Raw genomic sequence first — 56,399 nt, forward strand, 5'->3', positions numbered from 1 at the left:
GGTATCGCCCATCCAGGCAATCCCGAAGATCCCGATAACGGCTGTTACACCAGCTTGGAATACGTTACCTTTAACAATTTCTTCTACTTTTACTTTAGAGAAGATGATGATCAGTGCAGCAATGGACAACATTACCATTTCGATAGTTGAAGGCATACTTAAACGATCAGGTTTCGCGCCTGCAACTGGCCATACAGGTCGTAATTCAGGGAAAGTACCAAGTAATACAATGAGAATGGCAGATACTACGAACAAGATAACAGACAATTTAGCACCTGGTTTGAGTTCTACTTTTTTCGCTGTAGATTCTTTCATTTTAATCAAACCTGCAGCTACACGTCTTTGATATTCTGGATCATCTTTCAATTCTTTACCCATTTTGCTGCAAACGAATGCGGCAATCATGCAACCTAAGAAGGTGGCAGGTACACAAATCTTCATGATGTCAACTAATTGAATGTTATAACCGCCTAACAAGCCAAGCAAGGCTACTGTAGCAGCGGAAATTGGACTTGCAGTAATCGCTTGTTGAGAAGCAATCGCCGCAATAGACATCGGACGCTCAGGACGAACACCGGACTCTGTTGCAACCTCAGCGATAACAGGCATTACAGAGTAAGCTACGTGACCAGTACCCGCGAAGAAGGTAAACAAATAAGTGACAAGTGGTCCCATGAAGGTGATGCGAGATGGATTTTTCCGTAGCATTTTCTCAGCTAATTGGACGAGATAATCCATCCCTCCGGCAGCTTGCATGGCTCCTGCCGCTGTAATTACCGCAGCGATCATCAATATTACATCAATTGGAGCAGAGGTTGGCTTCAGATGGAAGACGAAAGTTAAGACGCTAAGACCCAATCCACCCATAACCCCAAGGCCGAGACCGCCTATTCGAGCACCGAAATAGATACAGATGAGGACAACTAATAGTTCTAACCAGAACATAAGTTTTTACATCCCTTTCTTAATTTAAAATGAGTGCTTTTGCAAGAAGTTCTTCTAGAGAATCATTCCACCCCGCATTCTCTTGATCCGAGCTAGATACTCTCGCAATCCCATTTATTACATAAATCCATTTCTTGGACTCTTCATCCTGAAAAACTCCCGTAATACTGGTGGATAAAGGATGAAAGCTATCAGAAACAGAATAAATGGTGCCGTGATAAATACTACTCTCCTCATAACAATCGTGAATCCATTCATCTAAACGATTCAAGAGCCACAAGTCGCCTGTCGTAGAACCGACCAACTTCGCTTTTTTGCTGTACTTGCGGTATCGGTAACCCATAGAAGGTACCCTCCTTACGTTTAGACTAGATGTTGCTTCAAATGAGGAATTACATCGATAATGTGACGGTTAATGGCCAATTCCTCCGGCTCAAAGCCAAGAGCAAGTCCAATCAATTGAGGCAAGTGAAGAATCGGCATTGTGATATCGCGTTCTGCTCCTTTGGCTGCATCTGGCTGATACATATCAAGCTGCATTTGGCACAGCGGACATGGAGTCACCATACAATGAGCGCCTGCGTCTTTTGGAGACAAGCAGTTTTTCTCGAGGATCTTCATTACTTCTCTCTCCGCTGGGAAGACAGCGTGGAATCCGCAGCATGCGAGACGTTGGTCGAAATCGACACTTTCCGCTCCCAATGCGGCAACCACCATTTCCATGGATTGCGGGTTCAGAGGGTTTTCGAAGCCCATGATTTGCGGTGGACGAGTAATGTGACAGCCATAGAAATTGGCTACTTTCAGCCCTTTTAATGGACGTTTCACTTTTTTCTTCAAGTTATCCAAGCCATAATCTCTGATCAGAGCCCATAAGAGATGGGTAATATCGCTTGTTCCCTTGTAAGTCATTCCTGCTTCTCGCAAACCAATGTTCACATTGTCTTTTAATTCAGTATCCCCATCCAGGCGACTTTTTGCAGTTCTCAGCATGAGAGTACAAGTGTTGCAGACGGTTAAAATTGGCATGTCCAATTTTTCACCAAGCGCAATGTTGCGAGCATTGACGGATACACTCAGGAAGTCATCCACATCTTGAATATGGCTTGCTCCACAGCATGTCCAGCCTTTTAGTTCGACTAACTCGATATCCAGTGCTTGGGCTACTTTCATCGTGGAGATCATCAGCTCTTCTGCTGCAGATTCTAGTGTGCATCCGGGGAAGAAGCCGTACCGTAGCTTTTTCATTGTTTCTTCATCTCCTGCTCCTTGGCAAACTTGTAAATCTTACGAACTCCTTGGATGCCTTCAATCTCTTTTGGCATGTGGAGCGGATTAATCTTACCTTTGGTAATCATCCGCAAAGCGAATGGAACACGTTTGGTCATCGTTTTCACTAAACCTTCTGTCTTGATCGGCAAGGTCATTTCATTTAAGCGGCCTTTGTTTCGCACGTCATCGTGGAAAGCGAAAGCGTGACGGGCACCCAAATTGTCCACTTCACCCATTTTGATAGATTCCTGACGCAGATAAGCAATTTCTTTTGAAAGATCGATTTGTTTTGGACATTTGGTCACACAGTTCATACAGTGAATACATTTCCACAAATTGTTTTCCAATACAGGACGGATATGCTCTTGTGGCGCAGCATCACGAGAATCCACTGCAAATCGGTATGCTTTGTTCAACATGTAAGGAGCTAAGTACACGTCTTCGTTCACATTCAACTGACCGCATTCCGAAGTACAAACACCGCACAAGATACAGTCAGTTGGAGAAGCGATTCGGTGGTAATCTTCCTCGGATTGGATGAATCCTTTTTCAGGAGATCCTTGATCGGTCGGAATTAACCATGGTTTAACCACCTTGATCTGTTCGAGTGGTGGCTTCCAATCAATAACTAGGTCTCTTACTACCTCAAAGTTACCGAGTGGCTTGAAGGTAAGCGTATCGGTCTGAAAAGTCTCCAACAGTTCATCCAGCGGAGTTTTACAAGCAAGAAACGCGTTGTCGTTCACTCGAACCGCGCAGCTACCGCAAATCGCATGACGGCAAGCAGCTGTAAAGTTAAGGGTTGGGTCTTGCTCCTCACGAATTTTGGTCAAAGCCCAAAGGATAGTTTTGCCTTCTTCATAGGGAAGTTCGTACTCTTGGTACCATTCCTTTTCTCCATCAAAGCGTTTAATTTTATATGTGATTTTTTTTACTTTGTCCATTAGTATTTTCTCTCCTCCGGTTGATACTTGGTAATTCGGACTGGGAGATACTCCAATTTGTATTCTTCACCGTTTTTGTAAATTAAGGTGTGCTGTAGGAACTCAGCGTCATTACGGGTTGGGTAATCTACCCGGGAGTGGGAGCCGCGGCTTTCTTTACGCGCGATCGCACCCATTGCGATAGCCTTTGCCAGTTTTAACAGGTTACCGATTTCAACGTAATTGATAAAGGCACTATTATATCGAATGGAAGGGTCTCCGATGTAGGTATCCTTGTAATCCTCCAAGAGTTGGTTAATCGTATCAAGCGCTTGGACCATATCCTCCTCTTTACGGAAAATCCCCACGTTGTTCCACATCGCTGCGGCCATTTTGGTACGGATTTCAAAGAGGTTATGACCTGTCTTTTTCTGACGCATCTGATCAAACTTCTTCTGCCATTTATCCGCTTCGTCTTGCACTTTCTTCGCGGAACCCAATGTACGTTTCTTCGCAGTCTCTTTGGCACCTAACCCAGCGTATTTCCCGAAAAATACGACGTCAGCTACAGAGTTACCTCCAAGTCGGTTAGCTCCGTGAATGGATACACAGGAGCATTCCCCTGCTGCATGTATACCCTCAACTGGTGTGCTACAGGTTTGCGGATCAACGACATGGATACCGCCCATGGTGTAGTGACAGCTCGGACGAATTGGAACCGGAGTTGTAACCAAATCCACGCCTTCGAACTCAAGCGCAAGCTCCCTTACTTGTGGCAGGCGTTCCATGATGCGCTCCTTGCCTAAGTGGCGCAAGTCCATCAAGACATAAGCACCCATTCCTTCGCCAAATCCGCGTCCTTCTCTGATCTCAGTTTCAATTGAGCGGGAAACCAGGTCACGAGGTCCTAACTCCATTTTTTCTGGAGCATAACGCTGCATGAAACGCTCGCCATCTTTATTGATCAGGTAACCGCCTTCACCGCGACATGCTTCGGATAAAAGAACCCCGGTGGACGCTAATCCTGTTGGATGGTATTGCACAAACTCTGGGTCTTTCAACGGAATACCTACATCGAAGCAAGCCGCTGTACCGTCACCGGTCATATTAAGCGCATTCGTTGTTCGGTTCCAATAAACGCGTCCAAATCCGCCAGTCGCGATGACAACTGATTTGGCTTGCATTGGATGAATCTCACCGCTTCGCATATCCATGGCAACCAGACCATTCAGTTTGCCTTCCTCTACAACCAGTGACAACATGTACCACTCGTCTAAGAACTCTACATTGTTTTTAAGGCATTGCTCATATAGAGCATGAAGGATAACGTGGCCTGTTTTATCCGCAGAATAACAAGTTCTCGGGCTGGATGCTCCACCGAATGGACGTTGCGCTACCTTTCCGTTGTGATCGCGGGAAAAAGGAACTCCGTAATAATCCAATTCATTTATAATGGAAGGCATATTGGAGGTAAAAAATTCAACGGCATCTTGGTCGGCTAGAAAATCGCTACCTTTTACCGTATCTCGAAAATGTTTCTCTGTGGAATCTGTATCGTCACGATTTCCCATCGCTGCGTTGATTCCGCCTTGCGCTGCTCCTGTATGAGAACGCGTTGGATAGATCTTGCTGAGCACTGCTACTTTCAGATTGTTGTCTTTACTTGCTGAGAGTGCCGCATTCATTCCTGCTCCACCCGCCCCAACAACAATCACGTCATAGGTCAACATAATTTGACTCCTCTCTACTAAACAACAGATTTGAATCATTTGGTGATTCGTTTGGTGAATCGTTTGGTGTTTCCTTGTGAATATTTTCACATAGATTTTCGCAAAATGGAAATGCTTTATTTTTATAATTATATTCCTGAAATAAATAAATGGTTTTCAATAAACGTACACAAAGTACCCCTTATAATAGTGTAGTTTTTATTTATAATACATTGAGTAATGTCCACGTGGAGAGTATTGTACATAAGGAAATGATTATATCATTCCTGCAAAATATCCCATTAGTCTCAGTTTTTTTAAAAAATCTGTTGTCTGTGGAAGGATATAACTGTCCATAAATTACGAGTTAGGAGCAAACTTTATGGAACTAAGACAACTCGAGTATTTTCGAATGGTTGGCACACTCAAAAGCTTTACGCACGCCGCCCAAAAGTTGCATATCACCCAGCCCTGTATTACCAATTCGATTCATAAATTAGAGGATGAACTTGGAGTACAACTTCTGGATCGAACGACCAAGCAAGTATCTCTTACGGAAAAGGGTGAGATGTTTCTCAACCGTGTAAACAACATCCTGACCACCGTAAATGAAGCGACTATTGAAGTTCAGAATTATGAGAGCCACCTTGTGTCGCTTGGTCTTCCTCCGATGATCGGCGCTTATTTATTTCCTGATATCTTCCTCAAGCTGCAGAAGGATCTCCCGGAAATCAAATTCCAGGTGACTGAAAAAGGTTCTGTCGCGATTCAAGATATGCTGGAAAATGGTGATATTGATCTCGCCTTTATGATAATTCATCAGAAATCACATTTGCTCGAACAAGTCCCGTTGACGCAGAAGGAAGCGATTGTCTGCTTACCCAAAAATCATCGGTTTACCAAGCGCAAATATCTTACATTTGAGGATCTGTCAAATGAGAAATTTATCTTACTCTCCAATGAGTACGTGCATCACCGGATCTTCATGGAACAGTGTACGAAACGAAATTTCTCTCCCGATGTCGTTTTCCAGACAGATAAAATTGAGACGATGAAAGCCTTGATTGAGAATGGTGCAGGGATTTCAGTCCTCATGAGCACCATCGTCAATGACACACCGGACATCATCAAGGTTCCACTAAAAGTTCCGATTAAATTCTCGATTGGGCTGGCATGGCGAAAGGATAAATCCTTGTCCAACAGCTGCATGGACACGATTCAATTCTTCAAGGATTACTACGAGAACGAGAGCTCCCTCATCACCTTGGCAGAATAAAATTAGAAAAGGCGGTTAAACCGAATCACTTCTGGTTTAACCGCCTTTTTGCTTTTATTAATCTGTGACTGTGAACGGAATTGTATCTGGCGCTTTACGCAAACGTATTAAAGGAAACAAATTCCCCCACAGGCTTACGATACCCTCTAGCGCGCTGACTGGACGTGTCCTCTTTTCCAATCGTAATCATCAAAACGGGCTCGAATTGATCTGGGATGTTGAGCAGCTTTTTGATACCTTCTGGATCAAACCCGATCATCGGGCAGGTATCCCAGCCTTTTTCTTTGGCGATCAGCATCAGCTGCATGGCGGATAAGCTGGCGTTACGAATGGCCTCATCTCTTTGGAACCCTTCTCCCCGTGATTCATACATATTGGTCACGTCAGAAACCAGATAATCGTATTCCTGTTTGGAGATGATTCCGAGATCACGCATCCCTTGATTCAACTCGCCTACTCGCTGATAGGCAAGCTTGTCTCCCAACACCAGAATAACGGCTGAAGCGGTATGTACTTTATATTGTTTATAGGCTGCCTCTTCGTAGATACGCTCTTTCACCTCAGGATCATTAACGACTAGATAGCGGGTGTGCTGCAAATTAAACGCGGATGGCGCGAATTTTACAAGCGAAAAGATGGCTTCCAATTCGGATGCGGGAATTTCGACCCCTTTAATAAACTTGTTGGCTGATCGTCTGGTTTTTACAACTTCCTCAAATTGATTCATGTTCTTCATCTCCTAGTTCAACTTATGGTCTATGCGATTACTATAACACAATTAACTATAAATAAGTAAGTATCAAATTAATAATAATTATTTTTTGTTAAACTTGGTCGATTTACCAAGAAAATCCCCTCCCCTAATTAAGTGAGGGGATCCGTATCAGACCTTATCTTCTATTAATAATCCAGGGTTAAATCGCTTCGCTAGCAAGTTGGTTGCCTCATTCGGATCGATCTCCCAGACGAGTAACCCTTCTTCATACGGTTTCATTTCGCTAAGCCTCTCACCAGTCGGAGATACCAGCGTTGTCGTACACCCTTGGTTCTCCAGCGAATAGTTCACACTTGCAAAATAGATGTTATTCTCCATACTTCGGCAAAGCATCGCGCCACGATAGAATTCACTGTTCTTTACTGGGCCGGTAAACTGAGGATGAAACACAATACTCGCGCCCTTGATGGCGGAGAAGCGAACCGTTTCTGGATATCTCCAGCCTTCATGACAGATGACAATGCCGAATTTTACACCTTTGCATTCAAAGACCTGACGCCCAAAACCAGCTACATATCCCCACTGATCTTCATCCGGGTCAATCTGATTTTTGGTCTGGTAGCCTTGAATGACACCTTGCTGCGAGATGACAAAAGCGACCAAATGGATACCTAGCTCATCCCGCCATTCCGTCGGTAAAATGACTGCTACGCCGAGTTGCTCTGAACAGCTTCGTATTTCCTCCAAGGCAGCAATCATCGCCTCATGGTTATACTCTTCAACGACATACCCGACTCCACGCAATCCCGGCAGAATGGACTCGGGAAAACAAATGAGATCGCACTGTTGCTGACTCGCTTCGCGGATGTTCTCTTTTACCAAGGCGATCCCTTCCCGTAAGGATTGCGGAAATCTTGTTTGTGCCAAGCCGATTTTCATCTCGTTTACCGTCCCTATCAAGAATTTTTTAATGCAGTATATGAGTTCTTTACGGATGTTCTAATTCCTTTTGCCACAAGCATTGCGCCATGAGGATGATTGAAATATATTGGGAGAAGGCAAACTCTTGAAGGAGGACATTCGTTATGCTGTTTATTGATAATCAAAACATTACCGACCCCACCTTGAACCTGGCGTTAGAGGAATACGCATTAAAAAACCTTCCCCCAAACACAGATTACCTGCTCTTCTACATAAATGAACCTTCCATCATTATTGGCAAGAATCAGAATACTGCGGCTGAAATCAATGCCGACTACGTGGAGAAAAATGGAATTCATGTGGTTCGCCGCTTATCTGGCGGCGGGGCTGTTTACCACGATCTCGGTAACCTTAATTTCAGCTTTATTACCAACAATGACGGGGATTCCTTTCATAATTATCGGAAATTTACGGAACCTGTTGTCCGAGCCTTGGCCAAGTTGGGCGTGGAAGCGGAGTTAACAGGGCGCAATGACATTCAAGTGGGGGAACGAAAAATATCTGGTAATGCTCAATTCTCCACAAAAGGCCGGATGTTTAGCCACGGCACCCTGCTGTTCGATTCCGAGATTGAAAACGTCGTCTCCGCGCTCAACGTCAATCCCGAAAAGTTCAAGTCAAAAGGCATCCAATCCATTCGCAGCCGTGTCGCCAACATCTCCGAATTCCTGCGTGAGCCAATCACCATCGCTTCGTTTCGTCAACAGTTACTCGAATCGATCTTTGAGGGTACCCAGATTCACACGTATGAACTAACCGATGCGGACTGGGCCGCCATTCACGAGCTTGCGGATCGCCGTTATCGAAATTGGGAGTGGAATTACGGCAAGTCCCCTGCGTTTAACATCCGCCAGGTGAAACGCCTAGCAACTGGAACCTTCGACGTCCAATTATATGTGGTAGAAGGCAAAATCCAGCAAGCCACCATCTTCGGCGACTTCTTCGGTCAGGGTGAAGTGAGAGAATTCGCGGACAAGCTTCAAGGTGTTCGATTTGACCTCCCTTCCGTAAAAGAAGCCCTCAATGACGTCGATTTCTCTTATTACTTCGGCCCTGTTACGGCAGAAGAATGGTTAGGAATGTTATTTGAGTAAGGTAAATAGCTACAAGCCCGTTCAGAAATTCTGAATGAGCTTGTATTCATTCGTTATCCCGTGGATGCCTCTATTATTTTCTCATTCAGGATTTGAAATACCTTACGTATCTGCTCTTTGGGTATAATCCCGTAACGATCGCCAATACCAATCTCATAATAGCAACGTGAACCGTCGATGTCCCTAAGATACGGCGCCACTCCTATACCGCTCTCTTCGGAAAGGGAAAGTAAGATTGGCTCCATCTTCTCCTTTGACAGAGAAAAATACACGTGAAACATATTGGATACGGGTTCGATTGGCATCGTTTCAGTGGCTTCACACTGATTAAAATAACGCGCCAGCTCGTTCGCTTCTTGATAATACTGTTCCATTTTGTGTACCCTTTTCTCAAAGTAATAATCTGCTGAGAGAATATACGGATAAAGACTGATTAAATCTCCGCCATGACGCCTTTTCCACACTTTTGATTCTTGTGTGAAAGCTTCATCTCCCGCCAGTATCGCGCCTGCAATTCCACCAATTCCTTTATAAAATGAAACATAGACGCTATCAAACAGTTCACAAATTTCCGCAGCGGTCTTTTGATAATAGGGAAGGATTTCAAAAAGTCTGGCGCCATCCAGATGGAGTTTGATCCCTTTTTCACGGCAATAGGCGGAAATCGCTTCAAGCTCCTGGTACTCTGGAAGCTGCCCGCCAATCTCACGTTGTGGCAATTCAAGCAAGAGACAAGCGATATCCTCCTGCATATTTAGCACATCTTCCAATCGGATCACTCGGTTTTTATCGGCAAGTAATATGGGATCGATCTGGTGCAATTTCTTTAGTCCATCTTCCTCATGGATCTCCAGATGACACAAGGGATGATACGCAACTCGTTTTAGCCCCTTCTGATCACACCAGATTCTTAAGGCGATTTGTTGGGCCATCGTTCCGCTTGGGAAAAATACAGCCGTTTCTTTCCCTAAGTACTTCGCCATTTTCAATTGAAAATCTTCGATAAGCTGGCCTTTTCCATACAGATCGCTGTCCAGTTGCCCATCCAGCTGGTTTAATGCCTCCTTTAATACTTGAATATTTCTTTTGCCATGACCACTTAACTGGTATTGGGCTTGATTATACGCTTCTAACAATTTGGGTGTATCGTTCATCCTGGACTCCTTTCTGTTGCAACGAATCTGAGGGGCTTCCATATAATCGCATCATCCTACTTCTTAATCACGAGCAAAATACGAACATTATTTTTCGAAAATACTATCTATTAAAAAAGCATACAAAAAATCAGGCCAGAACACCAGTCTGAGCCTGATTTGAGGACAACACAGGATGATCTAGAACAATATCATTATGAAACAAAAGCATTATGCGTAATGCTCGATAAGTTTGTTAGCGAATCTTGATGGAACCGCTATTCGCCTCTAAATCAATAGGATACGTTCCAGCACCCTTGGACCCTTTAATTTGACTATTTTCATCGTAAATCGTGGTATTCTCAAGTGGGAAATCAGCCTTCACATTGCCGCTCGAAACCTTGGCATCCACTGTGACATCTGCATCTTTTGGCAATTGCAGCTTTACGTCTCCTGAACTAGCTTCTACATGAATCGATCCAGTCACCTTCTCTAGCTGTATATCCAAACTGCCGGAAGATAAAGACGCATCAATTGCTCCCGTATAACGATCCATCCGAATATCACCGGAAGATACTTCAAGCGTACTCTTGTCTGCTGTTACCCGATCAGATCGAATACTTCCCGAAGTGCCTTCTATTTTCAGTTGGCCCACTTGTAAATTGTCTAAACGAATATCTCCTGAGCTAACATTCACATTCAGCTCTTTATAAATCGCAGGTGAAGAACTTGAATGCCCAGTAAATTCAACACGACCGGAAGTGGCTTCAACTTCAAGTTTTTGTTGGTAGCTCATTGGCACATGAACAACCAGTTTCATATCATCTGAGAAATTGAACCAGTTTGTCTTCGGGTCGTCTACATTTACGTCGATTGAGTTATTTTTTCGCTGAACTTGTAAAGTGAATTTATCAGCGTCACTTCCTTGCAGAGCAGCCAATAGATCACTACGATCTTCTGTAACAATTTGCAGATTCGCACTTGGAATTTGGATATGAATGGTATCTATGTTAGCGACTGAAGCCGATCCTTCCAAATGTTTCACTTCTCCTCTTACCCAACCACCCAGTTCGATATTTGTAATCGATTTGAGTAACAAGAATACTCCAACCAAGATAATAATGACGCCAAGTAATTTCTTCATTGTGATCTCCTTTCAAATTCTTCTTCCAGTTGTTTCCTCAGTTCTTATTATTCGCTATCTATAACAATAAAGAAAATACTTTTTTCTTCACACGTACATTTGGCTGATTTTGTCTACGTCTTAAGTCGTAGAGTACACGAAAAAACCAGTATCCATTGGATACTGGTTTTTTTATCTGAAGATCATTTTCATTTTAATTTCTAGCAAGGGTATGCTGTAAGCCAGGTTCTGTTCTCTCGTGCTTCAAACGGGGGTTACCCCTCGCACTATAGAGTGATAGTCATCTATCTATGGCGAATTGCTTCACCATCTGTCCCGCCGTTTGATTCCTTAAGGACAGTTCCCCTACCAAATTTGGGTTTCTCGCTCGCAGGGTTTACCGCGTTCCATCTTCCCTGTCGCCAGGAAAGCTACGTTTCTGTGGCACTTTCAGCGTACTCGGGTCTCAGAGAGAACCCTTTCCACGCCGTCAGCGAAGTCGGAACCTCACTGCCCTAGCTTGCACTAGGTACGAACACTCCAAGCATCTCAGCCTGGGCGAGCCTGGACTTTCCTCAACCGTCAATCATCGAAATGATCACGACCGCGACTATCCACAACCCTTGCTATATAATTTATTTCGTTCATGTGACAAGTAATAATCTAACACATTTATAGAAGCAAAATCAACTGGTGATTGGTGGTAACACATTTTAATCTCGTATCAGGCCCTTTCTTTCGTTATACTGATAGGGAATCTGTTCCAAACAGGAGCTTCGCCTACAGATGATGTCAAAAGATTAATCTAGTTTCAGACGAAGGAGCCCAATCATGGATTTGTTCACCTTAAAAATCATTGGAAAAGAGATTGTTCTCCGTTTATTGACCAAGGATGACGCCCCTCTTTATTTGGATTACTTACAAAGAAATGAGGAGTTTCATCGGCCGTTCGTTCCGTTAAGACCCTCCGATTATATTACGATGGCCACAGCGGAGGCCTTTACCGACCAAAAGCAAATGGTGGATGCCGATCAACAGTACACATTCGGTATTTTTACGGCAGAAGAAGATCAAATCATCGGGAAGGTGACGCTCTCGGGTATTACTCGGGCGGTATTTCAAAATGGCTATATCAGCTATGACATTGACCGTGAATGCACCAATCGCGGTAATGTAACTGAGGCTGTGCAGATGGTCGTGAAGTTTGGATTGTCGGCTCTCTCCCTGCATCGAATTCAGGCGTCCATTATGCCCCGTAACCTGGCTTCCCAACGAGTCGTGGAAAAAAGCGGGTTTGTTAGAGAAGGCTATTGTGAGCAGTACTTAAAAATCCAAGGAGTCTGGGAAGATCATTATATCTATGCGATTACGCAAGAACGCTATGATCGCTTGCCTTCGTTCATGCGCAACTCGGGGGTGGTAAAATGGGAAGCATAAACGTAATCATCAAGCCGATTGCCGCTGCCAGACTGCGCTTACTAATGGATGCGGAACCAGATGCAAACGAACTGGGCATCCAACTTCAAATGACTTCATCGGGTTGCGGCAGCCTTGCTTTTTCCATTACGCTGACAACCAAAAGCAAAGAAGATCGCTGCGAAGAGCTCGAAGGCATTCGACTATTCTATCGGGAAGGCGACCATGCCTGGCTCAACGGTCTTGTTGTTGATCTGAATCGGGAAACGGGTCGATTCCAGATCTTCCACTCGAATCCGCCATCGACGAGCTGTCCTATTGCTCCCTAGACATCGAACGAAGTTTTAGCATTCACTTGTTTCCAAACCGTATTTTCAAATAAAAGGAGAAAACACCATGTTGATTTTACCGTTCGAAGAAAAAGTTCCAACGATTGACGAAAGCGCCTTTCTCGCCAAAGGTGTTGTGGTGTCCGGAGATGTTACCATTGGGGCAGACAGCTCAATCTGGTACAACACCGTGATTCGAGGCGATATTGCTCCTACGATCATCGGGAAGCGAGTTAGTGTCCAAGACAACAGTACCCTGCACCAAAGTCCAGGAAATCCTCTGATCATCGAGGACGAAGTCACCATCGGCCATAATGTAGTGTTACACAGCTGCATCATTCGGAAGGGTGCCTTAATCGGGATGGGCGCAATTGTTTTAGACGGCGCCGAAATTGGTGAGGAAGCCATGATTGGAGCAGGAACCCTCGTTCCTCCCGGTATGAAAATCCCGCCACGCACGTTGGCCATCGGTTCGCCTGCCAAGGTCAAACGCGATTTGACTGAAGAGGACTTCAAGGAATTCGTTCGAATCCGTCAATCCTACGTCGATAAAGGAAAAATCTATCGTCGAATGGAAGAGACCCCGATTTCACGATAAGTTTCGCATACGAAAACAACCAATTGCCTAGTCGAAGGACAATTGGTTGTTTTTTTTCGAATATAATGTTTTTATACCGTTAAAGAGTAGATATGTTCGTCATGCCAGCCCTTAATCACTATCCCGGTGTTCCTGAACCCTACTGATTCATAAAGTTTCTGAGCGCTAGTATTATCGGGATTAAAACAAAGCAATATCTCGTTGCAACCAAACCGATTGACCATATCTTCGACGATCAGTAGCAAGGAGCTTTTCCCATACCCGTTTCCTTGAAACCGATAGTCAATCATTATTCTACAAATTTCATAACCTTTCAGTTCTTCGGAGTATCCATACATAGTGAATCCTACAAGAGTTTCACCATGGTAGATCGCTCTGGTTATCCAATTATCTTCCATACTTGCCTGAGTGAGTGAGAGGCAATTGGAGGCAATATCTTTTTCGAAAATTTTGTTTTTTTGATCCTCAGAACTGCTAAGCAGTACAACATCAAACCAATTTTGTTTGGTAATTTCTTTTATCTGAATGATACAAAACACCCCTAGATTTTTTTAGTGGCAAATGCAGATATGACATAAGCCCCCATAAATGCAACGAATGCATACAAACTTCCCCATAAAAACCAAGCATCTATGTTTCCTGTGAACGTAGCCCAGTTGGTTGTTGTGTAGAGCAAAGGCAAAAAGAACGAAATAACCGAACCGAGATATTTTTTGTGAAAAACGTAGGAGCAAACCAATCCGATCAGAAAAGCACAGACCGGCATATAGACGAATACGAGTGCAAAAGGATTCAAATTTACGAAATGGTACAGCAAAAGAAACACCCCATTTTCGTCTATTTTTCTAGTCCTGGTAGAAGAGTAGGTATTTGTTCTCGACCAATTTGTAAGATTTGTTTATCCAGTTGTGTTGATTCAGGTTCCATTGACTGATAGGTACCGTTGGAAAGTATTAAATATTGGCTGTATCGCCAAGTTTGATCATTACTGATGATATCCATATAGTATAAGAAACCAGTTGCTGCCGGTGAGTTCTGGGTGGAGATCTTTTGGAGACGAATCATTTTTAACGAATGAAGAATGTTGCGAATTGTAGCGGGATTGTCTACCGTGATTTGGTTTCCATCACCGTATCTGATTTTAATTCTCGTGACACCAGAAAAATCAGTATGGAAGTAATCACTTAATGTGATTTCGTCTTGATGGATTGAACGAGGAAACAATATCACAGTGAGCAGGAAAAATATTGCACCAACAGCCAGTAAGCAGATCTGTTTGTTCAAGGCTAACCTCCCCGAAAAAAAGGCGTTGTTACGTCGGGAGAAATTTTACTCGTCTACAAATTTCCTATATCGAACTAGTACGACATCAGGGCTATCGTCGGATGGTATGTACTCTACCCAGTAATAAGTATAGTTCCTAACAAAATTCTTATGGTTTGTATGGCATACGGCGACATCGTCGATCAAGTGAGAAACAGGCAAACCGTACAGCTTTAATACTTGACTAAGTACCAAAACGACAGTCTGATCGCCTCCCAAAGCAATATCAATACTAAACAATGTATGATCATCTGTCATCATAGAGATGAATCCACTTTTTTTCTCCAGATTATATAATTGAAATTCGGAAAGTGGTGACATTGTTTCATCTATAGAAAAATTGTTCGATTTTGCAATTTCTTTTAGTTGATCGATTGTCGGAATGTTGACTTGTTTCGCTTCTTGAATGTGATGCTCCTGTTGTGTCACTATTGATTGACCTCCATTAAGAGATGAAAATATTATCCCTAGAAAAGCGAGCATCTTTATCATCATAACTCACCAACCTTCCCCAAATTATAACATTTTCGCTTAACCCTTCCAACTACTCGTGAATATAGACCTCTCTTGGTGACAAACTATTGGCGTAACTACACCATTCTAGGAGGGACAACCGTATGTCCAAACATAACAACACCGAAAAACGCCCAACGACTGCTTCTGCAGGATCACGTGCCACTCCGCCAAAGACCAAAGAAAATACCTCACATAACATTCGCAAAGATTAATCTAGTACATCCTCTCCCCAATTGAGCCATCTCGGCTCTTTTGGGCATGAGATTAAACAGGAGCTTAAACAATGGCTAGTTTAGGAATTCCCACTCGAATCAATAACCCATTCGAAATTGATCATCACTTCATCGAGGAAGATTTAAAAAAAGGTCAGCCAGTTATTCTGCAATTTTCTCGGAAATCATATGATGACCATCTGCTTGAAGAAATAGACACACTTTGCTCAAGGAATAATGCCCTTCTCGAAGTTCGATTTTATGGTCATTCGTTTGACTGCTCTACTCTACTCAAAATACCTCATGTTAAATCGATTCGAATTGATTGCGTGGAAAACGCTTATCATACAGAATGCCTGACGAAGATGGATCAATTGGAAAGCCTTCATTTAGGGATTTACGAACTTCTCGATACAGAAATCCTTAGCTCTGATAACTTGAAAAACCTGAGGGCGCTTACTGTCTATACAGAAAAGAAAGCGTTGAATCTTACCTATTTATGTGAATACGAAAAATTAAAGACACTTCAAATAGGCGGAAAAACCAAACATCTCGAAGCGATTGGGAATGTTTCCGCTTTAGAATTTCTATCACTGAATTCGATAAGTAGAACACCCTTACATTTTGTCCTCTTTGAAAGAGTTAAGAATCTATAAAACAAATATTGATTTTGATTCCTTTATTGGTCAAAAGCTTCCATCCACATTAAAAACCATCTCTTTTGGAACCAATAAAATTAAACGAGATAAGGAAATAGAACTCATCTTGAATACAAAGGGCTATCATTAAGGAACGGGCAATTCTGACGATTCATCCGAATAACGTGTTACACCACCTAAGACAGGCGTAAATACCTCGCTCATGCGCGTAAAGGTTCAAAAAAAAGAGCCATCTCGGCTCTTTTTTCACATGTAAGTATAGATATTATTCGTATGTTCTTACCGATAATACTTATGAACCTGTGGCATATACGAAAACGAGTTGGCAAATACCTGATCAGGAGACCCGTCCGCGACGATTTCCCCCTGATAAAGCACACTCACCCGATTGGCATACAGTTGGGCAAACTCAACGTCATGCGTAATCACGAGGGATGCATTTACGGGTAGAGTATGTAGTAGTTGGGACAGCTTCTGTTTTTGCATCAAATCCAGTCCGCGCGTCGGTTCATCCAAAAGAAGAAGCTTCGGTGTGTTGACCAGCACCAACGTTAGCGCAAGCAACTGTCGTTCCCCTCCGCTCAAGTCGTGCGGATGACGATGGCGATACTTGCCCAGTCCTGATAGTTCCAGCAGTTCCTCCACGCGGTCGTTAATGGCTACTCCTGACTTCGCGTGACGAACCGCAAACACAAGCTCGTCTTCTATCGTATCATGCAAGAGATAATCGTTAGGATTTTGTGAAAGGTAGCCGATTTGCTTCCAGCTTTCGGTTGTGAATGCAGAAGAAATCTCATCTCCCTCCCACATCATGCTCCCCCTCTGGATGGAAACAACCTGCGACATGACTTTGGCTAGCGTACTTTTTCCGGCTCCATTTTCCCCTAATAACGCAATGCGGTCCCCAGAAAGGATCGTATAGCTGAGATTATTTAAGACCGCAGTGTGCGCATGATAACCTGCTTTAATTTGGTCAAGCTGAAGCAACGCTTGACAAGAAGAAGGTGTTCGTTCTTGTGCCGTCGACTCTTTATTACCTGACAGGAGAGCAGGATTGCGCAAGCTTCGGGCTTCTTTTACCGTGATGGGCTGTGCCTCGAGGTTTTGCTCCAGGAAATGTCGGGTAATCGGCGGAATGAATCGTCTCCACTCCGTCCGCTGCTCTTCGCTTTGGGCGACAAAATCCCTCGGAGTCCCTTGAAACACCACTTGTCCCTGGTCAAACAAAATGATCCGATCCGCCAAGTGAAAGCAGCGCTCTACTCGATGCTCACTTAATACAATCGTCATTCCCCATTCCTCATTCAACCGTCGCAAGGCATGCAGGACGGTCTCCGCATGAACGGGATCAAGCTGTGAAGTTGGCTCATCCAATAAGAGAGCCTCGGGATAGGTCGTCAGAATACTTGCCATGGCAATCAATTGTTTCTCCCCGCCACTAAGCGAAGCGGTCTGGCGTCCAAGAAGGTGATGCAAGTCGAACAGATGACTGATTTCCGCCAAGCGTCCCTTCATCTGCTCCTGCGGGGTCCCCAGATTCTCCATCCCGAACACAATCTCCCGCTCCACACTGTCCAAAAGCAGCTGCCGCTCGGGGTCCTGGTTGACGAAGCCGATTGTTGACACAATGTCCCGCTGTGCCCATTCATCAATGGACTTGCCTCGAACATCCACTTGTCCCCCCAGCTTGCCGCCATAGAAACGAGGGACTAATCCGTTGAGCGAACGTAAAAAAGTGGATTTGCCGCTCCCGCTTGCGCCCAGAAGAAGAATGAACTCTCCTTGCTCAACAGATACGTTCACTTGATTCAACGCACAAGAATCCGCTTCGGGGTATTGATAGGATAATTGCTTAGTTTGAAACATCTTCATGGTTGATTGTTCCCCTCCGCATCCAGATCAACGTAAACACGCCTATTCCCGTTAAGATTGCAATCAATAATCCATCTCCCAGCGGGTCCCTCCAGCTGAAGCTTGGATAAAACCGCACCTCGCCAAAAGACAGCAGCTTGCCAAACAATCCAAACAACAGCAAGAGACCAATAAAAATCAAGCCCAGCTTCTCCTGTTGCTTCATCACACTTGCCCGATATAAGGTTCTGGGTCCACTTCCGAATCCACGGGCGTACAAGCTCTCTCCCATCGTCCAGGAGCCTTCCATCGTGGAATATAGAAGTGGCTTTAATAGCATCATGGAGTACTTGATTTTGTCCTTCAGCCCTCGACCTGAAGGACGGATGCCCCTTGTGAACATGACCTCCTGAATCCGCTCAAGCTCCTGACGCATAAACGGAAACAGCCGAATCGCCATGACAGAGGCCATCACAAACCGTGGGGTCACCCGGGAAAAATAGAACAAAAAACGGTCATGATCCACAAACCACTGATAAGCGCACGACAAGAGTAAGATCACAGAGAGACGAAGCACACCCATCCAGGAATACAACAGCTCCTCTAAGGATAAATCCAATCGGCCAATCACAGGGATAACCGGTCCGCGCCACAGAAAATGCGTCCCATTGCTTTGAACCAACGGATTGACGATCATAAATAGGAGCATAATCCATACGGCATAACGAAAGGTTGCGGCCACCGCCGAAAGCTTCTGTTCAATTCCGAACCAAATCAGCAATCCTAGCAGCTGAACCATGAGAAACAGCGGGTTCTCCCAGAGAAACGCCAGTGTAACATAAACGAGAATAAAGCCAACCATCACGAATGGATGCACCCTGCGCCAGCTCGATTCCTGCTGTCCAATCACGGTTGCACCTCCTCGGTAAAGCGTGAAACCACCAGCTTCCGATGATACCGAGTCAAAATTCTCGCAAAGGTTCGGGCAAAAATCGCTGCAAATAGCAAATTCCCCACAGCGTGAAACGTATCAAAAGCAAGTCCCGCACTGTACAACACGACAAAGCTTTTCCAGTTCATAAACTCACCGTAACCGGTAAAAATCCACAAATTCATGATCCAGTCAAATAAAAAACCCCAAAGCGTACAGATCGCAACGAACAAAAAGGTCTTCCCTCTCGTTTGCAAAAGCGGTTCATTCTCCCGGTTTCGCTCAACCAAAAAGGAGAGAAGTCCTCCACTTGATCCGACAAGACCCCAGCTTAACATTTGCCAAAGTGTCCACGGTCCCTGCCCCAAAAATACATTGGAGAGGACAGCAGCCAGACATCCAACCAAAAACCCGACTCTCGCCCCGAAGACGTATCCGCTAATCATCACCATAAAAGTGGTGGGCTGCACATTGGGGATCCCCGCAAAGGGTACACGAGCAACCGCTGCCAATGTACCGAGCGTGGCGATTACGGCGATTGTTTTTTCATCCGTTCGAGACCGTTCGAACCAGATCAGCAAAAGCAAGAAAATACAAATTAGCAAAAGAAGGATCAAGAGCGCCCAGTTCATGGCGTAGTACCCTTGTTCGTCTCCATTGGGAGGCGCATCACTTGATCGCCTGAGAGGACAGCCGAATACATTAACTGAAATGGAGTCTCGCTGTTTTCTGTCTGCTGCAGTTGCTCTACCGCTTTGGACAATACGGCATCACTGTTTCCCGTCACAATGAGGATTGGCATTTCGTTCCCGAGATTCTTCGTGGCTAGGATCACAGCGTCTCCATCGTCAGTCAACAGCTTGCTTGGCTTGCCTGATGAATCGTATGTCTGGATCCCCTTATCCGTAAACGAAGCAAATAATCCCAAAGCCTCCCGCTCTCTCATCATCTTCTGAACGAATGGAGAAGCCATTAGCGACGGACGATCCCCGATGAGAATCAGACCCTGCTCTTGTTCAAACAGCTTTTCATTCCACTTGCTTACCGAATATGTGGAGCCTTTGCCAGGTGAATTCTTTGTGTTCTTGTTCACTTTTTGTGACAGACTCTCGTTCAACTGCTGAGCGGCTTGTTCCTGGTTTCCCGCATACATGATTTGCGCCTTCAATGGCTCACCTGTTACCCGTGTAACAAACGGATGTGGGAATGCTCCGATCTGAGCAGGTACTCTCATCGCATAGTCCCAATTGTGATAATCCCACCAGATGGTATCCCCTTGATGAACCGGATATTCGCCGGCCCCCACGTCGGACATCAAGCCATTTACGGAAAAAAACCAATCCACTTTCTTGGAGTTCGCATCCCCTACCCGATACTGAGAGGCCATTCCGTTAATCGATTGTACAAACCCGCCATTGTAGGCTGTTTCTACATTGGTTATATTTTTCTTCAAGAGATCCATCACGGTATCTCCCTCATGCCAGGCCACTTGTTGGTTGAATAGAACCGTCGCGCCAAAATCACGAGTCACCCATAGTTTTACCGAAGGAGTTCCTGCTGGCAATTCTTCCTTAGCTTGTGCTCCTTGTGAAGCTTCTGCCTGATTCGTTGTAGGAGTTGCGCTTGATGGAGCCTTTCCTCCCTGGGCCGTTCTATATGTATATAACCCAAATGCCGCACCCGCAATGACGAATACAGCGAGAATTAACAGAAGCCATTCTTTTTTTCGCATCTCTTTCACCTCTTCAATTAGAGGACTCGGCGATTGCCTAAGCCTCTTATGTAAATCAGAAACGTATATACTTTCTGATTTACGAACAAACCCTCGACATTCTGAATCGTTAGTGGACGAGCTTGTGATTCACCGCGTTCTGGTGAAGTATATTAAGATACGTACCTTTCCGCTTGAGATCAGATAAGCCCAGCAAGGCTTGTGCCGTGGCAATGTTATTGCTAAAGCCATTTTTGGTATGGCTGAAGGAACCATCAGCCTTCTGGAAGCTAAGCATGTGATCTACAAGGTTCCGTGAGCCTTTGGTCCAATGGTATGGATCTTCTTGATACGCGATGAGTGCTGAAACGACATTCGCGTCTGATTCTACGCTGGATACACCACCCTCGGCAAAGCCCCCATCAATCCCTTGAGCACCTTTAAGGAATCCAAGCGCTTTGGCTACGGGTTGTTCATTTTTGGTCATTCCCAAAGCGTGATAAGCCAATAGCCCCATTGCCGTCATATCGATGCTCCCTTGCTTCATGCCGGTCATAAAGTGAAAACTTCCATCTGGCAATTGCTTGGAGACCAACCAGGATTTCGCCAGTTTGGCTTTAGGGATCGGCTCGCCAGCCGCATAAAGGGCGATAATGCTCCAAATATGTGCGTTAATCAAGCTTTGTCCTTGACCTGTCGTACTGTCTGCGAATTTGCCGTTCGCCAGTTGTGATTTCTTCAAGGTGGCAACCAAATTCATCCCCGCAAAATTATTCGGGTCATACCCTGCCGCAATAACGGTCAAAACAAACCGGGCATAATCTGTTGTCTTCCGAGGGTCCAATTGCTTCGCTCGTTTGATTAGCTCAGCTTTGAAGTTGCTGCCTCCCCATTTGCCGCTCATCATTTGTTCTCCGGACACCGCGAGTCCAATAACCGTCCAATCATCGATGGATGAGAGACCTTTGGTGGCATATGCGTTATGTGTATGCGTAATGGTCTTGCTTACCGCTTGATCTACCTGCGAGGCAGTTGCCGCGAATGCGGAATTTAGCGTAAAACCCCAGAAAAGAAGTAAACTCAAACATGCCGTTGCGATTCGTTTAAATTTCATCGATATCATCCTTTCAGATTTCATTTTTATCCTCCTTAATGCTACAGGGTGGTTACTCGTTGATAAAACGGGAAAAAAGTAGGCGGTTATCACCTACTTGTCATCCCCGAGATATTTCGTTAAATAATATTGATAGACAGCATAAGCAGCTTCCCCGCGTGTAATGTTTGCATTCGCCCGGATGTTCCCATTTGCATCACTCGTCAGCCATTGATGAGCGGCAGCCACTCTCACACCGTGTGACGCCCAAGTAGGAATCTCCCGCTCATCCTTCATCATCTCTGCCTTCAGATCTTCCGAATGAGTGTCCGTCTCATACAGTCGAGTAAGCAAAACCGCTACTTCTGAGCGTGTCATTGGCGCTTGTGGAGCAAACAGCTGCTTGCCACGCCCGGAGGCCCAACCCTTTTGTACAGCGTATTTGACCACAGGCGCATACCAGCTGTTCGCAGGAACATCCTGAAAGACTGGCGCCGTTTGGCTATTTACAAGGGACGAAGTTGCTTTTTCCTCATCCGAAGGCATTCGAGATTCTGTCATCCGTTTCAACATGGCGAAGAACTCTGCACGCGTCAACGGCTGGTTCACGCCAAAATTGTCTGTTGAGGTGCCTTGGACAATTCCCCAACCATAGAGAGCGGCGATCGCTTCTTGAACGTTGTTTTTGGTGTTATCCAGTGAATGCACGTCTTCAAACTCATGGGTTTCATTGACGACCACAAGATCCGTCCCGAACTTAAGTGGCGTCATGATGCGTTGTTTCGTATAATGCAGCTTCTTGATAACAGGAGTCCACTGCTTATTCGTCTGATCACGTTGAAACAGTGTCGGCCATCCCGTGTCATCCAAAGCACCTGTAATCGGCAATTTTAGTTCAATTGAAGCTGTGTCTGGATGTGACGCTTCTACACGGTAACTTCCCGTTAATGGAGCTAGCTCGGTATTCGTTGCTTTTTGCCACTCATCAAATTGGGCCGTTTGTTCCTGATCGCTATAGGATCTGACGCTGAACCACATGGTTTCTTTGCTCGATGGCTCTTCTGGACGCAATTGAAGATTTGCCCGCAGATCGCCCTTCACCATGGCGATACTCGCGTGAGCGTCGCGTATTCTATCTCGCGCGTCACGATCAACATACAGCTTCATGACTTGCGATGCGGAGTTCGTCGGATACGGCACCAAGAGAACCGGCTTCAGTTGTTGAAGCAATGACTTATACAAGGTGGAGTCCTCTAACAGCTCCTCGAGTTTCTGCTTGAGTTCATCCTGTTCTTGTAGCGCTTCCTTTACCTTGAGCCCTGTGAGTTCTTGATAATCTGGATCAAGCGGCTTGGTCACTTCGCTCTTTTTCACTTGGAGCTTGGCGGCATGCTCATAAGCCGCTTGCAAAAAGACGCCGACGTCCGCCACATATGTTTTCTGCTTCTCGATGGAGTAATCGGACAGATCCCAAAGCAGTTTTTTCGTGATTGAGACAATGCTGTTCACGTCTTCGGCTAACTCCAATTGGCTGATAGCCGAGCTTACATTCTGAGAGGAATCCACCTCATACGAACTGCCTATGCTGGAATTTCCTGATCCGGCATTTTCGGATACACCAAGGTCAGTCGTATATAAAAACTCAACCTTATCGCCTGGCTGCAAAATACAGCGATCCATGGAGGTTGGCGGCGCTGTCCCATTTACCTTGTAAACCCAGCCGGAGCCAGGGCCTTTGTCAAACTCCTTCAAGCCGTCAATGCCAATCAAGTAGACCTGCTCACCATCATTTTCCGGATCTCGAACCTCGTAATCGAACCCATTTTCCTCGGCCGCTACCCGCAAAAGATTGTAGACGGAAGACTGCTTACTTACCGAAAAGGTTTTCCACTTGAGAATCTCGTCTCCACCCGCTGCTGCTATGCGAACGGAAACGTTCATTTTACTTTTTCCACCCTGATTTTTCTCAATGGAGAAGCGATCACGAGCGATCACTGTTGAATAGAGAACGGCCTCGGCTGTTCCGTATGCCGCCCAAGAAGGAATCTCCACTTCAATCTCGAACGGTTTACCCGCTCCGGATACATCTTGAAAGTAAAGTATTTGTCCAGCCGCATCCTGAACCATTAACGGAACCCAAAGTGGGTCATGTAGGTCAGTTTTTCCCGTAATGGTAAGCTTCTCATTATGTACGGCAACCTGAATGGAGGATTCTGACTCTAGAGCCAAGCCTGCACCTGCGTAAGATGTCCACCCAGAGAAGAAAAGAAGCGCGCACGTCAGCCACAATAGCCATTTATTCTTCATTCCCGTTCACTCCTACTTCACCGAAACAACAAACACGGTACTCTCTTTCGCTACTTCGGGTTTATCGGATAAGCCATACCAGTAATTAATTTCGACGTTATACGTACCACTGCTGTCCAGTTTCAGACTAGCGGCCATTTGTTGGGCTGTTGCGGAAGTGGATTCTACCACAGCTGTATCGACAACCTGGGAACCTTTCATCGCTTTGATCAAGATGGCAAGTGGTTTGTCTTGTTTGATCGCATCTTCAACGTTTACTCGAACCATCAGTTCTTTTCCGCTGATGCTGAAGGTATTGCCTACTTGCTTCACATCTTTGCCAGCTAAATAGTTTTTGAGGCCATCGTATACTTTTATCTGTTCGGACAGATCAACGGCTGAGATATAAGCCTTCAGTGAAGCTTTTTCTTTGTCGGTCAACGTTTGGAACAAGGAATCTCCTTCATTGACAGTGGCCAAAGCGATCAAGGCGTTCTCTGTTGTCATCGTATCTGATTTGCCGTTTGAATATGGGCTTTGGAAGCCGCCATCACCTGTCTGATCAGCCAGAACATATTTTACGCTCTTATCCCACGGAGAACCAATCACGTCAGTTCCAGTAGAAGTCAAGCCAATCAACACTTGAATGGTCGTATCTACACTTTCATTGCCCCAAGCGATAAATGACCCATCAGCCTGCTGCTCTTTGGTCAATTTCTGCACGATTGATTTTTTCAATTCTTTTACGCCAGGTTGATCCTCAAGGAACGGCAGTGCGTTTAACGTGAAGGCGATATTGTCAAGCCCTTCAAACTTGTCATAACGTTTCAACAAATATTGTGTTGCCTTTTCGCGGTCATACGGATATCCGTACATTTCAAGCGCGATAATGGAGAGTACTTGGTTGTAGATCGTATATTGATCATCCCCCATTTTGCCGTTCTCGTCTTGCGAATTAGCAATGCGCTTCAACAGATTATCTCCATTAAAATTGGTAGGATCATATCCATTTTTCATCAGACCAATCGCAATTTGTGCAATCACTCCAGGTTCTTTCTTGTCTTTGATTGCGCTTGCCCAGTAGTCGATGGCCGTTTTATTGTTCTTGTCCTGCCATTTCCGCGTTTCAAGTTTCTCTCCTGCCGCAGCCAGACCGATTAGCTCCCAGTCAAAGCCTCCGAATTCATATTTATGATTGCTTTTGGCATAGAATTTGACTGTTTTTTTCAATCCGTCAAGCACGTTTTTCTCTAAACCAGATGCTGCTTTCGCTGGTTGAACCTGCAATACACTCGCGAAAAGCAAAGTAATGATTAAACCCCACGTCCAACGTTGTCTCCATGACTGAACACTTGCGAACATGTAACGTTCCCCTCTCTAATAAAAAATAAAATAAATCCCCCTACCACGCGATGGGTAGAGGGATATTTAGCGAACGATTACACTCTCATTCCACTGGATTGTATGAATAGGAGAATAACGCTAGCCCTTCTGTCCGCACCGCAAAAGTAAGCTTGCTCATTTTGGCAGGTCTCCTGACTTACACGTCAATGCCTCTGATCTTGCCTTCCCGAATTTGAATTCAGTGGCCTAGATTCTGATCAGAGACGTCTGTGATTACAGTAGCGGGGGCTGTAGTGGAATTGCACCACTTTCCCTTTTCAACGACAAAAAGTCGTCACCAAAACAAAAACATTATGTAATTACCAATCAAAATGCTATCACACCTAGCTAGTGAGGACAAGAAAAATATGTTAGAAAATGCAATTGACAGCATATGCCATATAGGTGTAAATTACACATAGGAGCAATTAATAACTATCTGTCCAGTTCACATGTATGGCAGATGAACCTAGGAGGTATTTGTAATGAGCCAAACGAATCAACAGGCACAAGAACAATTGCTGCAAGCAACCTTCCAAGTTTTCCAAGCTGCTAATGAAACAATCTTCAACACCGCCCTGACAACAGCTGGTTTCGTCAGCTTCCTGCAAGAGCAAGCACAATCGCAAGCCAAAGACCTGATTACTCAGTCCGAAGAAGTTCGCAAAGCCAACATTGATAAGCTTGAAGCCTTCGTGAAAGAAACGCGTGAACTTCAAATCAACTTTCAAAAGAATGTACAGGATTTACTTAAATCTTCCTTCAGCACATTCTCGGCAACGAACCCATTCATGGCGACTTCAAAAGAGAAATAAGGAACACAAGGGAAACCATACAAAAGAGACGGAATAAAGTAGAAACACCGATGAACAGCGTTTGCTGAATCATCGGTGTTTTCTTTACGAGGACTTCGTTTAGAAGCTTTATATTTGAATGGCTAGATGAAGACTTTTACCACAAGCGAAACAAAACCTGTCGTACAGGCGACCAGGAAGATACCTGAGATGAAATCCCGTTTCTCCCGATAGAGCCACACCCCCAACACAAGGACAAAGAACCCCAGGGACAATGTGGACAGCTTCCCCAGCAGCATCCCCCGTCCGCGCTCGTTAATAAAATCAAACGCGACCCCATACACTTGAAACAACAGCCCCAATCCAACCAGGGCAATCATCAGGTAACTATACTTATTCGCACCCATCAGAATCGATCCCTTACGTTTGATAATGCTGGAACAATCGATACGAGCGGATTGCCGTTTCTAGGTGAATTCGATCTGGCTCTTTCGTTGTCACATATTGCTGCAACCATCCAGAAAGAGCAAAGAGTGGTTTCATATACCGCCGAGCATATTTTTCCCCGATCATTCCTGCCAGCATACTGAGAATTCCAATCCCGACTGTGAGCACCAATGAATGGAACCAGCAAGTCAAGAGACAACTGACAAAAAAGTACGTGACGTAATTGGTTGAACAGCCTGCGTTTACAATAGATGCCTGCTGAATTTCGAGCAATGCCTCCATGTTTTTCTCTCCAGAATAACTGAACACCTTATGCTCCGCACCATGAAACTGCTTCAATTGCTTCGGAAAAACAAAATGAAATCCTGCTCCATAAACGACAAGCCACAGTGGATTGAAGTCATACCACCAAATCCCCGCCAAGAGCAAAAGATGAAACAGCTGATAATACCAGGGAATCGAAAACAGGATTCGCATCCACATTTTCCAAAGCGTTCGAAACGTGATCGGTTCAGCCCAGACATGAATCACGCCGCGTTTAACTTCTGCACAAGCCAATACTTTTCGATTGTGAAAAAATACACCACGGCCAAAAGAGATTCCTGCTATCATAAAAAATTCATTCTCCTTCTCCGTTTTCCCCGCTATAATGGTTAGGTATTATTTGCATGTTTAAGGAGGTTTTCCCCTATGATTCGTCTCGTTCCAACTACTCCGTTAACACCTTCCTATGACCCATGGGAACCACTATTTAAGGCTAAGCCTCCACAATATAAGCTAACCAGTATTGAATTTACCGTAACCAACCAGTGCAATCTGCGGTGTGAGCATTGCGCTGTGGGTGATACACTTAGCTTTCAGGACGGTCTAGCTCTGCCGATGGATCTGTTGTTGAAAAGGTTGGATGAAGCACGTGACCTGCTCACCATCAGTATAACAGGCGGCGAGCCGATGTTTAGTGAACGTACCGTGAAAGAGGCAATCGCTCCTCTTCTTCGCTATGCGAGTGAACGCGGCCTTCGCACACAGATCAATTCGAATATGACCATGCCATTTTCGCGATATGAGGAAGTTCTTCCATACATAGACGTGATGCACATCTCCATGAACTGGCGAAATGCTGAAGAGTTCTACAATATAGTCTACGCGAAAGCTCAGCAAACAGTTTCATTAAAACAGGCGGAAACTCTTTTTGGCAATATGTTAGAGAATACACGAAAGTTAGTGGAAGCGGGCGTATTTGTCTCCGCGGAAACCATGATCAACATCCGAACGCACAAGCACCTGAAGGAGATCCATGATTTAATTCGCGAGCTGGGATGCAAACGTCATGAGGTTCATCCGATGTACGCCAGTGATTTTGCCCGTGATATGAAGCTGTTGTCACTGGATGAGCTTCGTACGGCTGTTCATCATATGCTGGACGTACGCGATGAAGAGCTTTGGATGTTGTTTGGAACGCTCCCCTTCTACGCATGCAATCCGTTGCCAGAGGACCAAGCAATCATCAAACGACTCCGTGAAGCAAAGAATGTGACCCTCCGCAACGATCCAGATGGACGAAATCGCTTGAATGTCAACATGTTTACGGGTGAGGTTATCGTAACCGATTTCGGTGATGTAGCGCCAATCGGGAACGTGAAGGATCATCGACTGGATGATTTGCACGCAACCTGGCAACAATCGGATTTGTGCAACAAGCTTAATTGCTATTGCCCTTCCGCCGGATGTGCAGGGCCTAATGTGCTCGTTGCCAATACGTACTATTCAGATACCAATTTTAAACTCCGATCCGCCCTCATCTAGCTGGTTAGACTAATGGTTGGAGGTGGCGATCCCAATGAGTCGCAACAAACCATTAATCCCTGGCGCGCGAACTGGTCTTGATCAGCTGAAAGCGCGGTTGCAAAACGTATCCGATCCTGAACAAGCCAAATACGAGGTGGCTTCAGAGTTAAACATTCCCCTGCAACATGGCTATAACGGAAATCTGACTTCCCATGACGCTGGACGAATAGGCGGCAAGCTAGGAGGCAGCATGGTGAAAGAGATGATTCGGGCAGCGAGAAAAGAGTTCGTCCCTTAAAGCTCTGTGGAAGTTCGCATGGATGTAGAAATGTACGCTCCGCTCACTGCGAAACGGAGTCGCCAAACGCTTCGCGCCCCTGCGGGGTTGGGTGGCGACTCTTTTCCGTTTCTCCGTTCCCTCCGCTTGGTATCACTTCCAAGGAGGCTTTAAGTGGACGAACTCTTTTCTTGAGCGGGTTAGAAACTAAAAAAAAGAAACTAGAAAAAAGAAAATGAATCAAAACGAAAGACCGAGGATTAGTCCCCGGTCTTTTTGCTTTAATACGAATTCACTTTCGCTTTCGTTTATCCTTAAACGGATCCTGGAAATCATCTGGCATCGGCGGATTGATGATGTTGCCGAACATATCCTTACCCAGTCTGTTCATTCTATGGAAAGAGTCAAACACGGTGTCAATTGTTTCGGCCAGCTCTCGAAATTGCCCCACTTTGCCGCGTATCCCTTCAAAATGATGACGGATATTCTGGTTAATCCGTACCATGAGCATCACCTCCCGATTCCTTCTCTCTATACACACCGTATGCGGAAAGAAGAGACATGGAGAGATGTTTTTGAATAACCAGATCGCCCAATTTATCAGGTTTTCCGTCTAGACGGCAGTTTAGCATTTCTAAAGTTCATAAAGACTGGTTCTGCGATCATGAAAGACGGGGATTCTCCCTCTCACTTTATCCACGAGCGAGAGATCAAGCTGGGCATAAAGTATCTCTTCCTGATCCGATCCTTCCGCTATGACTTCCCCCCATGGATCAATGACCAGCGAGTGTCCAAAAAAGCTGCTTTTGCCTTCAACACCTACACGGTTACAGGCAACGACATACATCTGATTCTCAATTGCCCGCGCGATCAACAACTGGCGCCAATGATTTAGCCGCGGGTTCGGCCACTGGGCTGGAACGAACAGAACCTTGGCACCTTTGAGCGCATATGTACGAATCCATTCCGGAAACCGAATATCATAGCAGATAACGGAACCGACCTGCTGATCTTCTAATTCATACAATCCCGCTTTTTCGCCAGCTCCCAAGTATTGATCCTCATTCATCAAACGAAAAAGATGGACCTTGGAATAATCACCGACGAGATGACCATTGCGGTCAAACACATAGGTTGTGTTGTACACCTGATCCTCGCGTTGCTCGGCGACGGACCCGCCGATTACAAAACAATTCAGTCTTTTTGCCGTCTCAGCAAGAAACTGCTGCGCTTCTTGCGTATCCGCAATCTCATCCAGTCGCTTCAAATCATACGAAGTATCCCATAGCTCAGGCAGCAGCAATACATCGATGCTTCGTTTCGATTGCTCGATTGAATCTACCAATTGCGCAATCTTATGACGGTTTTGAGCTGGACTTCCATGAACCACGTCCATCTGCAAGATGGCCACATTCCATTTCGTCACCATGCTTTCCCTCACTCTCTTCCATTCCTACAAAGTACTTTTCTTTATCCTATTCCTGTAAAGGACAATTGACAAGTAAGAAAAGACTTCGTCCCTTTTCGCTCTGTTTAAGCTCGCTCGTAGTATCTACTGTCCGCTCCGTTCACTACGGAAGGGAGTCGACAAGAAAATCACTTCGCTTCTCACTGTTGAAAAAGAATGCCGACTCTTTTCCTTCCTACTTTCTCTCCGCTTTGTTTCGCTTAAAATGAGCTGTAAGCAGACGAAATCTTTTCTTGGAGGGCTTACGCGAATGGATCAGTTTAATCACTTTACCACTGTAAAGCGATTAAACTTTCTGATAATATAAAAAAAAGGAGGCTGACACTGTCATCCTCCTCCATTTCCTCTTATGAACGTGGTCTTGGGCCTTCGAGTCTGGTTACTCTCCTGTTTAAATCGTCCACACGAGTTTCCAGACGATCGACACGGCGTTCCAAGCGATCTAATCGGCGCTCGACGTTTCCAGGGGCTGGGGCTATTGGTGGTGTTGGTGTTGGCCTAACACCCGGAATGAACAGCCTTTGACCTACATATAACGAATAGGGTGGCTGCAAGTTATTGACACGAACAATTTCTGTCCATGGAACACCAAATTGAGTCGCAATTCCGATCAATGTATCACCAGGTCGAACTACGTAGTTCATGTTTTCTCCCTCCAGTGTATAGATTCGCTACTAACCTATTCCTAAACATCTATGGAGGAAATCAACAAGAACCCAATCTGTCCGAAATTAGACAAAGGCCCCCTGTCTCCCGATCAGGAAGCAGAGGGCTATTGGAAACAAACTGTGTTTATTTAAAAACAGGTTCAGCAAATTGAGCCAATTTATCTTTGGAGTTTTTCTCAACGTCAGCGTGCAAGCTGTTGCCATGAGAATCCATTGTTACGATCGCGGCAAATCCTTTTACGCGAAGGTGCCACATGGCTTCTGGAACACCAAATTCCATGAAGTCAACACCTTCTACTTTTTCCATACAATCCGCATAGTACTGTGCTGCTCCGCCGATAGCGTTCAGATAAACGGCACCATGCTCTTCCAAGGCTTTGAGTGTTTTTGCGCCCATACCGCCTTTTCCGATAACCGCGCGGAGACCGAATTTCTTGAGGATATCTCCTTGGTAAGGCTCCTCGCGAATACTAGTGGTTGGTCCTGCTGCTTTCACGTGCCATTCGCCTGCATCATCTTTAAGCATAACAGGTCCGCAGTGGTAGATAACCCCACCATTCAAATCCACTGGACAGTCATGATCCATCATGTATTTGTGAAAAGCATCGCGACCTGTGTGCATCATTCCATTGATGATGACAACGTCTCCAACTTTCAAGCTGCGAATTTGCTCCTCGGTGATTGGCGCTTCCAATACAACCTCACGACGTTCGGATGCACCTTCCGCTTCCGATTTGCTTTGATCCATGACAACCACTTCATCTTTATACAAGTAGTTGATGATATCGCCAGTTTGCGCATCAATGTGGACACCTTGGCGACGGAACGCCCAGCAGTTGTAGGCAACGGATACGAAGAAGCTTGCTGGCAAACGGTTTTCTACACCAATTTTGCAACCCAAGAGAGTTGTATTTCCTCCGAAGCCCATGGTACCAATACCGAGATCGTTGGCTTTGTCCATGATGTACTCTTCAAGTTTAACCAACTCAGAATTTGGATTCGTATCATCAGCACGACGGAACAATTGATGCTTCGCCAAAGCGTAACCGGAAGTGCGGTCGCCACCAATACCAACACCGATAAAGCCTGCGCTACAGCCTTGACCTTGCGCTTGGTAAACAGCATGCAGGATGCATTTGCGAATACCATCTAGGTCACGGCCCGCTTTACCTAAACCTTCCAACTCAGCTGGAAGAGAGTATTGAATGTTTTTGTTTTCACAGCCCCCACCTTTGAGGATCAGCTTCACTTCTATTTCGTCTTTTTCCCACTGTTCAAAGTGAATGACAGGTGTTCCTGCCCCGATATTGTTCCCGGAGTTTTCACCAGTAAGGGAATCTACGGAATTTGGACGTAATTTACCCAATTTGGTCGCTTCAGCAACCGCTTCCAAGATTGCTTTTTTCATGACAAGTTGGTTAGCGCCCACTGGGGTTTTGATTTCAAACGTAGGCATTCCTGTGTCCTGGCAGATTGGAGACACGTTTTCTTCAGCCATCGTAATATTTAAGGCAATGGTGGAAAGAGAGAGTGCGGAACGAGTTCCTGCGTCTTCTTTTTGTTTTGCCTGGTTAATTGCATGACGAACATCTGGTGGTAGGTTGGTTGAAGTTTCGATAATCAGCTCTAAAATACTATCTTTAAACTTTTCCATGCCAAGGTCGCCCCTTACTTTACTATTTAAGGTCTATTAATGAACGAAATCTATTATAACATAACCCTCTTACAGATGTGACTTTATCGTTCACATTCTGTTCAAAAATAACATTAGCCTTCAGAATTGCAAGTTTATTTGCTCTTGACCATCTCACCTACCGCTTCAAACGTTGCCGGTATGGTTTCACTTTTGCCGTCTTTGGCTATCCGAATATAGGCTTGCCATGTGCCCGACATGGGTAGTACGGCTTTGCCTTCATACACACCTGGCTGAACTTCTTTTAACGCAAACTCATTTTTGCCATGATCCATCTCTTTCATCTCAAGCGCAACTTGGACTTGTGCTTTGGTGACGACCTCACCCTCATGCGTCACTTGAACGGTATACTTCACTTCTTGTCCAGTAGGAACCGGACTGACAGCAGGCTCTAGACTAACGCTAAAATATTCACCCTGCTGCACGCTTCCTTCCTGAGATTGGCCACCGCATCCGGCCAAAACTCCCATGATCACCAGAAGGATCATCATACAGATCGTTCTCATGAAGCCTTTCACTCCTATTCCATTGTCCCCTAGATACTACCTGTAGCTTATCAGAATCAACTAGATACTTCCAACGACAATGATGTAACAATTCGACTTGTCCAATCGTCCTACTATTCGAAATCGATACAGCTATGCTAAGATGAAGCTACGTCTGTCCGATTTTGGAGAAAGGATGTGCGCTATCTTTGGAACTATTGGACTTGAATTCAATCTCGGTTATAAGCGGAATTTCTGTTGTGTTGATCGTTTTGTTTGCCCGCTTGCATTGGCCATTCCGCTATCAATACATGAGCTCCTTTTTTAAACGTAACGCCTCTTGGCGGATGCGTCCGCTTCAAGCCTCCTTTAAAAAGAACAAGACGCTCCCTGTGGCTTTTCTGGATAAATCCACGGTTGAAATACTGTCCGGGAACTACTTGCAAGCGGAGAAATTCATTGCGCAAGGCTTGAATGTCTGCAAGGATACTCCCTCTTTGTTCAATCAAGCGATGATGCATTATTTGTTTTACAACTTATCGGCTGTTTACTTCTACTGCGGACGTTACACAGAGGCATTAGAGATCGCTTTTCACGTCTATGAACGGGACAATAAGCTGATCAGCGCTTTAGGGATTATCGTTTGTGCCCATGCCCGCTTGGGTGATGTGCAAGGTGCGGTGGAGGCCTATCAGTTGGTGGCAACCAAGAAGTTGAAAGAAGAACTGCGTCTCATCTGTCAGGCGGAAATTGAAGCGGCCAAGGGAGACTATCAGCAGGCTGTTACTCATATGAAACAGCTCGCCATCAAAAACTACATGAACATTATGCATTTAAATCAAGGTGAAATTGACAAGCGTTTGCAAGAATGGACAAAAGCCTCTTCCACACAAGCTGGATGAGGCTTTTTTTCTTAGGAAATTAATTGTTTTAACACTTGCTTCAAGAAAATTGGAATATCCCCTTGAAGAATGGGGCCATGCCCTGTTGCCAAAACTTCAATTGGCCAACGCAGAAAAGCTTCAAGTCCTTTGGCAAACCCATCCACCTGATGCGGCTCGCGCGTTTTCCATTCCTCAATTGAAGACAAATAAGAAGTTCTCGCCCCCGCTTCATACCCAAAACCTTCCCCTAATGGAGCTCCATAAAAACAGAGGTGATCTCCCACAAAACAGATTTTGTTCATGGGTTCAAAAAAAGCGACGGAACCTCTCGTATGCGTCGGCAGCAGTTGATACTCCAAGTACGGAACTTCCCCGCTAGAACCTGTAAATGTATGTCCGAAAAGTGTTTGCGAAAAATCGTCAAGCTCGTAATAATCATGAAGATGAATCCAGTTATTCCGAGAAGAAAAGAGTTCCACATTCCCGATATGATCAGGATGACGATGTGTGCAATAGACCTGTTCAATTCTGTCCGCGACCGCTCCCAAGTATTGGAGTTCTTGCTGAAATTGATTTCGATGCTTTCGCAAGTTGGTGTCAATCAACAAAAATTGATCCTTGTTTTTGATCACATAGTTGTTGATGTAACTTTTCCAGGATTCTTCATAGGTAATGACTGACCAGACATTGGGGGCAATTTGGACTGTACGATGCGTCAACGAACTATCCGCTCCTCCCCGAATTGGAATGATACAGCAAATAATTATTATATTTATATACATCAATATGCTGGAAAAGCTTGGATCGGAAGTCATACAGAAAAGAAAGCTTGAACCTTTCCCTTAGGCGTTCAAGCTTTCTTGGTCATTTCTTCCTTATTGGAGCGATTGATTCTTTTCGCCCATGACTTCGCTAACCAGGATCACTCCGTGAGAGAAGGTGGTTCCTCCTCCGTAGGCCCCGGCCACAGCGACGGTTTCGGCAATTTCCTTTTCTGAGGCGCCTTCGCTTAAAGCCCCTTCAAGATGATACACGATACAATGTTCATTTCCCGTAAACAAAGAGATTCCCATTGCCATCAGATGCTTCTGCTTCCGATCAAGCGCCCCAGCCTGAAAACAGGTTGTCGTAAACTGGGTGTAGGCATTCATCACATCAGGCATCATTTGCGCAAAGGAACGAAGCCCTTCTCGGTATTCTTCCGCAAGGATATGTTCGGTCATCATTACCCCTCCTATCTCCATTTCCTGTTTAGTTTTTTATCTAGTTCATCTGGTTATACCAGCGTTTTTTGTGATTTCGGGGAATAATACAGAATGACAAGTTGAGTGGGAGGTGTTGAGTTTGATCCGTTTGGGCTATGCCTGTATCAGCATGGCAACAACGAACAATCCCAATAAAAAAACCACGTTAGTGCAACTGAACAAACTTACGAGGGCCGAGCAATTAAAGAAGCTGCGCAAGGTATTGCAATCCAACTTCTTCAATCTCATGGATCTTCTGGAATACAACGTGTCCCATCAAATCTATCTGTACCGTCTGCCTTCCGAGTTCGTTCCCTTTGCCACACATCCGATAACCAGTGATTGGGATTGGCAGAAGGAATTCGAATGGGACTTCCGAAAAGCCGGTGAATTCATCCGCAAGCATCAAATCAGAATGACCTCTCATCCCGGTCACTATAGCATTCTGAATTCCCCCAACAAGGATGTGCTGGCCTCGACAGTAAAAGATTTTGATTACCATGCCCGTGTGTTCGACGCCATGGGCTTGGATTCCAATTCGGTTCTGGTTACGCATGTCGGGGGTGTATACGATGATAAACAGAACTCATTGGACCGCTTTGCTGCAAATGCGGCCCATCTCCCCGCTCATATCACGAATCGTCTCGTGGTAGAGAATGATGATACGTCCTTTACAATGTCTGAGGTGTTGGAGTTGTGCGAACGAATCAAGCTGCCAATGGTGCTGGATATTCATCATCATCATTGCGTCAATCACGGCGAAGAGATCGTAGATTATCTGCCCCGGATTATTCAGACTTGGGGATCGCGTACGCCCAAGATGCACTTCTCTTCTCCACGTTCCAACGAGGATTTCCGAAGTCACGCCGATGATATCATCGTCCAGGATTTCCTAGCGTTTCTCGAACTGGTGAAGGAGTATGCGCTTGATATCATGCTCGAATGTAAGAATAAAGACGAAGCCTTGCTTAAATTACGAAAGGAATTAACCAAGGCAAAAAAAGACGCCCACTTAGCCGATCTGTAAGGGGGCGTACTCGCGCTATATTCGGCTTTGATTTGTTCAACCTCGGTTTAGCAGCTCGAGCTTGATGATGAGCCTCCGCAGTCACAACCACAGCTAGAGGATGAACTGCTTTCCATATGGTGGCATCTGTCGTAGTAGTAATGAACTTTGTGTTTGTGGTGCATATAGTGCTTGTAGAACGTTTGAAATCTTTTCTTGTGGTGACGATGCCTATGGCACATCTCCTGGAAGTATTGCATTCTTTCCAAGTGGAAATGATACTTGTACATGTACATGTGGATTTTCATATGCATAGGTGGAGCTGGCCTAGGTGCGGGCGGCATAATTGGCATTTCTTTTTTCGGAGGCATAATTGGCATCTGAACTGGCGGTCTCGGAGGAATAATTGGCATCTGTACAGGCGGTCTCGGAGGCGGTACTATAGGTGCCTGCTGTTGTATAGGTGCCTGCTGTATAGGAGGTACCGGCACGGGTTGAGATGGCGGAACAGGTCTTCTTTCCATTCTTGGCACACGTCCTTTCTGGTTACATGACACAGTACATGGTATGACATTTGACCTCATCAAGAAACGACACTTGCCTATTTTTTTGCAGGTTCATGCGCCCATTTTCGTGTCGTACAAGCATATTGTGAAAAAATTGTGTATTCAACCGTTGACTATCCGCGTGTATAGACTACAATGATACATAAGGATAAAAGCGAGGAGACTCAAATATGCGAGGTAAATGTCGGCTTCGTCATTTCAACCATATACAGGATTTTCCAAGGGGTTAGGAACTGTTCCTAACCCCTTTGCTTTTGCCTCTCTGCCTTATTAAAGGAGGAAAATCAGACATGATGATTAACATGGAACAACCAATTGCCTTGAATGGATCAGGACTTACCATTGAACAGGTTGCAGCGATTGCGCGCCAGGGTGCGCACATTCAACTATCCGATGAAGCGATCTCGCTGGTGAAGCGCTCCCGCCAGATGGTTGAAGAAATGGTGACGAATCAAAAAGTGGTGTACGGCATCACTACAGGCTTCGGAAAATTCTCAGATGTCGTCATTCCGGCTGAAGAAGTAAGTGCCTTGCAAGAGAATTTGATTATGAGCCATGCATGCGGTATGGGTGAACCTTATGCTTCCGAGGTGGTTCGCGCGATGATGGCACTCCGCGTCAACGCCTTGGCCAAAGGTTATTCAGGTATCCGTCTGGAAACTTTGCAATTGCTGATTGAAATGTGTAATCGTGGAGTGCATCCGATCATTCCTCAGCAAGGTTCCCTTGGCGCAAGCGGAGACCTTGCTCCTCTTGCCCACCTCGTGCTAGTTATGCTTGGAAAAGGAGAAGCTGAGTATCAAGGAAACCGGATGAAGGGTGCCGAAGCGCTCAATGCCGCTGGTTTAACTCCGATCCAATTGCACGCCAAGGAAGGTCTTGCTCTTATTAATGGCACACAGGCGATGACCGCCAACTTGGCTTTGGCTCTCTATGATGCGCGAATCATCATGGAAAATGCGGAAGTGGTTGCCGCTATGACGGTTGAAGCATTGCGCGGTATTCCAAAAGCATACGATCCACAACTCCACTCCGTTCGTCCGCACCAAGGACAGCAAGACTCGGCGAAGCGTCTGCTGGAGATTCTCGCAGGCAGTGAGCGTACAAGTGAACAAGGCGAGCTGCGCGTGCAGGATCCGTACAGCTTGCGTTGCATCCCTCAGGTTCATGGCGCAACTCGTGACACGCTAGAGTATGTGTGGAACAAAGTCACAATTGAATGCAACAGTGTGACCGATAATCCCATTCTGTTCCCTGAAACGGGTGATGTGATCTCCGGCGGAAACTTCCATGGCCAACCGATGGCTCTGGTTGCTGACTTCCTGGCGATCGCGATGTCTGAGCTTGCCAATATCTCCGAGCGTCGAACAGAGCGTTTGGTTAATCCACAGTTGAGCGGACTGCCAGCCTTCTTGACTCCGAACGGTGGTCTTCACTCCGGTTTCATGATTACACAGTACGCGGCGGCTTCCATCGTCTCCGAAAATAAAGTCCTGTGTCATCCCGCATCCGTCGATTCCATTCCATCCTCTGCCAACCAAGAGGATCACGTGAGTATGGGAACAACTTCCGCTCGAAAACTTCGCACGGTCGTTGGCAACGTGCGCAAGGTGCTTGCTATCGAGTATTTGGCGGCTGCCCAAGCTATTGATTTTGGAGAAGGTAAATTGGGAGTTGGAACGCAAAAGGCATATGATCGTCTGCGTGCCGCAGTTCCACGCCTCGTCTATGACCGTGAGATGCATCCAGATATGGTGGCAGCAGAGACTTTGCTTCACTCCGAGATTGCCCAATAATTCGCGCCATCATTACTTTCTAGGAACATAACGCTTCTAAAGCCTGGTCTTAAATGACCAGGCTTTTTTAACCATACTGGAAAATTTAATTGCTTTACAACGGTAAAGTAATTAAAACTTTCCTTCCATTCGCGCAAGCCCACCAAGAAAAGACTTCGTCACTCTAGCTCCTTTTAAGCGATACTTAGCGCAGAGAACGTAGGAAGGAAAAGAGTCGGCATTCTTTACATCAGACTGAGAAGCGAAGCGATTTTCTTGTCGACTCCCTTCCGTAGTGAACGGAGCGGACATAAGATGCTACACGCGAGCTTAAACAGAGCGTAAAGGGACGAAGTCTTTCTGCTGTTCTTCTAAATTTTCACGAAATTTCAGCTATTTATCCACTCCATTTTACAGCATTGTCATCTTGTTAAGATTGCGTTAGAATGATGGAGATTTAAGTATACGCGAATTCATTTTGTTACTCATAAAAGGATGGAGAGTCACATGCAAGCGAAACCAATGAGTGCATCCCGAACCTACATGACGGACATCGTACTCCCACCAGATACCAACTACCACGGAACCATGTTCGGTGGCAAAGTAATGGCCTATGTCGATAAAATCGCCAGTGTGGCAGCCATGCGTCACTGCCGATCCGCTGTAGTCACCGCATCAAACGACAGCCTGGATTTCCTTCACCCGATCCGAGTAGGACAGGCAATTTGTCTGGAAGCTTTTGTAACCTGGACTCATACAACCTCCATGGAAATTTTCGTGCAAGTTGAATCTGAGGATTTGCTTACTGGAGAGCGTCATCTCACAGCTACCTCCTACCTGACGTTTGTAGCCATCGATGGTAATGGCAAATCCATTCCTGTTCCGCCTGTTTATCCGGAAACGGAAGAAGAGAAGTTTCATTATAACAGTGCCCAAGACCGCTACCGGATTCGGAAGGAACGTCGGGAGCACCGCAAGCAGCATCAGAAATTCTATGATGCTCAAGGGCAGAGTCAGCAAGATTAGTGCAAATAAACCGATTCCCCATCAGACAGGAATCGGTTTTTTCGTTTTTTATGTGGCAGCTACTGGTTCAAAGTAAGGGTCTAACACTTCTACCAACGAGGAGCCGAACTCACGAAGCAGTACATCTCGTCCCCACGAATAGGCGGAGCGATACCCTTTGACAGGGAAAACTTCTTCGGCAAGTGCTCGGTCGCTTAATCTACGCTCCATACTCGAACAGTAAAATAATTCCAAATAATCTTTGCTCCAGCGTGAGAAGCCTACCGTCTCCTCCGTTAGGGAGGTAATCAGAATCTTGTCCGGCATGCGGATTAGATCAATTGGGTATAGTTGACAGCTGAAAGGCTTGACCGGAAAAACATCATGATCATGAGCCGCCGCATGGGCATGAATCGCGCAGCAGGATTTCCCATTGCAAGTGGTCACAAACAAACAATTTCCTTCGTGCCGTTTAATGGTATCCAGTGTGCCTGTTTGCCAGACTCCTTTTTCCTGGATGGTTTGCTTCACTTCAGGCATCAGGTATCCATCCTTCATCTGGGCAACATACCTCTCCATCCGCTGAACCTGCTGATACGGCACTGAGTATGGCTCTCCCTTTTCACAACAGGTCTCTTGATGAACATCCTTGCAATTGAAGCAATCCAGCATAAACAACCGATTCAACGCTTCCAGATCAAGCAAAAACCGGCCACTTTCGACCAGTTTCGCTTTCTTCTGCTTTACGTATTTTTTTAGACGATATATTTCTTTTTCTCCCATCAAATCGGGGGTTCCGTAATACGAATAGGCTGTTCTTGTGCTCATTTTTTCAGAATCAGCTCAGCCTCAGTTCCAAACAAGCGAAATTGTCCGTCGTCCAAAACTCCCAGATCTTCCTCTGCCGCTGGAATCTCCATTAATAATTCGATCTCTTCGTCCCCGTCAACGAACAACAGGAACAAGTCCTTTTCACCGAACTCGTTATCGGTTAAGCGAAATTCCTGCAGCTTTGCTTGAAAATCGATAACCTCCTCCTCATCCGCCGATTCACTGTCCCATTGGGTATAGATAGCAGTCACCTGCAGGGATGCATACGGTTGTAAAGTCTCAAGCAATTGCTTGTGAGATTGAATGTCCATAAATGATCCTCCTACGATTTCTTACTTCACTGCAAGAATGCACATAAACTTATCCTCGTCAGTCGTCCAGGTTCGGTCAATCGTTTTGAACCCTGCCTCGTGATACTTCTGTTCGATCTCTGCTTCCTGATAGCAATGATGATACAAATTGTCGTGGTAGAACTCCCCATCTCCCAAGAGATACGAGGCAAAAAACACGCCACCAGGCTTCAAAATTCGCATCACTTCGCTTAAGGTTTTGGCGAGATCTTCGGCTGTCACGTAAAAAAGAGAGCCATTCGCCCAGACACCGTCAAAGCTTTTGTCTTCAAACGGCAATGCGCGAAAATCCCCTTGGGAAAACGAGACTCCTTCTACCTGACGTTTGGCCTCCGCCAGCATCGCTTCACTAATATCCAAGCCCTGCACTTCCAGACTGTATCGCTTTAATCGCAAGGAGTCACTGCCCACTCCGCATCCCAAATCGAGAACGCGGCTTCCGCCGAGCATCATTTGAAAAGCAGGCAAACAGATAGACGCATTCTTCATAAGCTCGGCTACGTCTGTGGCGGCACTGCCTAGACGGTCAAACGTTTCCTTATTACGCGCAACGTAATCTTCCATAGGTTTCCCCCCGCACATCTCATCAAATCATCGATCATTTTTTAGGAAAGAGCCGAATGCTGGATGCTTCGCTCAATGGAACGCTTATACCCATTCGGCAATGGAATAGATCCAAGCTCCTTCAAGTCAAACCAACCATATTCCACATGCTCAGCACTAAGTTGAATCTGTTTCAAGTCATCACACTCACATCTATATGTGACGATAAAAACTTCCCGATTTTTAAATACTGGAAATACCCAGGCATCCACAATGCTCTTCACAGAACATTGAACGCCTAGTTCCTCTAGCAATTCACGCCGGAGTGCTGCTTCCGGAGTTTCTCCCGGTTCAAGTCTGCCACCTGGGAGCTCCCACACCAACCGCTCATTTTTGACGAGAAGCACACGTTGTTGATCAAGAAGGATTCCTTTAATGGAGATTGGAAGTGATACTGACAATTTATCGCCTCATTTCCTTAAAAACAACCAATGGAAACCTGAAATAAGTTCTCTCTACTACTATATCAATGAACCAAAGCAGTTGACAAACAAATCCTCGTCATCACAATCCTGATTGGGAAAGACCGCTTGAAATTCAACTCGCTACTGGCAAAAAATGCTATCATAAATCCAGATACTTTTTTAAAATGACTGGAGCTGTCCGATGAAGGATCATACGATTTACACAAGTACAGAGGGAAAATCAAGAGTTCTTGCCGCATACGACTCCTACCTAGAATTACTCCCGGCTGATTTTGAGAGAATACATGTTTCTACCCGTTTTGGAGTCACGCATACTTTGGTAACTGGGCCTAAAGACGCGAAGCCTGTTTTCATTCTACAAGGTGGTAATTGTATTAATCCCATGACTCTTTCTTGGTTTAAGTCTCTGTTCCATGATTATCGAATCTACGCGCCGGATACCATTGGACACCCCGGTTATAGTGACGAAACCAGGATTTCCGCCAAGAATGATCACTTTGCTTTATGGTTAAGCGATCTAATGGATGCTTTTAGTATCACAAAAAGCGCTTTTATCGGCCCATCGTATGGTGCGGGGATCATATTAAGACTGGCGACCTATCTACCTGATAAGATCGCGTGCTCTGTTCTAATCTCACCCGCTGGCCTTGCGTTAGGTTCAAAAGCAAGCATGCTTAGAATGATATTGTTTCCTTTACTCCTTTTTAAATTGAACAATTCTGATAGGCCTCTTCAAAAGATTGCCGACGCTATGTCATTGCAAACGATGCAGGAAACCGACAAGATGATTATTGGTGAAATATTCAAATCTGTCAGGTTGGAACGAAACATGCCCAAGCTTACGGACAAATCCGAGCTAGTGAACTTATCCTCTCCGACCATGATCATTGCTGGCTCAAAGGACATTTTCTTTCCATCAGAGAAGGTGGTTCACAAAGCAAGTGAGACCATTCCAAATCTGGTAAAATGCTTGTCCTACGAGATGGGCCATTTCCCTTCTGAACAACGGTTACTCTCGATCAATCAGGAGATCCGAAATTTTTTCCAAACCTATTATGAATGAAAAAAGACCATTGAGCCAACATAGGCTGAATGGTCTACCTGTAACCGCTATCAAAAATATCTAGTAAATGATCTGAAATCAAAAAAAACTATAAGGCCAGCTTGCTAATCATCTGGGCCAAAGCGAAATCTTTTCCAGTCAGCCCTTTGTTCTGTGTCGACAGGGAGATCGTTACAATCGATCCACTGATGTGAATGTCTAGATGGTTCGCGTCTTGATCCACGTATTCGGATATTTGATTAATAAACAGGACGGCCTTCTGAAAATCTTGATAAGTAAACGTTCGGTACAACGCATGTTGATCCTCTACTAATTTCCAGCCGGGCACCTTGTTCAGGTTCCATTTGATTTGCTCAATGGTTAGTTTCGTCATGCCGAATCCCCCCTCGGTCGATAGAATCTTCATATCCCATCATATTCATCGACCGATAGGGTTAGTCACAGCAAACGCTCGCTTAAGAAAAAATTAATCCTTTATTCCAAAAAAGATCATTCTTGGAGACGTTTCGCATGCGTACGGTTGGAAAGCGTAATCTCCAAACACCTGAATCTGACTAAAACCCGCTTGTTTTAGCATCTGGATCATATCTGAGCACTCGTACAGCCGGACCTGCTCCTGATACTCTCTCGGGTTGGATGCTTCCGCATCTCTGACGGTAATCCGTTTCTTGACGTATCCATTTTCGATGAAACGATTTTCCTCGATGAATAAACCATCCATTTCACGTTCGGAACGTGAAACGAGATTGGCTTTGACATAAGCCGGATTGAGGTAGTCAATCAAGACCTCCCCGCCTTGTTTAAGGGCACGGGACATATTGCCGATGACCTTGGCATTTTCTTCATCCGTTGAAAAGTAGCCAAAGCTGGTAAAGAGATTCACGACGACGTCGAATTCATTCTCAAAGGGAATGTCACGCATGTCATATTGATAGAAGGAAAGATGATCAAATGTATTATGCTCCTCGGCTAAGGCGAGAAGCACTGGTGATAAATCTACCCCTACGACCTCATATCCTCTTCTGGCCAATGCTCGTGAATGCCTTCCGCTCCCGCAACACAAATCAAGGATGCGTCCCGTTTGTCTGATGGGAAGATGGTTAAGTAGATTGGCAATTTCCTGATCCGCAGAAGTTTCATCCCGATGCTGATACACCAGAAGGTAATCCTCACGAAAGCTGCGTTCAAACCAAGCTTCAGTCATGTATTTCCATCTCTCCCTTTGGTAGAATATCGGATTATTATACCACAGTTCAAGAGAGAAACCTCAGCCTTTCACCCGTTTTTGCACACCGGCGAGGAAGGACAAGAGCACATGGCATCCAGACTTAACCGAAAGCTGTGAAACGTCTCGGAAAGGGTCAAGCTCCACTAAATCAAGTGCTCCCACTTGCGGATGAAGTCCCAGGTGATAAACCGCTTCAAACAACTCCCAAGACATCATGCCACCGGGTGCCGCTCCTGGAGAACCGGGACAATGGGACAAGTCCAGCACGTCAATATCTACTGTTACATAAATGACATCCACTTTGGAGGAGAGGTCACGCACCACTTGATGCATTAGTGGCTCCAAGCCGATCTGGCGGACTTGGCGCATGGTATAGTACGTGATGCCATTTTCTCGGACGTAATCCCGATAAGCTCGTGAATTGGAGAACCCGTGGATGCCAATCTGCACGATATTTTCGCCTTTGATCACTTCATCGTCTAATAATCCTCTGAATGGTGTTCCGTTGCTAGGTCCCCCATCTTCCAGATTACGAACGTCAAAATGGGTGTCAAATTGAATCAAACCCACTTTTTTTCCTTCGTTAGCTCGTGCAAACGCCTTTAACGATGGGCGGGTAATAGAGTGATCTCCGCCAATGACGATCGGGAGCATGGTTGGGAGCTCTTGATACAAGTGGAACAAACCTTCTTCAATATTGGATTGGCAACGAAGAATATCCGTCGTGTGCATCTTGATATCACCTAGATCCGCTACATGCAAATCAGACAGCTCCACATCGAAATCCGCGTACCAAGTACTAAACCCGCGCCACGCCATCCGCACGGCATTCGGTGTTTCACTAGCCGCAGACGCGCTGATAGACGAACGGGACAGAGGAGCACCGATGAACCCTACATCGGGTGTATCCCCTGCTTGATAGCTTTGAATCCACTGACTGACTTTGCGATCTAAGCGGTCTGCTCCACCAATTCGGTTGATCAGCGCAGGCGGGAGAAGATACGGGTTATTATTCATAGCGAAGTTGTCCCCCTGAAACGACGATTTGACCAGCCTTGATCACCGTATCTACATGGTTGATTCCGAAGTTGTACTGCAAATGCTGATAGGTTGGCACATCCATCATGACGATATCCGCTTGTTTGCCTGCCTCGATGCTTCCCAGACGATCCGCTACGCCGATGGCATGCGCCGCGTTGATCGTCGTTGCCACGATGACTTCAGCTGGCGTCAACTTCATATGGAAGCATGCCAGATTCATGATGAGCTGCAGGTTCTCTGTAGGCGAAGATCCTGGATTACGGTCGGTTGAGAGCGCAACTGGACAGCCTAGGTCAATCATGTGACGACCGCGGGCAAATTCGGCCATTAAGAAGAACGCTGTACCTGGTAAAAGTGTGGCCACTACGCCCGCTTCCGCCATTGCCTGAATGCCTTCATCCGATGCTTTGAGAAGGTGATCAGCGGAGATGGCTCCCACTTTAGCTGCAAGTTCCGCGCCGCCCATTGGCTCGATCTCATCCGCGTGGATTTTGGCGCGAAGTCCGTAAGCTTTGCCTGCCTCGAGGATTCGCTCGGATTGCTCTAACGTAAAGACGCCATGCTCACAGAACACATCACAGAACGCCGCAAGATTCTCTTCAGCCACTTTTGGCAGCATCTCCTGAATGATAAGATCGACGAAATCATCGGGATTGGCCTTGAACTCCATTGGAATGGCATGAGCCCCCATGAAGGTGGAGACGATTTCAATCGGATGCTTTTCATTCAGTTGTTTGGCTACACGCAACTGCTTTAGCTCATCCTCAACGGTTAAGCCGTATCCGCTCTTCGCTTCCACGGTGGTTACGCCATAGCGAAGGAACGCGTCAAGTCTAGGCCATGCCTCGTCCGTCAGCTGATCTTCGGAAGCTTCTCTCGTTTTGCGGGTGGTGGAGAGAATTCCGCCACCCTTTTCGAGAATTTCCAGATAGGTTGCCCCATTCATTCGAAGCTCTAATTCATATTCACGCGACCCGGCAAAAACCAGATGGGTATGCGGATCAATCAAGCCCGGCATAACCAGCTTGCCTTTCGCGTCGATACGTTCAATATGATCCTTGCTTACACCTAATTCTTTGAGCACGGTAATCCCATGCCCCTCTGATCCTACGCTCACAATCTTGCCGTTATAAATGGCAATTGCATTGCCTTGTCCTTCTAGGATGCCAAGATCACGCATTCCCTCATGCGTACGTGGTTTCTCGTTGTTTCCAGCCAGTGTGAGAATTTGACTGGCGCCTACAATCAATTCGCCTTTATTCATCGCTTTATTCCCCCATCATCGGGATCTTCACGCCTTTTTCCTTGGCTGTTTGAATCGCTAACTCATACCCTGCATCTACGTGACGAACAACACCCATTCCCGGATCGGAAGTAAGCACGCGCTCTAAGCGTTCCGCTGCTTCCGGTGTGCCATCTGCTACGATAACCATTCCAGCATGCAAGGAATAGCCCATTCCCACACCGCCGCCATGGTGGACGGAAACCCAGCTTGCGCCATTCACGGCATTAATCATCGCGTTCAGAATCGGCCAGTCCGCAATCGCGTCACTGCCGTCTTTCATCGCTTCTGTTTCACGATTAGGAGAAGCTACAGAACCGCAGTCGAGGTGGTCACGACCAATAACGATAGGCGCTTTCAACTCGCCTTTTGCCACCATTTCGTTGATGATGCGTCCGAATTTGGCTCGCTCTCCATACCCCAGCCAACAAATACGGGAAGGAAGTCCCTGGAATTGTACTTTTTCTTGCGCCATCTTGATCCAGCGCACCAGATGTTCATTATCCGCGAATTCGCGCATGATCACTTCGTCTGTTTTATAGATATCCTCTGGATCGCCAGAAAGTGCTACCCAACGGAACGGCCCTTTGCCTTCGCAGAACAGCGGACGGATGAATGCTGGAACGAAGCCCGGGAAGTTGAAAGAATCTTTAACTCCTTCTTCCAATGCCACTTGACGAATATTATTTCCGTAATCAAAAGCAATGGCGCCTTGCTTTTGCATATCGAGAATAGCTTGTACATGGATCGCCATGCTTTGTTTGGACAGTCGGACATATTCTTCTGGATTTTCCTGACGAAGCTTCAAGCCTTCTTCCATTGTATAGCCAACAGGAAGATAGCCGTTCAGTGGATCATGCGCAGAGGTTTGGTCGGTAACCAAATCTGGAATCTCTCCTCGACGAACCATTTCCGGCAGAATCTCAGCGGCGTTGCCGAGCAATCCAATGGAGAGCGGCTTGCCTGCAGCTTTGGCTTCTTTGGCCAGACGAAGCGCTTCGTCCAATGTATCCGCTTTCACATCACAGTAGCGTGTTTCAATCCGGCGTTGAATGCGAGTTGGATCACATTCAACCGCAATGACAACCCCTTCGTTCATGGTAACGGCCAACGGTTGCGCACCACCCATACCGCCAAGACCAGCTGTTACGGTAATGGTTCCTTTGAGCGAACCGCCAAAGTGCTGACGCCCAGCCTCCGCAAACGTCTCATAGGTTCCTTGCAGAATTCCTTGCGTTCCGATGTAAATCCAGGAGCCTGCTGTCATTTGCCCATACATGATCAAACCACGCTTCTCCAAGTCACGGAATACATTCCAGTTTGCCCATGCTGGAACCAGATTGGAGTTAGCCAAAAGAACACGGGGAGCATGGATATGGGACTTAAACACCGCTACCGGTTTACCTGATTGAACGAGCAGCGTCTCATCGTCGTTAAGCTCACGCAAACTTCTGACAATTGCGTCAAAACTTTCCCAGTTACGAGCCGCTTTACCGATTCCACCGTAAACAACCAAATCTTCCGGACGTTCAGCAACCTCAGGGTCCAGATTGTTCATCATCATCCGCAGGGCGGCTTCTTGTACCCAGCCTTTGCATTCCATTTCGGCACCACGTTTCGCGCGAATTACTCGTGTTTGTTGCGTCATACCTTTTCCCCCTTGATTGTTTTCAACTACTTAACTGTAGTAGACCACAGGGTATGAAATCCTTGCAAGTTGTTCTGGTAGTACGTTAGTCGTTTAGTCTTTTATTTGAATAAAGAAAGCGATTTACTTCGCCTCGACAACTCCCAGTGAATAAGAAAAAATCTCTTGCGGGCTACTCAGTGCAAACCCGAACTTTGGGTTATAATTCAAGGTCATATCTTGGCCTAACAAGGTTTGCGTCAGACTGTCAATAATCACAGGAATCCCCTCTACGACAAGCTGTGAGTCTGCGTCTTGAGGATTGTCTTTTATTAAGTGCACATAGTAAGCACAGCCGCAATCTCCTGAAAGCTCCGCTTTGATTCGTAAAGCTGTTCCTTGCTTAAATGAATGTTTGCGCAATGCTTCATACGCCGCTTCTTTTATCGTAACGTTCATTAAGTATCGCTCCTTTTCAACTACTAGAGTGCCCAGTTTGCCTAGACCGGAACAAACTGAAAAAACAGCCGCCAACCCATTTCTCGTTGGCAGCTGTTCGGTTATCTCAGTTGACCGCGAATCCCGCGCATTGTATTGATTTTTTCTGCTAAGCGCGAAAGAACCACTTCTACGGAAGAAGCATCCTCCATTAAATCGTATTCATTAATATTAATGCGAAGCACCGGGCACGCCGTGAAGTTGTTGATCCAATGCTCATAACGGTTGAATAAATCTTCCCAATAGGAAATCGGAGTTTGCTGTTCCATTGGTCGTCCACGGTCACGCACTCGTCCTACGATCTCATCAAAGCTTCCTTCCAGATAGATCAGAACATCAGGATGCGGGAAGTATGGAGTCATCACCATCGCCTCAAACAATTGCGTATACGTCTGATAATCCTCTTCATTCATATGCCCTTGTTCATACAACATTTTGGCGAAAATCCCTGTATCCTCATAAATCGAGCGATCCTGAACAAAGCCTCCACCGTATTCAAACATCCGTTTCTGCTCTTTGAAGCGCTCGGCAAGGAAAAAGATTTGCAAATGAAAGCCCCAACGGGAAAAATCATCGTAAAAGCGGCTTAAATACGGATTGTTATCTACCTTTTCAACCGAGATGCGAAAGCCTAGCAAGTCCGCTAACGCGCGAGTAAAGGTAGATTTCCCTACTCCGACCGTACCCCCAATGGTAATCACGGCATTGCGAGGGATTCCGTATTTTTCGCGTAATTCGCTGTTTTTATAGACCGACATGATTCGTTTCTCCTTACCCTTAAATTAAATCCCATCGAACTGAATGAACTCCGCTTACAAAACCTGCCCAGATGTGTGTATGTAAGGCTCGATTTTTTGTAGAACGTAGTCTAGATCTTCAGCGCGATGTACATAGTCGAGATTGTCGCAGTCAAAAGTAAGCACCGGTACTTCCGGATGGCGCAGCTGGAACTGTTTCATGAACTCATCATAGTCCGCGATGAGTCTCTCCATATATTGCGGGTCCATGTTGCGCTCGATATCGCGATCCCGCATAGCGATTCGGCTCATGACCGTTGAGAGCGACGCTTTTAAATAGATGACAAGACTTGCCTGCGGTTGATCCTGAGTCAAAATATCGTAAATTTGCAGGTACTTGGGAAGGTTCTGTTCGCTTAAGGTACGCGTGGCAAAAATCGTATTTTTAAAAATATTATAATCACTTACCACAGAGCGCCCATTGGCCAAATACAAGTCTGTAATATCTTGCAGCTGTTTATAGCGATTACACAAGAAAAACATCTCGGTTTGAAAGCTCCATTCCGCGATATTTTCATAAAATTTCCCTAAAAACGGATTTTCATAAACGATTTCCTGCAATAATTCTAAATGATAGTGTTTGCTGATCGCCTGAGACAATGACGTTTTGCCAATGCCGATTGGTCCTTCAACAGTAATAAAAACCGTCTTCATATCTGGTAATGATCCTCTCCCGCAAAATAAAAACGAATTTAATTTTACCACGCTTGTCAATGATTGTCGAAAAAGAAATTTGAAAATAGCACTTCTTCGGACCCACCCAAAAAAGAGCTCGCCATGGTACGGACCTAGGCGAGCCTTTCTTGATGAGGGACGTGATTGGTTACGTGAAGTATTCAATTCGTGCCTGCGGAAAAAGCCGCGCAATCTCTCGTTCCAAGTGTTGTCGAAGCTCCGTGGCTTCATCTGTCGGATAGACGTATTTTCCTTTTCCATATTTGCCCCACTTGTACTTTCTATCCTCTTCATTCATTTCCAGTTTGGTTTTCGGATAGCGCTTCAGGATTAGGTTTTTGGCAATCTTGGTAAAGCGATGCTGGATTAATTCAAAGGTTAAACCCTGTTTGGCTGTATCGTTCAAATTCCCGCTTAATCTCTCCAGCAAATCGGTATACCCAGTCTGCCATCCGTCAAACCTGTACAACGGAGCCAAAATAAACCCCAATGGATAGCCTGCCTCGGCTACTTTACCCGCCGCTTCAATCCGCTGATGATAAGATGACGTTCCTGGCTCAAAATTTTTGATGACATAATCAGCGTTCATACTAAATCGAAAACGCGTATGTCCGTTATGCTCTGCATCCAGCAGTGAATCGACATGATGAAATTTGGTAACGAAGCGCAGCCTTCCAAGCGGTTGCTTCCCCATAAATTCAATCGCTCGCTTCAAATTGCCAGTAATATGCTCGATGCTGATCGGATCGGAGGTACACGCCGCTTCAAAACGGGTGATCTCAGGACTTCGCTCTTGAATGTATTTCTCGGCTTGACCCAAGATGTCATCTACATTGACGTACACACGAACATATGGCTTTGAACCAACATTCGTATTAAGATAACAATAGTGGCAGTGAGCGAAACATCCTGTCGCAATGGGAAGCGCATACTCGGCGGAAGGTTTGGATGGTTCGAAGGCAAGGGTCTTTTTTACCCCTACCACCAATGTCCGCTTGGCGTTGCGGTATTGCTCCACTTCCGTCTCACCAGGAATCCCTCGAACCTGATTATGGCTCGTCGTCATTTTCATGGGAATATTGCGCTTGCTATACAGTTGATATAACGCTTGTCCGAGCGGATACTCAAGGGCATTCGGCTCAAAAAAAATCAGATCGGGTTCAAACAGAAGACTAGTTCCGGGACGTTCCAGTACGGTTGTAGACATACATCTCCCCCCTATTCCCCAGTATCTCCTTTATTCATCGGTTGATCTTAGGGGATCGGTGGAATCGTTAGTGAAGGCCTTGCTTATATTTTTCCAGTACTTTTAGCGCTTTTTCTTTTTGACTCTGTGGCACCTGAATTACGTAAAGAGAGACGTTTCCTTTACTTTTGACAAGCAATTGAGTCTGGATTCCATGATGCTCCAAATATCTCCTGAATTCCTGAGCAGCCCTCGGCAGTCCGTACGATTGATGAATCGTTACCCATTTGGTCAACATTCTGCTCCGCCCTCCCCGTTCCAGCTATTCTTTACATCATAATCACGGAGAAGATGTTCGGTGATTTATGAACCAACCTATATTGATAAGGATTTGATACGATGACCTACCGTTTGTTGCAAGTTTTGAGCGTTCTAGTTCCGACCCTATTGATCGGCGGATTTGAATACATCCGACACGATTTTCTGCTCCCCTACATGACGATGAGGACTGGAAACTTTTACATCACGATTCTTACCTTCATCATTTCCTCCTTGTTTGCCGTATGGATGTTTCGAACGCTCCGCTCGATCAATGACAAACTAGCCCATGAACAAGCCAAACGCGCCGTTTATGAAGAGCGTGAACGCTTGGCTCGTGAGCTGCATGACGGGATCGCTCAATCGCTGTTTTATCTTCGTGTCAAATTAAAGCAGGGCAAAATAGACGATGCGCTGAGCGCAACCTCCTCCATAGATTATGATGTGAGACAAGCCATCTTTAATCTACGAGCGCTGCCTGACGAAAGTGGAACGCTCGAACAACGATTGACCAAATGGCTGTCCCAATGGAGTATTCATACGGGTATTGAGGTGTCTCAGGAGTATGACCTTCATGAGGGTATCTTCACACCAGCGGCACAGGTTCAGCTGTTTGGTTTAATTCAAGAAGCGTTTACCAATATTCGCAAACACGCCCATGCCAAACAGGCAACCCTATCCCTTAAAGCGACCTCGCCTGGCGAGTGGGAATTGATGATCACGGATGATGGTTGCGGGTTCGATGCTGACAAGCCCGCAGGTCCTCATTATGGACTTAGCATGATGCGCGAACGGGCCGACCAGCTGCATGCTGCGTTAACAATTGGGAAAAGAGAAGTCGGCGGAACGATCATTCGCCTATCATCAGAACTTGGAGGGTTACACAAGTGAAAACCTATCGCGTGTTAATCGCCGACGATCACCCTTTATCTCGGGAAGCGATTCGCAGTTTATTGGAGGGAGATTCAGCATTTGACATTATCGGAGAGGCAACCGATGGTGAAGAAGCTTTATTACTGACGGAAAAACTGCAACCTGACCTCGTCCTGATGGACATCAACATGCCCAAGTTGGATGGACTTCTGGCAACCAAACAAATCAAACGACATTATCCGCATATCCGAATCGTCATTCTTAGTGTCTCCGATGATGTAGCTGATCTCTTTGCCGCTATTCAATACGGCGCGCAAGGCTACCTGTTAAAAAATCTCGACCCGGATGATTGGCTCAGTTACCTCCATGCCCTACTCGACGGGAACTCAGACTTCTCACGTGAGTTGGCGGGACGAATGCTTCACAGTTTCAAAAAAGATGAGATGAAAGATGAACCAAGCCCTTCCGTTCTCACTCCACGAGAGCTTGAGATTTTGAGCTGTGTAGCAGCTGGCGATACCAACAAACAAATTGGGGAACGCTTAGTGATTACCGAGAATACGGTGAAAAATCATATGAAAAATATCCTGGAAAAGCTCCAGGTCGAGAATCGCGTTCAGCTAGCGGCCTATGCGGTTCGGAACGGAATATTCGTGAATAGGGAGGAACCTTAATAAGTTCCTCCCTTTCAAAAAAAATATCAGAAAGGGGGTTTATTTTTTGATGCGTTGTAAGTATACTGATTACAACGAAAGGGTGTAAAACATGAAAATTAGCAGCCGTTTCACAATCGCTGTCCACATTTTATCGTTGCTTTCAATGTCAAAAGATGCCCATTGCACTTCCGAATGGATCGCTGGAAGTGTCAATACGAATCCAGTCATTATACGAAACGTGTTGGGGAGACTCAAAAAAGCAGGTTTGGTAAACGTTCGTCCTGGAACAGGTGGAGCCTATCTGATAAAAGAACTCGAGGAGATCAACTTATTGGATATCTATCGAGCGGTAGATGTGGTAGAAAAAGACAACCTTTTTCATTTTCACGATTCTCCTAACCCAGACTGCCCAATCGGCGCCAATATTCAAATCGTATTGAATGTGATCCTTAAACAGTCACAGAAAGCAATGGAAAAAGTGTTAGAGAATGTTACCCTAAAGGATTTGGTGACGGATCTCGCCCAGCAGATAAACGAAACTAACTAATTTTTTTATACTAGTTGTAAACTTGTAAATTACAACATTACACCAAACCAACAAAATGGAGGAATTCATCATGAAAATCGGAATTATTGGTGCAAGCGGTAAAGCTGGAAACCTTATCTTAAAAGAAGCGGTGAGCAGAGGTCTCGAAGTAACAGCCATTGTTAGAAACGCAGCTAAAATCACAGAAGCAAACGTTCGTATCCTGGAAAAAGACATTTTCCAGCTGACCTCTTCTGATCTTGAAGGATTGGATGTTGTCGTCAACGCTTTTAGCTCGCCTGCTGGAGAAGAACATCAACACGTCGAGGCAGGAAGAGTTTTGATTGAGGCTCTAAAAAATGCTCCGCATACCAAGCTGATCGTGGTTGGAGGCGCTGGAAGTCTCTTTGTAGATGAAGAGAAAACAATCAAGCTCATGAATACACCTGACTTCCCAGCATTGTATTTCCCAATCGCATCCAATATGGGGAAAAATCTTGAGGAATTGCAAAATACCAAATCCATTACCTGGACCTATATCAGCCCAGCCGCATTCTTTGATTATAACGGCCAACGAACTGGTTCCTATCAACTCGGAAAAGATAACCTAATTCTCAATCAACAGGGCAAAAGCTACATCAGTTACGCTGATTATGCGATTGCTGTCCTAGATGAGATTGAGAACCCAGTACATCTCAATCAACGATTCACAGTGGTTGGCGAAGCCAAATAAAAAAAGACAGGGAGTCTCTTGGGTAATGAACTACTCAAGAGACTCCCTCTTTATGCTCTAATCACTTTACCGAAATATAGATGTCAACCTGCGCGTTTGCGGGGTCTTCACTACAGTCATCATACAATTCAAAATCAACTTCAAAAGCTCTTGGATTCGTTCGGGACCATTCCCAGATATACTGCCATGCCTCAACAACCACCTGTTGAACGGGGCCTCTTCGGGTCGTAAACACGACATAATCACCCGCCGGAATCGTGAAACAGGTCAATCCTTCGGGCACGCTCGATTCCCCTGCTACCTCGCTCCCAATAGCATATGTATACGGACCTGTTTCATCCGCCAGATATTGGGTATATAACGCAAACATTTTCCCGTTTATTTTATTTGGAATTCGTTCGAGACATTGCTCACGATGCAGCTTCTCCCACAAAGCGGGAATGACTCCCTCTCCTTTCATCTCCGCTTCATTCGTCGTTTGAGCAGCCAAAGCGATCACCTGTATACTTCTGTCGATTGTTACTTTTCTTTCGGTTATGATTTGGGACATACACGTTTCCCCCCAGAACTAATCTTCCATTGTCGACAAGTCACCAGTTGGCAAACCAAGCTCCCAGGCTTTCAGAACGCGGCGCATGATTTTACCTGATCTGGTTTTGGGTAACTTGTCGCGGAACTCGATCTCACGCGGTGCGGCGTGGGCAGCCAAGCCTTCCTTCACAAAGCGCTTAATCTCATCCATCAGCTCTTCGCTTGGCTCATATCCGGCACGCAAGGCAATGAACGCTTTGATAATTTCGCCGCGCATCGGATCTGGCTTGCCGATTACTCCCGCTTCCGCAACCGCCGGATGTTCAACCAGTTTGCTTTCAACCTCAAATGGGCCTACTCGCTCGCCAGATGTATTGATAACATCGTCAATCCGTCCCTGGAACCAGAAGTATCCTTCCTCATCGCGGTAAGCGGAGTCACCTGATACATACCAGCCAGGAATGTGGAAGTACTCTTGATACTTGGCAGGGTTGTTCCAGATCTCCTTCATCATGGATGGCCAAGGCGTTTTGATTGCCAAGTTCCCCATGCGATTAGGCGGAAGAACATTTCCTTGATTGTCGATAATGGCGGCTTCTATTCCCGGGAACGGCTTGCCCATTGAGCCTGGTTTGATTTCCATGCACTTGTAGTTAGAAATGAGTTGTCCGCCTGTTTCCGTCATCCACCAGTTGTCGTGAATCCGCTGATTGAACACCTTCAATCCCCAATAAACCACCTCAGGATTTAACGGTTCTCCGACACTTAGCACATGACGCAAAGAAGATAGGTCAAAGCGCTTCACTACATCATCTCCGGCACCCATTAACATGCGGAATGCTGTTGGCGCACTATACCATACGCTTACTCGATATTTCTCGATCGTTGAGTACCAGTCTTCCGGTGTAAAGCGACCGCCGCGGATAACACTTGTCGCGCCGTTCAACCATGGGCCAAAGATTCCGTAGGAGGTTCCTGTCACCCAGCCTGGATCGGCCGTGCACCAGAAAATGTCGTTGTCTTGCAAATCAAGCACCCATTTACCTGTTTGGTAGTGCTGGATCATCGCGTTATGTACGTGCAATACCCCTTTAGGTTTACCTGTAGAACCGGAAGTGTAATGAAGAATCATGCCATCTTCTCGATTCACCCATTCAATTTCAAGTTCATCAGATGCTTCTGACATCAGCGACTGGAAGCTGTATTGTCCCTCTGGCAGTTCACCTTGAGCACCCACCAGAATCACGTGCTTCAAAGCTGGAAGGTCTTTTAACGGAACGCGGGATAACAAAGAAGGAGTCGTCACAATGGCAACCGCTTCACTGTCTTCCAAGCGATCACGTACAGCCGCTTCCATAAAAGCTTCAAACAACGGGCCAACAATGGCGCCAATCTTTAAGGTTCCCAATACACTTACATATAGCTCAGGAGTACGTGGCATGAAGACAAACACGCGGTCGCCCTTGTGTATGCCCAGTTTGCGCAGTACGTTCCCAAATTGGTTGGAGAGTTGACTTAGTTGAGAGAAAGTATACGCTTCTTCACGAGTGGTGTCGCTATAGATAAGCGCCGTCTTC

62 protein-coding genes, 1 other RNA gene and 1 riboswitch (2 of these 64 cut by a window edge) are annotated in these 56,399 nt (G+C 45.7%); of the genes, 18 read left to right on the forward strand and 45 right to left on the reverse strand.

Features of this window, described 5'->3' with window-relative positions; genetic code table 11:
• The 5 genes in view from ACQCN2_RS17075 to ACQCN2_RS17095 are tightly spaced (at most 20 nt apart) and all read right to left on the reverse strand, a layout consistent with a single transcriptional unit that may run on beyond the window.
• Positions 1-945: the 5' portion of an anaerobic C4-dicarboxylate transporter family protein gene (locus ACQCN2_RS17075; RefSeq protein ID WP_426930150.1), read on the reverse strand. 375 nt of this gene lie to the left of the window's left edge; 945 of the gene's 1,320 nt are visible here — the first part of the coding sequence; the start codon lies at positions 943-945; its stop codon lies off the left edge, out of view.
• Between the two features lie 19 nt (positions 946-964).
• The gene (locus ACQCN2_RS17080) at positions 965-1,288 is read right to left on the reverse strand and encodes a molecular chaperone GrpE (RefSeq protein ID WP_426930151.1); all 324 of its coding nucleotides are present in this window, start codon (positions 1,286-1,288) and stop codon (positions 965-967) included.
• A gap of 20 nt (positions 1,289-1,308) precedes the next feature.
• On the reverse strand, positions 1,309-2,193 hold the full coding sequence (locus ACQCN2_RS17085; protein ID WP_426930152.1) for a CoB--CoM heterodisulfide reductase iron-sulfur subunit B family protein: 885 nt from the start codon (positions 2,191-2,193) through the stop codon (positions 1,309-1,311).
• Positions 2,190-3,161, reverse strand: coding sequence for a succinate dehydrogenase/fumarate reductase iron-sulfur subunit (locus ACQCN2_RS17090; protein WP_426930153.1), 972 nt, complete (start codon positions 3,159-3,161; stop codon positions 2,190-2,192). The genes ACQCN2_RS17085 and ACQCN2_RS17090 overlap by 4 nt, the downstream gene beginning before the upstream one ends.
• Positions 3,161-4,870 carry an FAD-binding protein gene (locus tag ACQCN2_RS17095; protein WP_426930154.1) on the reverse strand — a complete coding sequence of 570 codons (1,710 nt, stop codon included), beginning with the start codon at positions 4,868-4,870 and terminating at the stop codon, positions 3,161-3,163. Before ACQCN2_RS17095 ends, ACQCN2_RS17090 begins: the two co-directional genes overlap by 1 nt.
• Before the next feature lie 361 nt (positions 4,871-5,231).
• On the opposite strand from ACQCN2_RS17095, the gene ACQCN2_RS17100 reads away from it, so the two are divergent.
• Complete coding sequence (locus ACQCN2_RS17100; protein WP_426930155.1) at positions 5,232-6,125, forward strand: LysR family transcriptional regulator; 894 nt, start codon at positions 5,232-5,234, stop codon at positions 6,123-6,125.
• Positions 6,126-6,219: 94 nt separating this feature from the next.
• On the opposite strand, the gene ACQCN2_RS17105 is transcribed toward ACQCN2_RS17100, so the two are convergent.
• Positions 6,220-6,852 carry a nitroreductase family protein gene (locus tag ACQCN2_RS17105; protein WP_426930156.1) on the reverse strand — a complete coding sequence of 211 codons (633 nt, stop codon included), beginning with the start codon at positions 6,850-6,852 and terminating at the stop codon, positions 6,220-6,222.
• Between the two features lie 156 nt (positions 6,853-7,008).
• Entirely contained in the window at positions 7,009-7,779 is a 771-nt protein-coding gene (locus tag ACQCN2_RS17110) for a carbon-nitrogen hydrolase family protein (RefSeq protein WP_426930157.1), read from the reverse strand.
• Positions 7,780-7,925: 146 nt separating this feature from the next.
• Here ACQCN2_RS17110 and lplA point away from each other — a divergent pair, with 146 nt between their 5' ends.
• On the forward strand, positions 7,926-8,915 hold the full coding sequence (gene lplA, locus ACQCN2_RS17115) for a lipoate--protein ligase (protein WP_426930158.1): 990 nt from the start codon (positions 7,926-7,928) through the stop codon (positions 8,913-8,915).
• A gap of 53 nt (positions 8,916-8,968) precedes the next feature.
• On the opposite strand, the gene ACQCN2_RS17120 is transcribed toward lplA, so the two are convergent.
• The 3 genes from ACQCN2_RS17120 to rnpB form a co-directional block, all read right to left on the reverse strand.
• Positions 8,969-10,069 (reverse strand): threonine aldolase family protein, encoded by a 1,101-nt coding sequence (locus tag ACQCN2_RS17120; protein WP_426930159.1) that lies wholly within the window; start codon positions 10,067-10,069, stop codon positions 8,969-8,971.
• A 235-nt stretch (positions 10,070-10,304) separates the two neighbouring features.
• Positions 10,305-11,192: a DUF4097 family beta strand repeat-containing protein gene (locus ACQCN2_RS17125; RefSeq protein ID WP_426930160.1), complete on the reverse strand. Its 888-nt coding sequence runs from the start codon at positions 11,190-11,192 to the stop codon at positions 10,305-10,307.
• Between the two features lie 212 nt (positions 11,193-11,404).
• Positions 11,405-11,793: RNase P RNA component class B (gene rnpB, locus ACQCN2_RS17130), an RNA gene on the reverse strand.
• 209 nt (positions 11,794-12,002) lie between these two features.
• Between rnpB and ACQCN2_RS17135 the strand changes: the two genes are divergently transcribed.
• The 3 genes from ACQCN2_RS17135 to ACQCN2_RS17145 all read left to right on the forward strand — a co-directional run bounded on the left by ACQCN2_RS17135 (position 12,003) and on the right by ACQCN2_RS17145 (position 13,514).
• A complete protein-coding gene (locus ACQCN2_RS17135) occupies positions 12,003-12,608 on the forward strand; it encodes a GNAT family N-acetyltransferase (protein ID WP_426930161.1) in 606 nt (201 codons plus the stop codon).
• Positions 12,596-12,916, forward strand: a complete 321-nt coding sequence (locus ACQCN2_RS17140; RefSeq protein WP_426930162.1) for an iron-sulfur cluster assembly accessory protein — start codon at positions 12,596-12,598, stop codon at positions 12,914-12,916. Before ACQCN2_RS17135 ends, ACQCN2_RS17140 begins: the two co-directional genes overlap by 13 nt.
• Positions 12,917-12,983: 67 nt before the next feature.
• On the forward strand, positions 12,984-13,514 hold the full coding sequence (locus ACQCN2_RS17145) for a gamma carbonic anhydrase (protein ID WP_426930163.1): 531 nt from the start codon (positions 12,984-12,986) through the stop codon (positions 13,512-13,514).
• Between the two features lie 71 nt (positions 13,515-13,585).
• Here ACQCN2_RS17145 and ACQCN2_RS17150 read toward each other — a convergent pair whose 3' ends face one another.
• The 3 genes from ACQCN2_RS17150 to ACQCN2_RS17160 all read right to left on the reverse strand — a co-directional run bounded on the left by ACQCN2_RS17150 (position 13,586) and on the right by ACQCN2_RS17160 (position 15,266).
• Positions 13,586-14,053, reverse strand: coding sequence for a GNAT family N-acetyltransferase (locus ACQCN2_RS17150; protein WP_426930164.1), 468 nt, complete (start codon positions 14,051-14,053; stop codon positions 13,586-13,588).
• Positions 14,054-14,351: 298 nt separating this feature from the next.
• Positions 14,352-14,798 carry a hypothetical protein gene (locus tag ACQCN2_RS17155; RefSeq protein ID WP_426930165.1) on the reverse strand — a complete coding sequence of 149 codons (447 nt, stop codon included), beginning with the start codon at positions 14,796-14,798 and terminating at the stop codon, positions 14,352-14,354.
• 45 nt (positions 14,799-14,843) lie between these two features.
• Complete coding sequence (locus ACQCN2_RS17160; protein WP_426930166.1) at positions 14,844-15,266, reverse strand: hypothetical protein; 423 nt, start codon at positions 15,264-15,266, stop codon at positions 14,844-14,846.
• A 370-nt stretch (positions 15,267-15,636) separates the two neighbouring features.
• Between ACQCN2_RS17160 and ACQCN2_RS17165 the strand changes: the two genes are divergently transcribed.
• Positions 15,637-16,221, forward strand: coding sequence for a hypothetical protein (locus ACQCN2_RS17165; protein ID WP_426930167.1), 585 nt, complete (start codon positions 15,637-15,639; stop codon positions 16,219-16,221).
• A gap of 282 nt (positions 16,222-16,503) precedes the next feature.
• Here the strand turns inward: ACQCN2_RS17165 and ACQCN2_RS17170 are convergent, their stop codons facing one another.
• The 7 genes from ACQCN2_RS17170 to ACQCN2_RS17200 all read right to left on the reverse strand — a co-directional run bounded on the left by ACQCN2_RS17170 (position 16,504) and on the right by ACQCN2_RS17200 (position 25,458).
• Positions 16,504-18,096: an ABC transporter ATP-binding protein gene (locus tag ACQCN2_RS17170; protein ID WP_426930168.1), complete on the reverse strand. Its 1,593-nt coding sequence runs from the start codon at positions 18,094-18,096 to the stop codon at positions 16,504-16,506.
• Entirely contained in the window at positions 18,077-18,985 is a 909-nt protein-coding gene (locus ACQCN2_RS17175) for an energy-coupling factor transporter transmembrane component T family protein (RefSeq protein WP_426930169.1), read from the reverse strand. The genes ACQCN2_RS17170 and ACQCN2_RS17175 overlap by 20 nt, the downstream gene beginning before the upstream one ends.
• A complete protein-coding gene (locus tag ACQCN2_RS17180) occupies positions 18,982-19,638 on the reverse strand; it encodes an ECF transporter S component (RefSeq protein WP_426930170.1) in 657 nt (218 codons plus the stop codon). Before ACQCN2_RS17180 ends, ACQCN2_RS17175 begins: the two co-directional genes overlap by 4 nt.
• Complete coding sequence (locus ACQCN2_RS17185) at positions 19,635-20,738, reverse strand: DUF4430 domain-containing protein (protein ID WP_426930171.1); 1,104 nt, start codon at positions 20,736-20,738, stop codon at positions 19,635-19,637. The genes ACQCN2_RS17180 and ACQCN2_RS17185 overlap by 4 nt, the downstream gene beginning before the upstream one ends.
• Positions 20,739-20,847: 109 nt before the next feature.
• Complete coding sequence (locus tag ACQCN2_RS17190) at positions 20,848-21,831, reverse strand: prenyltransferase/squalene oxidase repeat-containing protein (protein ID WP_426930172.1); 984 nt, start codon at positions 21,829-21,831, stop codon at positions 20,848-20,850.
• Between the two features lie 93 nt (positions 21,832-21,924).
• Complete coding sequence (locus tag ACQCN2_RS17195) at positions 21,925-24,117, reverse strand: S-layer homology domain-containing protein (RefSeq protein ID WP_426930173.1); 2,193 nt, start codon at positions 24,115-24,117, stop codon at positions 21,925-21,927.
• 12 nt (positions 24,118-24,129) lie between these two features.
• Positions 24,130-25,458: a prenyltransferase/squalene oxidase repeat-containing protein gene (locus ACQCN2_RS17200; RefSeq protein ID WP_426930174.1), complete on the reverse strand. Its 1,329-nt coding sequence runs from the start codon at positions 25,456-25,458 to the stop codon at positions 24,130-24,132.
• 146 nt (positions 25,459-25,604) lie between these two features.
• Positions 25,605-25,797, reverse strand: a riboswitch (cobalamin riboswitch).
• Between the two features lie 167 nt (positions 25,798-25,964).
• Between ACQCN2_RS17200 and ACQCN2_RS17205 the strand changes: the two genes are divergently transcribed.
• Entirely contained in the window at positions 25,965-26,294 is a 330-nt protein-coding gene (locus ACQCN2_RS17205; protein WP_426930175.1) for a hypothetical protein, read from the forward strand.
• Between the two features lie 122 nt (positions 26,295-26,416).
• On the opposite strand, the gene ACQCN2_RS17210 is transcribed toward ACQCN2_RS17205, so the two are convergent.
• Both ACQCN2_RS17210 and ACQCN2_RS17215 read right to left on the reverse strand, forming a co-directional pair.
• On the reverse strand, positions 26,417-26,680 hold the full coding sequence (locus tag ACQCN2_RS17210) for a hypothetical protein (protein WP_426930176.1): 264 nt from the start codon (positions 26,678-26,680) through the stop codon (positions 26,417-26,419).
• A 13-nt stretch (positions 26,681-26,693) separates the two neighbouring features.
• A complete protein-coding gene (locus tag ACQCN2_RS17215; RefSeq protein ID WP_426930177.1) occupies positions 26,694-27,332 on the reverse strand; it encodes a DUF1385 domain-containing protein in 639 nt (212 codons plus the stop codon).
• 78 nt (positions 27,333-27,410) lie between these two features.
• Between ACQCN2_RS17215 and yfkAB the strand changes: the two genes are divergently transcribed.
• Entirely contained in the window at positions 27,411-28,526 is a 1,116-nt protein-coding gene (yfkAB, locus tag ACQCN2_RS17220; RefSeq protein WP_426930178.1) for a radical SAM/CxCxxxxC motif protein YfkAB, read from the forward strand.
• A 34-nt stretch (positions 28,527-28,560) separates the two neighbouring features.
• Positions 28,561-28,806: an alpha/beta-type small acid-soluble spore protein gene (locus ACQCN2_RS17225; RefSeq protein WP_426930179.1), complete on the forward strand. Its 246-nt coding sequence runs from the start codon at positions 28,561-28,563 to the stop codon at positions 28,804-28,806.
• Positions 28,807-29,077: 271 nt separating this feature from the next.
• On the opposite strand, the gene ACQCN2_RS17230 is transcribed toward ACQCN2_RS17225, so the two are convergent.
• The 5 genes from ACQCN2_RS17230 to ACQCN2_RS17250 all read right to left on the reverse strand — a co-directional run bounded on the left by ACQCN2_RS17230 (position 29,078) and on the right by ACQCN2_RS17250 (position 33,120).
• The gene (locus ACQCN2_RS17230) at positions 29,078-29,290 is read right to left on the reverse strand and encodes a hypothetical protein (protein ID WP_426930180.1); all 213 of its coding nucleotides are present in this window, start codon (positions 29,288-29,290) and stop codon (positions 29,078-29,080) included.
• A gap of 129 nt (positions 29,291-29,419) precedes the next feature.
• Entirely contained in the window at positions 29,420-30,214 is a 795-nt protein-coding gene (locus ACQCN2_RS17235; RefSeq protein ID WP_426930181.1) for a carbon-nitrogen family hydrolase, read from the reverse strand.
• A 386-nt stretch (positions 30,215-30,600) separates the two neighbouring features.
• Positions 30,601-30,897 carry a LysM peptidoglycan-binding domain-containing protein gene (locus ACQCN2_RS17240; protein WP_426930182.1) on the reverse strand — a complete coding sequence of 99 codons (297 nt, stop codon included), beginning with the start codon at positions 30,895-30,897 and terminating at the stop codon, positions 30,601-30,603.
• Positions 30,898-31,045: 148 nt separating this feature from the next.
• Positions 31,046-32,575, reverse strand: a complete 1,530-nt coding sequence (locus ACQCN2_RS17245; protein ID WP_426930183.1) for a fumarate hydratase — start codon at positions 32,573-32,575, stop codon at positions 31,046-31,048.
• Between the two features lie 134 nt (positions 32,576-32,709).
• Positions 32,710-33,120 (reverse strand): FixH family protein, encoded by a 411-nt coding sequence (locus tag ACQCN2_RS17250; protein WP_426930184.1) that lies wholly within the window; start codon positions 33,118-33,120, stop codon positions 32,710-32,712.
• 188 nt (positions 33,121-33,308) lie between these two features.
• Here ACQCN2_RS17250 and ACQCN2_RS17255 point away from each other — a divergent pair, with 188 nt between their 5' ends.
• Complete coding sequence (locus tag ACQCN2_RS17255) at positions 33,309-34,001, forward strand: tetratricopeptide repeat protein (protein ID WP_426930185.1); 693 nt, start codon at positions 33,309-33,311, stop codon at positions 33,999-34,001.
• Between the two features lie 11 nt (positions 34,002-34,012).
• Here the strand turns inward: ACQCN2_RS17255 and ACQCN2_RS17260 are convergent, their stop codons facing one another.
• Positions 34,013-34,702 carry an MBL fold metallo-hydrolase gene (locus ACQCN2_RS17260; protein WP_426930186.1) on the reverse strand — a complete coding sequence of 230 codons (690 nt, stop codon included), beginning with the start codon at positions 34,700-34,702 and terminating at the stop codon, positions 34,013-34,015.
• 156 nt (positions 34,703-34,858) lie between these two features.
• Positions 34,859-35,209 (reverse strand): carboxymuconolactone decarboxylase family protein, encoded by a 351-nt coding sequence (locus tag ACQCN2_RS17265; RefSeq protein WP_426930187.1) that lies wholly within the window; start codon positions 35,207-35,209, stop codon positions 34,859-34,861.
• 118 nt (positions 35,210-35,327) lie between these two features.
• Between ACQCN2_RS17265 and uvsE the strand changes: the two genes are divergently transcribed.
• The 3 genes from uvsE (at position 35,328) to ACQCN2_RS17280 (ending at position 39,600) form a co-directional block, all read left to right on the forward strand.
• Entirely contained in the window at positions 35,328-36,254 is a 927-nt protein-coding gene (uvsE, locus tag ACQCN2_RS17270) for a UV DNA damage repair endonuclease UvsE (RefSeq protein ID WP_426930188.1), read from the forward strand.
• Positions 36,255-37,092: 838 nt separating this feature from the next.
• Positions 37,093-38,595, forward strand: coding sequence for a histidine ammonia-lyase (gene hutH / locus ACQCN2_RS17275; protein WP_426930244.1), 1,503 nt, complete (start codon positions 37,093-37,095; stop codon positions 38,593-38,595).
• Positions 38,596-39,081: 486 nt separating this feature from the next.
• On the forward strand, positions 39,082-39,600 hold the full coding sequence (locus ACQCN2_RS17280; protein ID WP_426930189.1) for an acyl-CoA thioesterase: 519 nt from the start codon (positions 39,082-39,084) through the stop codon (positions 39,598-39,600).
• 48 nt (positions 39,601-39,648) lie between these two features.
• On the opposite strand, the gene ACQCN2_RS17285 is transcribed toward ACQCN2_RS17280, so the two are convergent.
• The 4 genes from ACQCN2_RS17285 to ACQCN2_RS17300 are packed head-to-tail and all read right to left on the reverse strand — an operon-like array spanning position 39,649 to position 41,764.
• Entirely contained in the window at positions 39,649-40,407 is a 759-nt protein-coding gene (locus ACQCN2_RS17285) for a DUF3109 family protein (RefSeq protein ID WP_426930190.1), read from the reverse strand.
• Positions 40,404-40,721, reverse strand: a complete 318-nt coding sequence (locus tag ACQCN2_RS17290; RefSeq protein ID WP_426930191.1) for a hypothetical protein — start codon at positions 40,719-40,721, stop codon at positions 40,404-40,406. Before ACQCN2_RS17290 ends, ACQCN2_RS17285 begins: the two co-directional genes overlap by 4 nt.
• Before the next feature lie 21 nt (positions 40,722-40,742).
• Positions 40,743-41,324 (reverse strand): class I SAM-dependent methyltransferase, encoded by a 582-nt coding sequence (locus ACQCN2_RS17295; protein WP_426930192.1) that lies wholly within the window; start codon positions 41,322-41,324, stop codon positions 40,743-40,745.
• A 41-nt stretch (positions 41,325-41,365) separates the two neighbouring features.
• Positions 41,366-41,764, reverse strand: a complete 399-nt coding sequence (locus ACQCN2_RS17300) for an NUDIX hydrolase (RefSeq protein WP_426930193.1) — start codon at positions 41,762-41,764, stop codon at positions 41,366-41,368.
• A 205-nt stretch (positions 41,765-41,969) separates the two neighbouring features.
• Here ACQCN2_RS17300 and ACQCN2_RS17305 point away from each other — a divergent pair, with 205 nt between their 5' ends.
• Positions 41,970-42,851: an alpha/beta fold hydrolase gene (locus tag ACQCN2_RS17305; protein WP_426930194.1), complete on the forward strand. Its 882-nt coding sequence runs from the start codon at positions 41,970-41,972 to the stop codon at positions 42,849-42,851.
• 88 nt (positions 42,852-42,939) lie between these two features.
• Here ACQCN2_RS17305 and ACQCN2_RS17310 read toward each other — a convergent pair whose 3' ends face one another.
• The 10 genes from ACQCN2_RS17310 to ACQCN2_RS17355 form a co-directional block, all read right to left on the reverse strand.
• Positions 42,940-43,224 carry a 4a-hydroxytetrahydrobiopterin dehydratase gene (locus ACQCN2_RS17310; protein WP_426930195.1) on the reverse strand — a complete coding sequence of 95 codons (285 nt, stop codon included), beginning with the start codon at positions 43,222-43,224 and terminating at the stop codon, positions 42,940-42,942.
• Between the two features lie 93 nt (positions 43,225-43,317).
• The gene (locus ACQCN2_RS17315; protein WP_426930196.1) at positions 43,318-44,055 is read right to left on the reverse strand and encodes a class I SAM-dependent methyltransferase; all 738 of its coding nucleotides are present in this window, start codon (positions 44,053-44,055) and stop codon (positions 43,318-43,320) included.
• Between the two features lie 63 nt (positions 44,056-44,118).
• A complete protein-coding gene (locus ACQCN2_RS17320) occupies positions 44,119-45,096 on the reverse strand; it encodes an agmatinase family protein (RefSeq protein ID WP_426930197.1) in 978 nt (325 codons plus the stop codon).
• Positions 45,089-46,384 carry an imidazolonepropionase gene (gene hutI, locus ACQCN2_RS17325; protein ID WP_426930198.1) on the reverse strand — a complete coding sequence of 432 codons (1,296 nt, stop codon included), beginning with the start codon at positions 46,382-46,384 and terminating at the stop codon, positions 45,089-45,091. Before hutI ends, ACQCN2_RS17320 begins: the two co-directional genes overlap by 8 nt.
• Before the next feature lie 4 nt (positions 46,385-46,388).
• Positions 46,389-48,050, reverse strand: a complete 1,662-nt coding sequence (gene hutU, locus ACQCN2_RS17330) for a urocanate hydratase (protein ID WP_426930199.1) — start codon at positions 48,048-48,050, stop codon at positions 46,389-46,391.
• A 123-nt stretch (positions 48,051-48,173) separates the two neighbouring features.
• The gene (locus tag ACQCN2_RS17335; protein WP_426930200.1) at positions 48,174-48,488 is read right to left on the reverse strand and encodes an iron-sulfur cluster biosynthesis family protein; all 315 of its coding nucleotides are present in this window, start codon (positions 48,486-48,488) and stop codon (positions 48,174-48,176) included.
• Positions 48,489-48,589: 101 nt separating this feature from the next.
• Positions 48,590-49,285, reverse strand: coding sequence for a deoxynucleoside kinase (locus tag ACQCN2_RS17340; RefSeq protein WP_426930201.1), 696 nt, complete (start codon positions 49,283-49,285; stop codon positions 48,590-48,592).
• Positions 49,286-49,339: 54 nt separating this feature from the next.
• Positions 49,340-49,978: a deoxynucleoside kinase gene (locus ACQCN2_RS17345; protein ID WP_426930202.1), complete on the reverse strand. Its 639-nt coding sequence runs from the start codon at positions 49,976-49,978 to the stop codon at positions 49,340-49,342.
• Between the two features lie 169 nt (positions 49,979-50,147).
• Positions 50,148-51,206 carry a spore photoproduct lyase gene (gene splB, locus ACQCN2_RS17350; protein ID WP_426930203.1) on the reverse strand — a complete coding sequence of 353 codons (1,059 nt, stop codon included), beginning with the start codon at positions 51,204-51,206 and terminating at the stop codon, positions 50,148-50,150.
• Positions 51,207-51,273: 67 nt separating this feature from the next.
• Positions 51,274-51,483, reverse strand: coding sequence for a hypothetical protein (locus ACQCN2_RS17355; protein ID WP_426930204.1), 210 nt, complete (start codon positions 51,481-51,483; stop codon positions 51,274-51,276).
• Positions 51,484-51,584: 101 nt separating this feature from the next.
• On the opposite strand from ACQCN2_RS17355, the gene ACQCN2_RS17360 reads away from it, so the two are divergent.
• The 4 genes from ACQCN2_RS17360 to ACQCN2_RS17375 all read left to right on the forward strand — a co-directional run bounded on the left by ACQCN2_RS17360 (position 51,585) and on the right by ACQCN2_RS17375 (position 54,291).
• Complete coding sequence (locus tag ACQCN2_RS17360; protein WP_426930205.1) at positions 51,585-52,394, forward strand: sensor histidine kinase; 810 nt, start codon at positions 51,585-51,587, stop codon at positions 52,392-52,394.
• Entirely contained in the window at positions 52,391-53,050 is a 660-nt protein-coding gene (locus ACQCN2_RS17365; RefSeq protein WP_426930206.1) for a response regulator, read from the forward strand. The genes ACQCN2_RS17360 and ACQCN2_RS17365 overlap by 4 nt, the downstream gene beginning before the upstream one ends.
• A gap of 91 nt (positions 53,051-53,141) precedes the next feature.
• Positions 53,142-53,579: an Rrf2 family transcriptional regulator gene (locus ACQCN2_RS17370; protein ID WP_426930207.1), complete on the forward strand. Its 438-nt coding sequence runs from the start codon at positions 53,142-53,144 to the stop codon at positions 53,577-53,579.
• Between the two features lie 70 nt (positions 53,580-53,649).
• The gene (locus ACQCN2_RS17375) at positions 53,650-54,291 is read left to right on the forward strand and encodes an NAD(P)-dependent oxidoreductase (protein WP_426930208.1); all 642 of its coding nucleotides are present in this window, start codon (positions 53,650-53,652) and stop codon (positions 54,289-54,291) included.
• A 61-nt stretch (positions 54,292-54,352) separates the two neighbouring features.
• On the opposite strand, the gene ACQCN2_RS17380 is transcribed toward ACQCN2_RS17375, so the two are convergent.
• A complete protein-coding gene (locus ACQCN2_RS17380; protein WP_426930245.1) occupies positions 54,353-54,832 on the reverse strand; it encodes a GyrI-like domain-containing protein in 480 nt (159 codons plus the stop codon).
• A gap of 27 nt (positions 54,833-54,859) precedes the next feature.
• On the reverse strand, positions 54,860-56,399 hold the 3' portion of the coding sequence (acsA, locus tag ACQCN2_RS17385; protein ID WP_426930209.1) for an acetate--CoA ligase. The gene runs 176 nt beyond the window's last position; the window shows 1,540 of its 1,716 coding nt (coding positions 177-1,716); its start codon lies beyond the right edge, outside the window; its stop codon occupies positions 54,860-54,862.

Origin of the sequence: Brevibacillus ginsengisoli (assembly GCF_050113715.1) — a bacterium.
In the GTDB taxonomy this organism is placed as follows: domain Bacteria; phylum Bacillota; class Bacilli; order Brevibacillales; family Brevibacillaceae; genus Brevibacillus_H; species Brevibacillus_H ginsengisoli.

Coding starts and splice junctions, on each gene's coding strand:
- ACQCN2_RS17090 (WP_426930153.1), bottom strand. CDS start 3,161: ATGGACAAAGTAAAAAAAATCACATATAAAATTAAACGCTTTGATGGA.
- ACQCN2_RS17085 (WP_426930152.1), bottom strand. CDS start 2,193: ATGAAAAAGCTACGGTACGGCTTCTTCCCCGGATGCACACTAGAATCT.
- ACQCN2_RS17360 (WP_426930205.1), top strand. CDS start 51,585: ATGACCTACCGTTTGTTGCAAGTTTTGAGCGTTCTAGTTCCGACCCTA.
- ACQCN2_RS17320 (WP_426930197.1), bottom strand. CDS start 45,096: ATGAATAATAACCCGTATCTTCTCCCGCCTGCGCTGATCAACCGAATT.
- ACQCN2_RS17280 (WP_426930189.1), top strand. CDS start 39,082: ATGCAAGCGAAACCAATGAGTGCATCCCGAACCTACATGACGGACATC.
- ACQCN2_RS17170 (WP_426930168.1), bottom strand. CDS start 18,096: ATGAAGATGTTTCAAACTAAGCAATTATCCTATCAATACCCCGAAGCG.
- ACQCN2_RS17165 (WP_426930167.1), top strand. CDS start 15,637: ATGGCTAGTTTAGGAATTCCCACTCGAATCAATAACCCATTCGAAATT.
- ACQCN2_RS17310 (WP_426930195.1), bottom strand. CDS start 43,224: ATGACGAAACTAACCATTGAGCAAATCAAATGGAACCTGAACAAGGTG.
- ACQCN2_RS17335 (WP_426930200.1), bottom strand. CDS start 48,488: ATGAACGTTACGATAAAAGAAGCGGCGTATGAAGCATTGCGCAAACAT.
- ACQCN2_RS17375 (WP_426930208.1), top strand. CDS start 53,650: ATGAAAATCGGAATTATTGGTGCAAGCGGTAAAGCTGGAAACCTTATC.
- ACQCN2_RS17105 (WP_426930156.1), bottom strand. CDS start 6,852: ATGAATCAATTTGAGGAAGTTGTAAAAACCAGACGATCAGCCAACAAG.
- ACQCN2_RS17125 (WP_426930160.1), bottom strand. CDS start 11,192: ATGAAGAAATTACTTGGCGTCATTATTATCTTGGTTGGAGTATTCTTG.
- ACQCN2_RS17285 (WP_426930190.1), bottom strand. CDS start 40,407: ATGAGCACAAGAACAGCCTATTCGTATTACGGAACCCCCGATTTGATG.
- yfkAB (WP_426930178.1), top strand. CDS start 27,411: ATGATTCGTCTCGTTCCAACTACTCCGTTAACACCTTCCTATGACCCA.
- ACQCN2_RS17265 (WP_426930187.1), bottom strand. CDS start 35,209: ATGATGACCGAACATATCCTTGCGGAAGAATACCGAGAAGGGCTTCGT.
- ACQCN2_RS17305 (WP_426930194.1), top strand. CDS start 41,970: ATGAAGGATCATACGATTTACACAAGTACAGAGGGAAAATCAAGAGTT.
- ACQCN2_RS17100 (WP_426930155.1), top strand. CDS start 5,232: ATGGAACTAAGACAACTCGAGTATTTTCGAATGGTTGGCACACTCAAA.
- ACQCN2_RS17225 (WP_426930179.1), top strand. CDS start 28,561: ATGAGTCGCAACAAACCATTAATCCCTGGCGCGCGAACTGGTCTTGAT.
- hutI (WP_426930198.1), bottom strand. CDS start 46,384: ATGAATAAAGGCGAATTGATTGTAGGCGCCAGTCAAATTCTCACACTG.
- ACQCN2_RS17145 (WP_426930163.1), top strand. CDS start 12,984: ATGTTGATTTTACCGTTCGAAGAAAAAGTTCCAACGATTGACGAAAGC.
- ACQCN2_RS17190 (WP_426930172.1), bottom strand. CDS start 21,831: ATGAAATTTAAACGAATCGCAACGGCATGTTTGAGTTTACTTCTTTTC.
- ACQCN2_RS17230 (WP_426930180.1), bottom strand. CDS start 29,290: ATGGTACGGATTAACCAGAATATCCGTCATCATTTTGAAGGGATACGC.
- ACQCN2_RS17120 (WP_426930159.1), bottom strand. CDS start 10,069: ATGAACGATACACCCAAATTGTTAGAAGCGTATAATCAAGCCCAATAC.
- ACQCN2_RS17245 (WP_426930183.1), bottom strand. CDS start 32,575: ATGGAAAAGTTTAAAGATAGTATTTTAGAGCTGATTATCGAAACTTCA.
- hutH (WP_426930244.1), top strand. CDS start 37,093: ATGATTAACATGGAACAACCAATTGCCTTGAATGGATCAGGACTTACC.
- ACQCN2_RS17205 (WP_426930175.1), top strand. CDS start 25,965: ATGAGCCAAACGAATCAACAGGCACAAGAACAATTGCTGCAAGCAACC.
- ACQCN2_RS17290 (WP_426930191.1), bottom strand. CDS start 40,721: ATGGACATTCAATCTCACAAGCAATTGCTTGAGACTTTACAACCGTAT.
- ACQCN2_RS17345 (WP_426930202.1), bottom strand. CDS start 49,978: ATGAAGACGGTTTTTATTACTGTTGAAGGACCAATCGGCATTGGCAAA.
- ACQCN2_RS17200 (WP_426930174.1), bottom strand. CDS start 25,458: ATGTTCGCAAGTGTTCAGTCATGGAGACAACGTTGGACGTGGGGTTTA.
- ACQCN2_RS17340 (WP_426930201.1), bottom strand. CDS start 49,285: ATGTCGGTCTATAAAAACAGCGAATTACGCGAAAAATACGGAATCCCT.
- ACQCN2_RS17195 (WP_426930173.1), bottom strand. CDS start 24,117: ATGAAGAATAAATGGCTATTGTGGCTGACGTGCGCGCTTCTTTTCTTC.
- ACQCN2_RS17080 (WP_426930151.1), bottom strand. CDS start 1,288: ATGGGTTACCGATACCGCAAGTACAGCAAAAAAGCGAAGTTGGTCGGT.
- splB (WP_426930203.1), bottom strand. CDS start 51,206: ATGTCTACAACCGTACTGGAACGTCCCGGAACTAGTCTTCTGTTTGAA.
- ACQCN2_RS17295 (WP_426930192.1), bottom strand. CDS start 41,324: ATGGAAGATTACGTTGCGCGTAATAAGGAAACGTTTGACCGTCTAGGC.
- ACQCN2_RS17215 (WP_426930177.1), bottom strand. CDS start 27,332: ATGATAGCAGGAATCTCTTTTGGCCGTGGTGTATTTTTTCACAATCGA.
- ACQCN2_RS17370 (WP_426930207.1), top strand. CDS start 53,142: ATGAAAATTAGCAGCCGTTTCACAATCGCTGTCCACATTTTATCGTTG.
- ACQCN2_RS17180 (WP_426930170.1), bottom strand. CDS start 19,638: ATGAACTGGGCGCTCTTGATCCTTCTTTTGCTAATTTGTATTTTCTTG.
- ACQCN2_RS17315 (WP_426930196.1), bottom strand. CDS start 44,055: ATGACTGAAGCTTGGTTTGAACGCAGCTTTCGTGAGGATTACCTTCTG.
- ACQCN2_RS17095 (WP_426930154.1), bottom strand. CDS start 4,870: ATGTTGACCTATGACGTGATTGTTGTTGGGGCGGGTGGAGCAGGAATG.
- ACQCN2_RS17355 (WP_426930204.1), bottom strand. CDS start 51,483: ATGTTGACCAAATGGGTAACGATTCATCAATCGTACGGACTGCCGAGG.
- ACQCN2_RS17140 (WP_426930162.1), top strand. CDS start 12,596: ATGGGAAGCATAAACGTAATCATCAAGCCGATTGCCGCTGCCAGACTG.
- hutU (WP_426930199.1), bottom strand. CDS start 48,050: ATGACGCAACAAACACGAGTAATTCGCGCGAAACGTGGTGCCGAAATG.
- lplA (WP_426930158.1), top strand. CDS start 7,926: ATGCTGTTTATTGATAATCAAAACATTACCGACCCCACCTTGAACCTG.
- ACQCN2_RS17240 (WP_426930182.1), bottom strand. CDS start 30,897: ATGAACTACGTAGTTCGACCTGGTGATACATTGATCGGAATTGCGACT.
- ACQCN2_RS17235 (WP_426930181.1), bottom strand. CDS start 30,214: ATGGTGACGAAATGGAATGTGGCCATCTTGCAGATGGACGTGGTTCAT.
- ACQCN2_RS17210 (WP_426930176.1), bottom strand. CDS start 26,680: ATGGGTGCGAATAAGTATAGTTACCTGATGATTGCCCTGGTTGGATTG.
- ACQCN2_RS17110 (WP_426930157.1), bottom strand. CDS start 7,779: ATGAAAATCGGCTTGGCACAAACAAGATTTCCGCAATCCTTACGGGAA.
- ACQCN2_RS17135 (WP_426930161.1), top strand. CDS start 12,003: ATGGATTTGTTCACCTTAAAAATCATTGGAAAAGAGATTGTTCTCCGT.
- ACQCN2_RS17185 (WP_426930171.1), bottom strand. CDS start 20,738: ATGCGAAAAAAAGAATGGCTTCTGTTAATTCTCGCTGTATTCGTCATT.
- ACQCN2_RS17250 (WP_426930184.1), bottom strand. CDS start 33,120: ATGAGAACGATCTGTATGATGATCCTTCTGGTGATCATGGGAGTTTTG.